41 protein-coding genes and 1 riboswitch (1 of these 42 running past the window's edge) are annotated in these 57,671 nt (G+C 47.3%); of the genes, 8 read left to right on the forward strand and 33 right to left on the reverse strand.

From position 1 onward, the window contains the following. Positions 1 to 118 precede the first annotated feature (118 nt). From WKT10_RS12090 to WKT10_RS12120, 7 genes are all read right to left on the reverse strand, one after another. Positions 119 to 1,015, reverse strand: a complete 897-nt coding sequence (locus WKT10_RS12090; RefSeq protein WP_340277419.1) for a recombinase RecT — start codon at positions 1,013 to 1,015, stop codon at positions 119 to 121. A gap of 15 nt (positions 1,016 to 1,030) precedes the next feature. Next, positions 1,031 to 1,906 carry a DUF1351 domain-containing protein gene (locus tag WKT10_RS12095; RefSeq protein WP_340277421.1) on the reverse strand — a complete coding sequence of 292 codons (876 nt, stop codon included), beginning with the start codon at positions 1,904 to 1,906 and terminating at the stop codon, positions 1,031 to 1,033. Positions 1,907 to 1,923: 17 nt separating this feature from the next. After that, on the reverse strand, positions 1,924 to 2,577 hold the full coding sequence (locus WKT10_RS12100; protein WP_340277423.1) for a lambda-exonuclease family protein: 654 nt from the start codon (positions 2,575 to 2,577) through the stop codon (positions 1,924 to 1,926). 153 nt (positions 2,578 to 2,730) lie between these two features. Further along, positions 2,731 to 3,030 carry a hypothetical protein gene (locus WKT10_RS12105; protein WP_340277425.1) on the reverse strand — a complete coding sequence of 100 codons (300 nt, stop codon included), beginning with the start codon at positions 3,028 to 3,030 and terminating at the stop codon, positions 2,731 to 2,733. 189 nt (positions 3,031 to 3,219) lie between these two features. Beyond that, the gene (locus WKT10_RS12110) at positions 3,220 to 3,414 is read right to left on the reverse strand and encodes a hypothetical protein (RefSeq protein WP_340277427.1); all 195 of its coding nucleotides are present in this window, start codon (positions 3,412 to 3,414) and stop codon (positions 3,220 to 3,222) included. Between the two features lie 15 nt (positions 3,415 to 3,429). Beyond that, on the reverse strand, positions 3,430 to 3,651 hold the full coding sequence (locus WKT10_RS12115; protein ID WP_340277429.1) for a hypothetical protein: 222 nt from the start codon (positions 3,649 to 3,651) through the stop codon (positions 3,430 to 3,432). After that, entirely contained in the window at positions 3,632 to 3,970 is a 339-nt protein-coding gene (locus WKT10_RS12120; protein WP_445293019.1) for a hypothetical protein, read from the reverse strand. The genes WKT10_RS12115 and WKT10_RS12120 overlap by 20 nt, the downstream gene beginning before the upstream one ends. Positions 3,971 to 4,079: 109 nt before the next feature. Here WKT10_RS12120 and WKT10_RS12125 point away from each other — a divergent pair, with 109 nt between their 5' ends. After that, positions 4,080 to 4,898, forward strand: a complete 819-nt coding sequence (locus tag WKT10_RS12125; protein WP_340277431.1) for a hypothetical protein — start codon at positions 4,080 to 4,082, stop codon at positions 4,896 to 4,898. Between the two features lie 66 nt (positions 4,899 to 4,964). Here the strand turns inward: WKT10_RS12125 and WKT10_RS12130 are convergent, their stop codons facing one another. Continuing rightward, positions 4,965 to 5,171: a helix-turn-helix transcriptional regulator gene (locus tag WKT10_RS12130; RefSeq protein ID WP_340277433.1), complete on the reverse strand. Its 207-nt coding sequence runs from the start codon at positions 5,169 to 5,171 to the stop codon at positions 4,965 to 4,967. Between the two features lie 180 nt (positions 5,172 to 5,351). Between WKT10_RS12130 and WKT10_RS12135 the strand changes: the two genes are divergently transcribed. The 4 genes from WKT10_RS12135 to WKT10_RS12150 all read left to right on the forward strand — a co-directional run bounded on the left by WKT10_RS12135 (position 5,352) and on the right by WKT10_RS12150 (position 8,262). Beyond that, positions 5,352 to 5,672 (forward strand): XRE family transcriptional regulator, encoded by a 321-nt coding sequence (locus tag WKT10_RS12135; RefSeq protein WP_340277435.1) that lies wholly within the window; start codon positions 5,352 to 5,354, stop codon positions 5,670 to 5,672. Between the two features lie 12 nt (positions 5,673 to 5,684). Beyond that, positions 5,685 to 6,149: a hypothetical protein gene (locus WKT10_RS12140; protein WP_340277438.1), complete on the forward strand. Its 465-nt coding sequence runs from the start codon at positions 5,685 to 5,687 to the stop codon at positions 6,147 to 6,149. A gap of 25 nt (positions 6,150 to 6,174) precedes the next feature. Beyond that, positions 6,175 to 6,825, forward strand: a complete 651-nt coding sequence (locus tag WKT10_RS12145; protein WP_340277440.1) for a hypothetical protein — start codon at positions 6,175 to 6,177, stop codon at positions 6,823 to 6,825. 186 nt (positions 6,826 to 7,011) lie between these two features. Beyond that, entirely contained in the window at positions 7,012 to 8,262 is a 1,251-nt protein-coding gene (locus WKT10_RS12150; protein WP_340277441.1) for a tyrosine-type recombinase/integrase, read from the forward strand. A gap of 136 nt (positions 8,263 to 8,398) precedes the next feature. On the opposite strand, the gene WKT10_RS12155 is transcribed toward WKT10_RS12150, so the two are convergent. The 21 genes from WKT10_RS12155 to WKT10_RS12255 form a co-directional block, all read right to left on the reverse strand. Continuing rightward, positions 8,399 to 9,409 (reverse strand): GGGtGRT protein, encoded by a 1,011-nt coding sequence (locus tag WKT10_RS12155; protein ID WP_066546720.1) that lies wholly within the window; start codon positions 9,407 to 9,409, stop codon positions 8,399 to 8,401. Between the two features lie 27 nt (positions 9,410 to 9,436). After that, complete coding sequence (locus tag WKT10_RS12160) at positions 9,437 to 10,129, reverse strand: iron-sulfur cluster assembly scaffold protein (RefSeq protein WP_066546717.1); 693 nt, start codon at positions 10,127 to 10,129, stop codon at positions 9,437 to 9,439. A 290-nt stretch (positions 10,130 to 10,419) separates the two neighbouring features. Beyond that, a complete protein-coding gene (locus WKT10_RS12165) occupies positions 10,420 to 22,704 on the reverse strand; it encodes a SpaA isopeptide-forming pilin-related protein (RefSeq protein WP_340277444.1) in 12,285 nt (4,094 codons plus the stop codon). Positions 22,705 to 23,042: 338 nt separating this feature from the next. Then, complete coding sequence (locus WKT10_RS12170) at positions 23,043 to 24,173, reverse strand: hypothetical protein (protein WP_340277446.1); 1,131 nt, start codon at positions 24,171 to 24,173, stop codon at positions 23,043 to 23,045. A gap of 18 nt (positions 24,174 to 24,191) precedes the next feature. Beyond that, positions 24,192 to 25,343: a TolC family protein gene (locus WKT10_RS12175; protein WP_340277448.1), complete on the reverse strand. Its 1,152-nt coding sequence runs from the start codon at positions 25,341 to 25,343 to the stop codon at positions 24,192 to 24,194. 58 nt (positions 25,344 to 25,401) lie between these two features. Next, positions 25,402 to 26,613, reverse strand: a complete 1,212-nt coding sequence (locus WKT10_RS12180; protein ID WP_337932175.1) for an ABC transporter permease — start codon at positions 26,611 to 26,613, stop codon at positions 25,402 to 25,404. After that, complete coding sequence (locus WKT10_RS12185) at positions 26,582 to 27,349, reverse strand: ABC transporter ATP-binding protein (RefSeq protein WP_340277451.1); 768 nt, start codon at positions 27,347 to 27,349, stop codon at positions 26,582 to 26,584. The genes WKT10_RS12180 and WKT10_RS12185 overlap by 32 nt, the downstream gene beginning before the upstream one ends. A 2-nt stretch (positions 27,350 to 27,351) precedes the next feature. Continuing rightward, positions 27,352 to 28,518, reverse strand: a complete 1,167-nt coding sequence (locus WKT10_RS12190; RefSeq protein ID WP_417301029.1) for an efflux RND transporter periplasmic adaptor subunit — start codon at positions 28,516 to 28,518, stop codon at positions 27,352 to 27,354. 358 nt (positions 28,519 to 28,876) lie between these two features. Next, positions 28,877 to 30,466, reverse strand: coding sequence for a potassium/proton antiporter (locus WKT10_RS12195; RefSeq protein ID WP_340277453.1), 1,590 nt, complete (start codon positions 30,464 to 30,466; stop codon positions 28,877 to 28,879). 103 nt (positions 30,467 to 30,569) lie between these two features. Further along, complete coding sequence (locus WKT10_RS12200; RefSeq protein ID WP_296035247.1) at positions 30,570 to 31,364, reverse strand: ABC transporter ATP-binding protein; 795 nt, start codon at positions 31,362 to 31,364, stop codon at positions 30,570 to 30,572. After that, positions 31,361 to 32,440 (reverse strand): FecCD family ABC transporter permease, encoded by a 1,080-nt coding sequence (locus WKT10_RS12205; protein ID WP_340277455.1) that lies wholly within the window; start codon positions 32,438 to 32,440, stop codon positions 31,361 to 31,363. The genes WKT10_RS12200 and WKT10_RS12205 overlap by 4 nt, the downstream gene beginning before the upstream one ends. Then, complete coding sequence (locus tag WKT10_RS12210) at positions 32,428 to 33,462, reverse strand: ABC transporter substrate-binding protein (protein ID WP_296035242.1); 1,035 nt, start codon at positions 33,460 to 33,462, stop codon at positions 32,428 to 32,430. The genes WKT10_RS12205 and WKT10_RS12210 overlap by 13 nt, the downstream gene beginning before the upstream one ends. A gap of 40 nt (positions 33,463 to 33,502) precedes the next feature. Beyond that, positions 33,503 to 33,712, reverse strand: a riboswitch (cobalamin riboswitch). 91 nt (positions 33,713 to 33,803) lie between these two features. Next, on the reverse strand, positions 33,804 to 34,766 hold the full coding sequence (locus WKT10_RS12215; RefSeq protein ID WP_340277457.1) for an ROK family protein: 963 nt from the start codon (positions 34,764 to 34,766) through the stop codon (positions 33,804 to 33,806). Positions 34,767 to 34,805: 39 nt separating this feature from the next. Continuing rightward, entirely contained in the window at positions 34,806 to 36,449 is a 1,644-nt protein-coding gene (locus WKT10_RS12220; protein ID WP_337932169.1) for a hypothetical protein, read from the reverse strand. 15 nt (positions 36,450 to 36,464) lie between these two features. Continuing rightward, positions 36,465 to 37,301, reverse strand: a complete 837-nt coding sequence (locus WKT10_RS12225; protein WP_066546680.1) for a carbohydrate ABC transporter permease — start codon at positions 37,299 to 37,301, stop codon at positions 36,465 to 36,467. Next, positions 37,301 to 38,188 carry a carbohydrate ABC transporter permease gene (locus tag WKT10_RS12230; protein ID WP_066546670.1) on the reverse strand — a complete coding sequence of 296 codons (888 nt, stop codon included), beginning with the start codon at positions 38,186 to 38,188 and terminating at the stop codon, positions 37,301 to 37,303. The genes WKT10_RS12225 and WKT10_RS12230 overlap by 1 nt, the downstream gene beginning before the upstream one ends. 24 nt (positions 38,189 to 38,212) lie before the next feature. Continuing rightward, positions 38,213 to 39,316: a beta-galactosidase BglB gene (bglB, locus tag WKT10_RS12235; RefSeq protein ID WP_066546667.1), complete on the reverse strand. Its 1,104-nt coding sequence runs from the start codon at positions 39,314 to 39,316 to the stop codon at positions 38,213 to 38,215. A 234-nt stretch (positions 39,317 to 39,550) separates the two neighbouring features. Continuing rightward, positions 39,551 to 40,873: an ABC transporter substrate-binding protein gene (locus tag WKT10_RS12240; protein ID WP_066546664.1), complete on the reverse strand. Its 1,323-nt coding sequence runs from the start codon at positions 40,871 to 40,873 to the stop codon at positions 39,551 to 39,553. Positions 40,874 to 41,042: 169 nt separating this feature from the next. Next, entirely contained in the window at positions 41,043 to 44,261 is a 3,219-nt protein-coding gene (locus WKT10_RS12245) for an alpha-mannosidase (protein WP_340277460.1), read from the reverse strand. Positions 44,262 to 44,295: 34 nt separating this feature from the next. After that, positions 44,296 to 45,450 carry an MFS transporter gene (locus tag WKT10_RS12250; RefSeq protein WP_296035225.1) on the reverse strand — a complete coding sequence of 385 codons (1,155 nt, stop codon included), beginning with the start codon at positions 45,448 to 45,450 and terminating at the stop codon, positions 44,296 to 44,298. A 19-nt stretch (positions 45,451 to 45,469) separates the two neighbouring features. Beyond that, complete coding sequence (locus WKT10_RS12255; protein WP_340277463.1) at positions 45,470 to 48,529, reverse strand: glycoside hydrolase family 2 TIM barrel-domain containing protein; 3,060 nt, start codon at positions 48,527 to 48,529, stop codon at positions 45,470 to 45,472. Positions 48,530 to 48,702: 173 nt separating this feature from the next. Here WKT10_RS12255 and WKT10_RS12260 point away from each other — a divergent pair, with 173 nt between their 5' ends. Both WKT10_RS12260 and WKT10_RS12265 read left to right on the forward strand, forming a co-directional pair. Beyond that, a complete protein-coding gene (locus WKT10_RS12260; RefSeq protein WP_081422911.1) occupies positions 48,703 to 49,644 on the forward strand; it encodes an AraC family transcriptional regulator in 942 nt (313 codons plus the stop codon). 145 nt (positions 49,645 to 49,789) lie between these two features. Next, positions 49,790 to 51,556 (forward strand): acid phosphatase, encoded by a 1,767-nt coding sequence (locus WKT10_RS12265; RefSeq protein WP_337433401.1) that lies wholly within the window; start codon positions 49,790 to 49,792, stop codon positions 51,554 to 51,556. A gap of 115 nt (positions 51,557 to 51,671) precedes the next feature. Here WKT10_RS12265 and WKT10_RS12270 read toward each other — a convergent pair whose 3' ends face one another. The 4 genes from WKT10_RS12270 to WKT10_RS12285 form a co-directional block, all read right to left on the reverse strand. Next, a complete protein-coding gene (locus WKT10_RS12270; protein WP_340277467.1) occupies positions 51,672 to 53,162 on the reverse strand; it encodes a serine hydrolase in 1,491 nt (496 codons plus the stop codon). A 216-nt stretch (positions 53,163 to 53,378) separates the two neighbouring features. After that, a complete protein-coding gene (gene groL, locus WKT10_RS12275; protein WP_066546631.1) occupies positions 53,379 to 55,001 on the reverse strand; it encodes a chaperonin GroEL in 1,623 nt (540 codons plus the stop codon). Positions 55,002 to 55,046: 45 nt separating this feature from the next. Beyond that, complete coding sequence (locus WKT10_RS12280) at positions 55,047 to 55,331, reverse strand: co-chaperone GroES (RefSeq protein WP_066546627.1); 285 nt, start codon at positions 55,329 to 55,331, stop codon at positions 55,047 to 55,049. Positions 55,332 to 55,529: 198 nt separating this feature from the next. Next, on the reverse strand, positions 55,530 to 56,960 hold the full coding sequence (locus tag WKT10_RS12285) for a glycoside hydrolase family 2 TIM barrel-domain containing protein (protein ID WP_340277470.1): 1,431 nt from the start codon (positions 56,958 to 56,960) through the stop codon (positions 55,530 to 55,532). 173 nt (positions 56,961 to 57,133) lie between these two features. On the opposite strand from WKT10_RS12285, the gene WKT10_RS12290 reads away from it, so the two are divergent. Then, positions 57,134 to 57,671, forward strand: the 5' portion of a protein-coding gene (locus WKT10_RS12290) for an AraC family transcriptional regulator (RefSeq protein WP_340277566.1). Its footprint extends 257 nt past the window's final position; the window shows 538 of its 795 coding nt (coding positions 1-538); it begins with the start codon at positions 57,134 to 57,136; its stop codon lies off the right edge, out of view.

Here is a 57,671-nt window from a genome sequence, read left to right on the forward strand (position 1 = left end):
GTTGGGGTCCATGATGTTGCGTCCGATCTGGGTCAGGGCCATCTGGAACTTTTCTGCCAGCTCCCCGTTCGCTATCGTATCAAACGTGATCGCCATATGCTGTGCTCACCTCCTTTCCTTATCCAAAGAATGCACTGGCTGCATCCTGAGGCTGTGGTACCGGCGGGGATGCTGTCTCAGGAGCAGAAGGCTGCACAGGCTCTGTCTGCTCTTTTTCCTCTGTTGATACATCTGCAACCACCATATCCGCATCAGTCTCCACATAATCCTTCGTGCCATCCTCATGAATGACGGCCATATCTGCATCAATGGCCTGTATCAGGTCAATCGACATGATCCCCCACTTGCTGATCAGCTGGCGGAGCATTGTCTTATACGCCATGCCATCAAAATCCTTCGCCCAGAATGTCCACTTTGTTCCTTTCTCCAGATCCTTTTTATATCCCGGGCTGAATTTCTTTGCATGATTCTCCATCTTTTCCCGGCTCCAGTACATGGACTTTCGGAAACCATTGGTATACTCAAACATGGCGTAATATCCCATAGTCGGTGTATTTTCCCGCTCATCTTCATCTTCGATCAGGCTCACCTCAATTTCTTCATTCAGAGGATCGAACCGGACCAGTTCCCCCTCCTTGATTGCCAGCACAGTAAGCTTCTTATACTGACCGCTGCGGGTAGCCAGCTGGATATATCCCTTATATCCAAGCTGGAACTGAGCCTCCTTCTCTCCCTTTGACCGGTTATCATACGGTACCATATAATACTGGCCCAGCTGGGGGCTGGGGGAAAGGTTCAATGACTCCCCCAGAAGTGCAGCGCTTAATATGCTGCTGTTGGTACACTCCTGCAATGCCGGATTGACTTGGACAGCAGAAACGATACTGGAAATAAAACGGGTGCCGTTCTTTCCTCCTACTACCTTATTGATCTGGTCTTTTACTGCATCCTGGGTCAGATATGCAGTAAGCCCTGTTTTCCTCTGCCTGTTTGCCAGACTGTTATTTACTGCCATGATTCCTTTTCCTCCTTAATTCTTTGGTACCGGCTCAAACCGGATGCCGTTATCATTTAAAAACGTTTTCAGCCTCATCAGCTGTGCCATGGTGGCGTATACCCGGAAGTCGATCACATTGACCGGGTCCTCTACCGTTTCCATCTTCTGGGGCATCTCCTTGAGCGGCTCCGGTGCCCTTCCAGCCTGCATAACCCGGTCGGCCTCTGCCTTTCGGGCGGCCTCACGTTCTGCCTTTCTCCGTTCCTGTTCTTCCATGTACAGGCGCCGGTTCTCCGCTTCCGCCTCCAGCTGGTTCCGTTTTGCCATGGCGGCGCCGATATCATAGGTCTGTAAAAATACCTGCTTCATATCCCCGGCATAAGGGCTGTCCACCTCATTCAGGATCGCCAGACCCTCATCTACCTTCTGGATCAGTGCAAGGATCTCCTCTTTGATGGACTTCATGGTAGTGGATGCATTGGCATACTGGGGCTTCATCACCCGGTCAAAGGGGAGGCACTGGCCGATATCATGGATATTGGCCTCATAGAACTCCTTGATCTTTGCCGTCTTTTCTTCCCTCTGGCGGCTCTCATAATCCTTGATCTGAGTATCAATCTTATCAATGGCACCCTGGACGATCCCGGTCAACTCCTTGATCTGCTCACCAAACAGCTCATCCGGCTCCAGCAGCTTCTTGCGGATCGCAGTCCGCTCTCCCTTCACGGCCTCTACAAACTTATTCAGCGTGACCCGGTCGGCCTTGGCTGCCTTGATGGTTTCATCTGTGTAGACGGTTGCCGCATATTCCTTAGCTTTGGCTGTAACCTCTTCCTTCAGCTCCTCGAAATTCCATTCGATCTTCTTTAAATATCCGCCTTCCTGCGGATTATAGATTTTTAATTCCATACGTTCCTCCTCTGCCTTTATATCGTCGGGAGAAGCAAATCCGGCCTGTGGCCTTCCACTACGCAAGTCCAGAAACGCTGTTCTGCTTCCACCAGATACCGGATATCCTCCTCAATGTCCTTTCTTTCGATGAAATAGTGCTTGACTGTAATCCGCAGTTCCCCATGCCATTCGCTCTTAAGCTGGGCTTTCAAAACCGCAAAATCATACTCTGTCACTGCCAGATAATGGAGCACCTGGCAATAATAATTGTCCGGTATCTTACCATTCCATTTTTCACGCTGCATACTCTGTAGAATATTAGTGGTCTTGATTTCCAGTATCCCGCGCCGTCCCTGCTCATCCACCAGCTCACCATCCAAAGAAGCATGCATCCACGGGTACCGGTCGTTGATGAACATATTATCTTCATCGTAGAATACCTGATATTCCGGGAAATCCATGGCGAACAGTGCCCGCAGATGTTTTTCTGCTTCTGTGCCGTACCGGACATAATCCTTATCTGAAATATCCTCCGGCATCACCAGCCCCATCTTTTCTTCCCACAGCTGCACGTTGTCTTTGTACGGGTTCATACCTACACAGGCGCTGGCATCCGACCCGCCGATATGGTTCTTCCGGCCCTTAAGCCATTCCTCCCGGCTGGCAAATATATGCTTAGTGACTGCCATCCGCAGTGCCCTCCCTCCTCATAATCTTTCCGCAGTTCGGACAGGGTGTAATCTCCCTAAGGAGGGACCACATCCGGACACCGCAGGAGCAGGTCAGGAAGTAAAACGGGGATGTGATCCTGACCTGGCTGCCGGGGTATGTAGTGGGGCGAGTCATTTGGACAACCTTTCCAGGCATTTCTCCTTCGCTGCTTTTTCCACGATACGGCTTAATTTCATCAATGCATGTGCAGCTCCTAAATCATTAACGGCCACACGGCTAACTGCACTCACCATACTTTTAGCAAGGCATTCAACAAAATCATCTGAGGATATATTTTCTCTCTCACCTATGCAGATCACCGTTGCCTCCACTCCATCCTTCTTCTCATTGCCTGTCAGACAGATTGCAAGAGCAATCTCGCTTTCAGCTGTCCTTTTGGCCCCATTGTATGAAATTGTTGTGTTTACCATTGATTTTTCTCCTGTTCTCCCTCATAATAGAGGGTGTTGATTTTTTAACGCTTGGACCCGTCACAGTTGCCGCTGTGTAGGTCCTTTTTCTTCTTGTAATTCAGGCACGGATACATCCTGCTCCGTTCTATGCACCGATTCTTATTGTGGCAAGTACCACAAACATCCTTGTCCATCGTCCTCACCGCCTTAAATCTCAGAAACTGATTCACTCACCGGATCGTAAGCCAGCCGGAATGCATCACCATTACTATCTCTCAGTTCCGCCTCACGGGGGCCGATCATCTCAAAAGCAAAGCACTCCAGTGCAATGTCTCCCCGCCGCTCTAACTTTGCCAGACACTTGCGGATCTTATACTCCGCTACGGTTGTTGCCTTCTTCATCTTCCTCACCTCCTCTCACAGTGCTATTATTCCGGTAGCCACCAACAGCAACACTGATTCCATCCCCAACAGGAATGCCATCACCGTAGACAGCCTGCCAAACAGCCGCACATCCTTATGGCTCTGATCCAGCTGTTCCCTCATGATCCGGCCCAGCTTCAGAATCTGCTTCTCTTCTTCCTGAGTAACTACAACGCCCTCCACTGGGGGCTGATACTTAATTACTTCTGATTGCATTTTCTTCTCCTCTCCATATGTACCCAGTCCACTCCCATAACTTTTTGGGACTGATATAGTAATTGGTTCTTTTTCCTGATTCCATCTGTTTGATATCTGTAACCTGCCGCTTGTCCTGAGTTGCTATTCCTATAGGCAGCCATCCAGAAATGATTCCTGCCTGAATCCAAGTAGCATCCTTTCCAAAAACTCTTGCTGCAACGGCTACCGGAACACCTTTCTCTCCGAACTCGGGTACAGAATTCTCACTCATAAGCATACGAGCTATATGCTCTCCTATTTCCTTCGCCTGAGTCAGTTGTATTACGCTCTCTGCCATGCTCTCACCTCCCTCATTCTCAAACTATCTTGTCATTTCTTCCCCTCTGACCTATACTGTACTCACAGGTGCTGCAACACCGAGTACAAAAGAGGGGAATTATTACTACATGTCCGAAATTGACAAAGCGATACAAGCTTTCACCGCAAATCAAAAACTGATTGAGCGCATGACCAGGGATCCATTTTCTCCTATCGTGTATCAACAAAGAGAACTATTAAATGCCGCTACAGCATCAATCCGTTTTTCCAATGTGTTTTCCACCCAATGCACGGTACCAACAGGAATTTTCTCTGGTTTCAATCAGTATGTAAAATTGTCTAAAGCAATAACTTCCAGCATTGGCGGATACAACGCAGTAATTCAAATAATTAATGAAATGACTTCTCCCATAACAAACGTCTGTAGAGACATGAGTGTATTTAGCCAACAAGAATTTCAATCTGCAATAAGCCCTTTGCTTTCTTCCATAAACAACATTCATGTCTTTCCAGATTATGTTGAAGCCCCCGAAGTATTAATATCTGATAAACTATCAAAAGCAACACCAGAAGTACTTTCACAATCTTCTTCAGCCAAGAAAAAGTTGACTCGTTCTGAAGTAGCATGGCTTGTAACATTTTTGCTCACTCTTCTTAGCTGGTTGTTTCCAGATCCACTATCTACTCTTCAAGAAAATACAGATATGGAAACTTTTTCAATTACCCAAGAACAGGGCGAGCAAATTATTGAATGCCTTATATCATTAACTGAATACTTGGAAAATCATCCAAGCCAAATGAATGATGCTACTTCCAGCCATCCAGTGCCTGATTTATTGCCTTCAGACTCTCAACTTGATATTGCAACACCTGACTCTGCAATTCAGTCGAATTCTGAAGTTGATTCCAAGCCTGATAATACTGAATCGAGTTCAAAAGCTGAATAACCATGGTCGCTGTTATAATCCACATTCTCCAATCAGAATGTGGTTTTTCCTTTTCTTCCATCTCTCTCACCTCCCGTCCTCAGTCTCAAATAGATAGTCAATAGATTCATCTGTTCCTAAGAAGTGTTTAATTTTTACACATTCTTGCAATGTTAAATTGCTTTTTCCATTCAATTTTAATGACATTGTGGTAGGAGTTACATCAAGCTCTTTTGAAAGCTGAAACTGGGTAATTCCTGCTCTTGCCATTTCTGCTTCAAGATTACGGTACAATTTTATCACCTCCTTATCGAATTTTCGTGATTACAGTCTTGATTATACTCGAATTTTCGTGATTGTCAATATATTTTTATGATTTTTCGTGATAAAATTAAATTTAACAAAACCTTTGTATTGATTTTTCGAGATTTAGATGATAATATGAAATTAGTTCAAATGAATGGAGGTTGTAAAGTGAACGAATTAGAATCGAATTTGAAAGAACTAATTATTAGTAATTACGGGAGTTTAAAAAAATTCTCCGAAAATATCAATATGCCATGGACTACCCTTGATAGCATTTTAAAAAGAGGCGTGGCTAATTCAAATATAAGCAATGTGTTGAAAATTACTAAGGCACTTGATATCAATGCCGAAAAATTGGTTGATGGAGAAATTATAGGCAATACTGAGCCACATACCATTGCCGCCCATTTTGATGGAGATGAATTTACAGAAGATGAGCTCGATGACATCCGAGCCTATGCTGAATTTGTGAAAAACAGACGTAAATAAGGGGGAATTTGTTTGACACAATTAGAAGAATTAGAGCAGGAAGCTTACGATCATGATATTCCTGTTGATTATGTGCAATTTAAAAGTGACCGTTTGAATGGACTTTACATAGACGGTTCCATTGCCCTGCGCAAAGGAATGGACTCCGCCCAAACTGCTGATACACTGACAGAAGAGTTAGAACATCACTACACAACTGTAGGAAACATTTTAGATCAAAACAATACATCTAATAGAAAACAGGAACGCTTGGCTCGTCTCAAGGCCTATGATCGACGCATTGGCCTCTCTGGCATTATACAAGGACATCGCCAACACTGCCGGAACCATTACGAATTGGCTGAATGTCTTGGTGTAAGCGAAGAGACCCTGAGAGATGCTCTCGAACTATACCATGAAAAATATGGCTGTTATACCAAATTAGATGGCTATTTTATAATGTTTGAGCCTACATTATCCGTAATCGAAAGTTTTTAAAGATTAAAAGAAAAGAGGGGTTGATATGAGTAATAAAATGCAAACAAAAATAATATTTCTTGTTACTTTAGGCATATTAGATATAGGTTTTATTTCTCGTTTTTCTGAATACAGTGTATCTAATAAGATAATAGTAATTCTTTTTTATGCTATTACTATTTGGATTATCCGGAGCATTATTTGTGAAATCAAGAAAGTTAACCTAGAAAAAGCGAACTACGAAAAAACCGTTCAAGAAACCATAAGCAGTATACGAGCTGGTGGCATTCCTAAAATAGAAAGCTGTTCTTTAATCTTAAAAGATGGTGAATTTGCTTGTAATGAAGTTCAAACATATCTAACAGAAACAAAAAATAAAGCTGTCGGGAGTACAGGCTCTGGAGGTGGTGTTAGTGTCCGTGTTACTAAGGGAGTCTATGTCCGTTCGAGTTCAGGAAACAGTCGAAAAATTTATAAAGATGTTACAGAAAAATATTTCGGAAGTTTTATTATCACAAACCATAGAATTGTGTTTATGAATAACCAAAAAGGATTCGAGATTCCTTATGAAAAATTAACAGGACTTATTTCATCTGGAAAATATTTGACTTTACAATCAAGAAATAAATCATATACCATTTTTGTAAATGAACCAATTGTGTTCGAAGAATTAATTAGAGCAGTAGCAAAACTTTAAATAAAACAGCAAAAACCGCCCCTGCGCCAACAGGAACGGCTTTTAGATAAATTCTGTACAGGCCACGGAGGCCAAATACAATGTAAGATTTAACCACCTACATTGTACCACACCTCCTTACACCTGTACAGGTGTATTTTTTATACGCAAAAATGTGCGACGTCGCAACAATAAGGAGGAATAATTATGGCACTGATTCAATGTCCGGAATGTCAACTGCAAGTCAGTGACAAGGCCCTGGCCTGCCCTCATTGCGGTTATCCGTTGAATCGAACGGTTATCCAGAACAATTATAAAAAACGTGCCAGACGAAAACGGCTGCCTAATGGTTTCGGAAGCATCACAGAAATCAAAGGCAAAAATCTGCGCAACCCCTTTTGGACTCGAGTCTGCGTTGGAAAAACAGAATTCAATAAACCCATACTGAAACCGCTGAAGCCCAAAGCTTATTTCCCAACCTACAACGAAGCTTATCAGGCCCTGATAGATTATAACCGCAATCCTTACGATCTTAAAGATGATATTCTCGTTGAAGAACTCTATGAGAAATGGACCGATGCTTACCTGAGCACCTGTGATGAAAGCTATGCTCGTACGATCACATCCGCCTGGGCCTACTGTTCCAGCATTTACCGGATGCGGGCAAAAGATGTACGGGCAAGGCATATAAAGGGAGTTATGGACGAGGGATACCGCATCGAAACACGCGGAAAAAAGAAAGGCGAGAAGGTATTTCCCAGCGCTGGAACAAAGGCGCGGATAAAATCTCTCTTTAATTTGATGTATGACTATGCACTGGAATATGAAATTGTGACCGTGAACTATGCCAGAACATTTGATATATCAGAAGATATTATGAAAGAAAAAGAAGCGTCGAAGCGAAGCCACATCCCCTTCTCAGACAATGAGCTTAACATCCTATGGGAAAATGTCGGAAAAGTGAAATACATAGACTGGATCCTGATCCAATGTTATATGGGATGGAGGCCTCAGGAGCTTGCCCTGCTCCGTTTGGATGAGATCAATCTCGAAGAATGGTATATGCAAGCCGGAATAAAAACGGATGCCGGTAAGCAGCGTATTGTCCCGATCCATACCAGAATTCGAGACTTGGTAAAACAGAATTATGATATTGCCATGTCTCTGGGAAGCCCATACCTCTTTAATGATAAGGGGCAAACCCATGCCGGCTCTTATAAAATTACCTATGATAAATACAGCTATCGTTTCAAGGCTGTGATGGCAGCGCTCAATCTCAATCCAGAGCACCGCCCTCATGATCCCCGAAATACCTTCGTCACCAGAGCAAAGAAAGCCGAGGTTGATGAATATGCATTAAAGGAGATGGTAGGCCATAAAATTCAGGACATCACCGAATCCGTTTACACTCTCCGGGACCTGGAATGGCTGCGATCAGATCTTGAAAAAATCAGGTAGGGCCAATTTTCAGCCCTACCTGACGGTAAACAAATACGGTAATCAAATAATAAACAAGTAGTAAACAAGTTATGTGCATTTTCCTACTTTTGTATACTTTTCCGTACTGCTTAAATCCTTGATTTTACTGGATTTCTTAGAACTTGCCTTCCTTAGCAGCTTCCTCGATCGAAACAGCTACAGCTACGGTAGCGCCAACCATTGGGTTATTACCCATACCGATCAGACCCATCATCTCAACGTGAGCCGGAACGGAGGAAGAACCTGCGAACTGCGCATCAGAGTGCATACGTCCCATGGTATCGGTCATACCGTAGGATGCAGGACCTGCTGCCATGTTGTCAGGATGCAGGGTACGGCCTGTACCGCCGCCGGATGCTACGGAGAAGTACTTCTTGCCCTTCTCTACGCACTCCTTCTTGTAGGTGCCTGCTACCGGATGCTGGAATCTGGTTGGGTTGGTGGAGTTACCAGTGATGGAAACGTCAACGCCTTCCTTCCACATAATAGCAACGCCCTCTGTTACGTCGTTAGCGCCGTAGCAGTTAACCTTTGCTCTTAAGCCCTCAGAGTAGGACTTTCTCCACAGCTCCTTAACCTCGCCTGTGTAGTAATCCATCTCTGTCTCAACGTATGTAAAGCCGTTGATTCTGGAGATAACCTGTGCAGCGTCCTTTCCTAAACCGTTTAAGATAACGCGCAGAGGCTTCTGACGAACCTTGTTTGCCTTCTCTGCGATACCGATTGCACCTTCAGCAGCTGCAAAGGACTCATGGCCTGCCAGGAAGCAGAAGCAGTCAGTCTCCTCTTCCAGAAGCATCTTGCCCAGATTTCCGTGGCCTAAACCAACCTTACGCTGGTCAGCTACAGAACCGGGAATACAGAATGCCTGAAGGCCCTCGCCGATGGCAGCAGCAGCGTCAGCAGCTCTTCTGCAGCCCTTCTTGATCGCGATGGCTGCGCCTACAGTGTAAGCCCAGCATGCATTCTCGAAGCAGATCGGCTGGATCTTCTTAACCTGAGCATAAACGTCAAGGCCTGCATCTTTTGTAATCTTTTCAGCTTCCTCGATAGAAGCAATGCCATAGCTGTTTAATACGGAATTGATCTTATCAATTCTTCTCTCATATGATTCAAATAATGCCATCTTCTTTATCCTCCTAATTGGTCCTCATCATTCTTTGCGTGGGTCAATGATCTTAACAGCGTCATCTACACGGCCGTACTGTCCCTTTGCTTTCTCCCATGCAGTGTTAGGATCGTCGCCCTTCTTGATGAAGTCGGTCATCTTTCCAAGGTTTACGAACTGGTAACCAATAATCTGATCTTCTGCATCCAGAGCGATGCCTGTTACATAACCCTCAGCCATCTCCAGATAACGCGGACCTTTCTTAAGAGTTCCATACATAGTACCAACCTGAGAACGCAGTCCCTTGCCCAGATCCTCCAGGCCGGCGCCTACAGGAAGTCCATCCTCAGAGAATGCACTCTGTGTTCTTCCGTAAACAATCTGTAAGAACAGCTCTCTCATAGCAGTATTGATCGCATCACATACCAGATCAGTGTTCAGTGCCTCAAGCAGGGTCAGTCCCGGAAGGATTTCAGATGCCATAGCTGCTGAATGTGTCATACCGGAACATCCGATGGTCTCAACCAGAGCCTCCTGAATGATACCCTCTTTTACATTCAGAGTCAGCTTACATGCGCCCTGCTGGGGAGCACACCAGCCCACACCGTGTGTAAGACCGGAAATGTCTGTAATCTGCTTTGACTTTACCCATTTTGCTTCTTCTGGAATTGGAGCAGCGCCATGATGAACGCCCTGTGCAACTGTGCACATTTCTTCTACTTCATGTGAATAAATCATGTGTTAAAACTCCTTTCAAATTGAAATTTGATGTAACAGTTTAGGACGGCGTGATAGCAGAAACAAAAACAGACGTCAAACTTGCTTGTACGCACAATTTTTCCCCTGCCTTCACATCGGATGGACATCCGATTTCTTCAGTCGGACTGAACATCCGGCTGAAGGATGCCGTCCTGCTCCATACAGTTTAATAAGTATCGTGTTCCTTGTTAATTTTATCACGTTATACTCGTGTTTATTTTCTCACAAAATACGACATTTGTCCAGTGATTTATCCCTGTTGCAACTGCCTATTTTTGACTCTTTTTTACAGAAAAATCAGCAATTTTTATAGATTCTCTTCCCTTTTCTGACTCTTCATGGGGAATGATGGCATGCAAAACCAGGCGCTTTCCCCAACCGTGACAGGTAGAAAGGGTCAGAAAATCTTCATTTTCATATTTTTTAATCCCCGTATCATAAAGAGACTGTTGGGACATCGCAGTAAAATAGGCTTCCCGCTCTGTTTTTGTCATCCCTGCCTGATACGGTGAATGATCATTTTCCTGAACCACATGGCAGGAAAAAATAGGGCAGACAATCCATTTTCCCTGCCTGAAAATCCGAATACAGGGCGATTTTCTAAAAAACTCCGAATCCATATAGGCCTTAAGGCCTCCAAACATGGAGCCGTCTTTCATATTATGGCCATAGAGAACCGTGTGGCCGGACGCAAACGGTTCCGTAAACGGATCTGTAAAAATTACTCCCGATACGCTGTCCTTCCCCTCAAAGCTGTGGTTCAGATAAAAGGAAGTGTCTTTTCCCCTGACTACAGGATAATCCATCTCTGTTTCCGGAATATGGAGCCAAAAGGAATACTCTGGATTCATCATCCGCAGCATTTCTTCATCCGGCACTCCCCCATTCTGTTCCCCTTTCTGAGAAATGCCGTTTCCATCTGCCAGAACGATATTTAAATCCCCGTCTTTCTCTGCAAATGCGTTATTCCGGAGAATCTCATAATCCCTCCTGGCCTGATGATAAAGCTTTGATACCGAAAGAAAATGAAAAAGACATACGACGGAAACAACCAGAAACAGTATCGGAACAAAATATCTCCTGCACGGCTGTTTTTTTAGAAAAACTCTCCGCGCACAAAGCCCCAGAAAAAGGGCAACCGCTCCCAAAAGCAGCAAATCCATCAAAAAAATGGACTTTCCTGCTCTGATCCCTTCTGTTATCACACTGTTTTCTGCTAAATTCTGCCCCTGATTTTTAACAGCTGCTCCATTTTGCCCGGCATGTACCAAACCGCCGTACTCCACCCGGCAGTCCCAGACCTTCCTCTTTCCATAAGCAGTCAGCTTCCTGTTTTCATCCCCTGAGCTCGTATCTTCTCTCCGGATCCCCTGAATCTCATAATCTGCCTCTGAAAGTCCGGCTGCCTTAAGGAACTGTCCGCCCCGGGACAGAAAGCCCTCCGGCTCTCCATCCCAGATTACTTCCTCTTCCAGTACATATCCCTGAACATTTTCTCCTAAAACAGAAAGCTCCAGTTCAAAATCCTCCTGCCAGCGCTCATTGCCATATTCTCTGTGGATCTCCGGAAAAATTCTCTCTTCTGTTTTACCTGTCTGAGGATTTTTCACTGATATACGGGCCGTTTCCGGAAGAATCTCCCTTTTCTCTACCGCTTCATACAGAATCGTCTGGGAAATATTCTCCGTATTTCCCTCACAGACCGTCTCCGCATGAGCGGAAACAGAAAACAGCAGACAGGCTCCCGTCAAAACGCCAATCACTGCCAGCATTTTCATTGTTCCAAAGCGTCCCTTTCTCTTTCCTTCACGCTCAGGCAGAGTAAGGAACATTCCTGCAAAAAACAGCAGTGACAGAACCATCCATTCCCGGTACGCCATGGTATCTCCGGTGCGTATGCTCCCTGAGCCGCTGCCTGAACCATACGTAAAATTGCCAAACCGTTTTTTCGGCTGATACACCGCCCGTATCTGTCCCAGGGTCTTCTTTCTCTTAAAATTATAAACCGTAAGACTTCCCTCTGTACCTCCGTCCTCTTTTATGGTAAATTCACAATAGCTTTCCGTTCTCTCATAGCCGTCAGGCGCCATTGTTTCATAAATACGGTACGTGCCGGGATGGGGCGCATGGAACACAAATGTACCCTTTCCTTCTGGATTTTCTCCTGAAATTCCCTCTTGTACGATATGCTCTGCGCCCGTCTGCCCTTCCACGCTTCGGATTTGCAGAGCGGCTCCATCCAGAGCTTCCTTTGTATCTCCGTCCAGTTTTCTTATAATTACCTTCATTTCCCTGTCTGTTATCTCATAATCCCCCCGGTATATCTCCCCCTGGCTGACTGTAAAGCTGTGAAGTACCGGATCCAGTCCATAGCCCTGAGGCGCTTTTGTTTCCCGGAAGGTATAGGTTCCATCAGAAGGCTTTGGGATGGAAAAATATCCCTTTTCGTCACTTACTGCCCGATCCATCTCATTTCCCCACTGGTCATAAAACGTAAATTCCGCTCCTGGTACAGGCAAATGATTAACATCTGTCTTTTTAAAGGAAATGTACTCCTTTTGAGGCCTGTGGCTGCCTCCGCCGCCGGAAGAAGTGATTTTCGTATTCGCAAAGGAAAATGTCTGAATTTCAGCGGATTGATCCTCTATTTCAATTTCCATATCCTCTGCCCTTTCATAGCTCTCAGGCGCATACAGCTCATGGATCCGGTAGCTTCCCGGCTTAAGCCCCACAAAGGTCTTTGGGGTGTGCTCTTCAGAGGTCCACTCCTCTATCACTTCCCCTGTATCCGTTCGGATCAGCTGCAGCCTGGCTCCTGCCAGAAAAGCTCCGGAACTACGGTCCGTCTTGGCAATCTGTACAATGACTGTATAATTTTTCATCACCAGCTGCAAAGCCTCTTTCATACCGTCTGCAATGGTAAAATAAACAGGCTCTGCCAAAACATTGCAGCCCTCCGGCGCTTTCTGCTCTGTAAGGCGGTATTCTCCTTCTTTAAGCCCCTTTTCTAAATGAGGCTGATCTCCGCTGATCCACTCTGCCGCTGTTTCCCAGCGGATTTTCCCCGTATGGCCTCCGTCCTCCGCAGATATCTTTCTTTCTAACCGAAGCAGGGCGCCTTTTAACCGTTCTCCCGTATCTCCCAGCTGTTTTTCCACCTTCACCCGATTACTGTCGTTTTCCGGATCATGCTGCACGTTCAGGATCTTCGTCCTTTCATCCTTATATTCAAACTGAAATTCAAAGTCCGGAGCTGAAAGCATATGGCCGGGAGCTGCCTTTATTTCTCTGCACACATAGGTATAGGGGACAAAGCTTCCGTTAGAGGCCAGATACCCGGCAGGCTGCTTTTCAAACACAGCCCTTCCTCTGAAATCGGTGACTGCCTTCTGACAGGAAATTCCCAGCGTTTTGTTAAAGAGCTCAAATTCTGCTCCTTCCAGTAAAAGTTCATGATCGTCTCCATCATGCTTGATAACCTGCAGCACCCCATCGGGGATTTCATCCTTCATTTCCAGTTTCTGAATTACTCTGGAATCTATAACGGAAAACGGCAGATCTACGGACTGTAAAAAACCATAGGGCGTCATTTCTTCTCTGAGAATATAATCCCCGTCCGGAATATACTCAATCAAATGCGGCTTTAAATCCCCTTCTTCAAAACCCTCCGGGATGGTTCCCGCCTCTGCCTCTTTCTGTGTATATTTTCCATCATTTCCTGAAATCCACCTTGCTTCTTCCTCACGGCAGCTCCCATCCTTTTCCGGGATATGGAGGATCAGCGCTTCACTGGATATCCTTCCATCTTCTGATACCGGATAAATGGAAAGCTCCGCTCCGGCCACCTCTTTCCCGCCGGAAATCACACGTTTGGACACAGAAAGCTTTAATGGCTCATCCTTCATAGACCACTGTCCTACGGATACCATATGACCCTTATCGGGAATCTCAATCAGGATTGGATCTGCTGTGGCATACCCTTCCGGCGTCTGAGTCTCCGCCAGTACATAGCTTCCCACCGGCAGATATTCCATCCGGACCGATGCATTCTCTGTATAATAATACCTTCCCTGAAAGGTTCCAGGGATATCATTATACTGATAATCATATTTCATAATAGGGTAAAGTCCTGCTGCATCCGTTTCCACCCGTCCGGTAGCTGCCACTTTCTGTCCATCCTCCCATGTAGCTGCCCGGAAGGTAAATACAGCCAGATCCTCCCGAATGGCCGGATGGCCCTCTTCCATCACCGGCCTTCCCTCTGCATCCAGAAGGGCTCTGTAAAGGGTAAGTCCTGTTTCTGTATCACCGCAGAGCACCTCGTCCCGCTTTCCATCCAGTTTCCAAACCTCAATGGCTGTAAAATCGTCCTCCATTTCAAAGCTCTGAACATGGCCTGTTTCCTGTATTTCCACATTGACAGACTCCGACTGTACATAGCCCTGGTCATAAGGACAAAGCGTTTCCTCCAGCACATAAAATCCAACGGGAATGTGGTCGATCCAGTGAGGTTCATCCGTAGGGATGGGATTTCCCTGTGAATCCTTTTTCATCACGCCTTTATCATCATACGCATATCCGCTGATCCAGGCGGCCCAGGGCTCCCCCTTTTTGTAAATACCGGTTTCTTCTGTTTCCGGTCTCCCATTTTTATCCAAAAGAGCTCTGTAAAGGGTCATCTCTGCCCCTTTGATCTCCTTTTGTGTGCGGATATCAATTTTTGCAAAGGCAGCTTTTGTAAATTCATCCTGATGGAAATATTTCTGAGGTCCTTTCCTATCCTCAAGGATCAATCCCTGATACGGAGCCTGGACATATCCCTGCTCAAACGGAACGCCTTCCTCCTGTAAAATGTACGCTCCAAAGGGAAGGCGGGCGATCACATGAGCTTCATCCATCCCTTCTTCCTTTCCATCCGGGCCTGTGCTTTCTCCTGTAACCCAGCGTTCTTCTTTCCATACCGGCTCTCCGTTTTTATAATATACCGGAAGTCCGTTTTCATCATCTGCGCTCTGCTTGTCCTTATAAATAGAAGGCGCTCCTCCGTTTTCTCCCACGCAGATCGAACGCACCGGGATTTTTTCTCCCTTTTCATCTGCCCGATATGCAATGATCCTTCCATAATCATCCCTGACATAGGCCATACCGGAGGCTTTATCTGCAAAGCATATAACATTTCCTCTCTCATCCAGTACCTGCAGTTCTCCTGTGTGGATATCCTCCCGCAGCCGTCCCTGGCTCTTCTCCTTCTCTAAATCGTAAAAATACAGCTCTATGGGTTCATTGGGCTGCTTTTGATCCTCCCAGAGATCCAGCTTGCCCGGCCCCAGATCTGTACCGCTTTTTAACAGCTCCCTGTGGGTACCTGTATGCGTATTTACTATTTTTTCTGTCCTTCCCTCACGGCTCAGGACTGTAACACCCTCATACCCGCCGTTTTTCTTTGGCTCCAGACAGCTTCCTTCATAAAGCACCAGTTCTGCCCCGGAAACCGGCCGGTCAAAACGGATGCCTTTTCCCGTAAATGTACCATCCAGCTCATACAGAAGCTTCACCCGGTCCATAGCCTTTAATTCCTGCTCGGTTCCCTCTATTACGTGTTCGGAATATGAGTCAAAGGCCTTTGTTACATAGCCGGTCCATATTTGCTTTTCCTGATCAAAGGTAATTTCCCTAACATCCCCTCTGGCCTCCAGCTTTTCCTTTCGCCCGCTTACTTTATAGAGGAGAAGATCGCCCCTGTCATTTACATAAATTTCCTCCTGATTTCCTGTAAAGCCTCCGCTTGCTTCTTCTTTTCCCTGAGCATCTGTCTTTTTTAGGCCGTTCCCATTTCCAACCAGAGAATCGCCGTCCTCCGTCTTGTAGATCCAAAGCTCTGATGGGTAATCCTGTACAGGTACCTCACTTACCTTCTCAGTGCCTCTGCGGTTTTCCTCCCCGGTTACAGGAATGGCATATTCATACTGTCTGGCCGTTTTTCTCTCCCAGCCATTCCCTTCCTTTAAGGTGTTTTCCTCATAGTAAACGACCTGGTCTCCGTAAATCTCAAAGGCTACGGGCCGGCTCTTTGTATATCCCTTCGGGGCCTGAACCTCTACCAGCACATAGGCTCCCGCTCCCAGAGGACGCGCCGTTTCGATATAGCCCACAGGTACCTCACACAGTCGTCCGTCAATCACCAGCTCCTTTAAGGTAGAATAGGATCTGAAAATTCCCTTTTTTATCCCATTTTCATCTAGCTGGCTGATCCTCTGGCTTTCATCATAAAGGGGAATCCCATCCTCATCCAGCCGGATGGGAACATCACTTTCAGAACTATTGTCTGCTCCCACTCTTGGGTAAAGAATCTGCTTCCCGTTTTCATCTTTCACCGGCTTTCCCTCTGCATCCACAGCCGAACCGAAGAGGACCTGTCCGCTTCCTCCTGCCGTGCCGGTTCCTGTCTTTTTTACATCCCGCTTGGCAGCATAGATACGAAAAAGAGCCCCGTCATGGAAAATAGTTTCTCCCGTTTCTGCATCCATCTTTTCGATCCGCAGCCTGGAGCTGAAATAGGTATTTTCAACATCCTCCTGAGCAAAGGAAACATAGTTAAAATTGGCTCCGCTTCCTGACGGATAAAGCGTTTCAATGCTTCCCGTATCCGGATTGACCCGGTCTGTGGCAGGGGCAAGAACCGTCCAGGGTACAAGCATGGGAGCAAATTTACCGTGAATTGCAGTGCCTTCCCCTTCCATTACAGGAACCTGATCCCGGATCTGCACCTGTCCGTTTTCCGTTTCATTTCCATCATAGACAACCCCATCCATGATTCCCTTATTCTCACTTTCACTGGTATAGCCACTGTAATAAGCCTTTACCGCCGGATTGGCTCCATCCATATATTCTTCTTCATAAGGTTGTGAGGAAGTAAGGCTGTGACCGGGACGGCTGTTTAGATCCAGACCGTATTTATATACCTCAAATTCCCCATCCTGACCGTTCGCCCGGATCACATGGCTTTCTCCGTTAAAACGGATCTTATACTTACGAACCAGTTCCTCGGCAGAATCTGTACTGTTATAACGGAAATAGGAACTTCCTGTTTCATCCAGAACATTTTCTTCCCCGGTCTGCTCATTTTCCACGATTTCAGGCACAAAAGGAAGCGTAATTTCTTTTGGTTCCTCAATCCGATAATGACGGTTTGCCAGCTCACCTTCAAGGGCAGAAGGCTGCTGCTCAACCATCACATATTCCCCGTAAGGGAGCATGATGGAGGTATCAAAATAATCATCTTTCCCATTCCGTGTGCTGCACTGAAGGGTCTTTTTATCCCGGTCTGCACCCCCTGACGGATCCCGATCCCAGGCAATCGAAAGTTTCTCATCCAGTCCCTTAAAACGCTCTGTATAAGCTTTGGCCTCCTCTTTGGCCTGTGCAAGAGCCTGCCTGTAGGCCCTGTCTTCGTTCAGATCTGGCTGTTGCTTTAAAATCTCCTCCTTATATGCTTTTACATCCACATAAGACAATGCAAATTCTGTCAGCTTCTGTTCCGCTGCCTCAGTTCCCGGCCTTTGGTCTGCCGCATACAATGCATCAAAAAACTTTTTATAATTCCAGCTTCCGTCTGCTTTTTTCTCTAAAAGCTTCTGCCCGCCGCCATCCTTTGGCGGCAGAAAATGAGCCTGAACTGCCTCTGTAAAATCTTTGCTGCTGATATCCTCTGACAAAAGATTTCCTGCCTCATCTGCATAGAGATTTACAAGATCGCTCTTTAAATATAACCGGAATTTAAACTGATCCAAAAGCTTTGTTCCTCTTCCGGAACCACCGAAAAGTCCCAAAAGCGCTGTCATGGGATCATTGTGGACCGAACCGTATGTGTTTACATTTTCATAGGATTCCTGTGAAATGTCTTTGGAAACCCTCACAGACTGTTTAATCGCCCGTTCCAACACCTGAACCGGTTCTTTTTGCGTCTCCCCATCCTGTACCGGCTGATTCTGGCCCGGATAAGACAGCAGCACCGGCTTTATATAGCTTCCCGGATCCTGTTTTATGATAGAAGAAGCCACATCCACAGCCGCTCCCATTTCATGGATCAGATACTGATTATACGGGATTGCTGTTCCGTGAAGCTCGATGGTCTTTTTATCCGTAACCGCCCGAAATACATCCTGTACGTTCTGTCCTTTGACCGATTTCGGAATAAAATGGATCGTATAGCTGCCTGCGGATGCATCCCACACGGCCTCCACAGGCTCCTTTGCCAGAGTCTGGTATACGACCTCTTTTTCTTCATAAACAGGCACCTGCTCCATCTCAGGAATCGGATTTCCCTGAACGTCAAGCAGGATTTCCCCCTCCTTATAACACTCATAAACCGGCTGACAGCAGACTGCAGCATGATCCAGGGTGTTTTCCTCTAAAAGTACCTCGCCTTCAAGCTCTCTCTTTTCTTTCAGCGTCACTGTACGGCTTTTGAGGCTGTAGGTTCCCTTTTCGTATTCCAGCCAGTAAATTCCCTGCTCCGCTTCCTTTTTTACATACATCCGCTGATCTGCCCGGTCATAAATACCGCTCATAGGAGGAATGTTTCCCGAATGATCGTAATGCAGACGGGCAAACCACTCTCCCTCTTTTTCATAGACCGCTCCCACTCCGGCGCAGTCATAAAACCCATGCTCTGTATACCAGTCCAGTATCTGACTGGCCGCTGTGGAATTATCCAGAAAAGAATTTTCTTTTTTCAACGGGATATTGACCCAGGGAGCACCCATTTCTTCCGCTGTCAGATGATAGCCAAGCTGAGCCAGCATGGCCTCTGCCTGCTCCTTTAAATAATCCTCTTCCACAGGCTGATCCCATAAGGAGAGATCCTCCGGCTCTGCTGTGCCAAAAGGATAGGGAGCTGTGCGGAAACGGTAGGGAAGCGTCTCTTTTAAAGGAAGCTTTTCCTCTTCTGAACTATCTTCTTTTAATATAGGATTTCCATGCTCGTCTGTTTTCAGTTCACCGCCTGCAGCCTTTTTATAAACAGGCGTTCCATGTTCATCCACCTTTTGCTGCGGTACTGTATTTACAATCTGCTTTACATTTTCCCTGCGCTCCTCCGAACTCAAACGGTAAAACCACGTATGCTCCGGATAGCCTGTAATTGTAATATCATAGCCATTTTCTGCATCATACGATTCGATGGTAAAGTCATTCCAGGAGCCGTCCGCTTCCATACTGTTGTGATCAGAAAGGCCATTTTTCACCCAGGCTGAACCGGAAGAAATCACTGTAACGCTCTCATCTGCCTCCCGGTTTGTCTCTGCCTTATTAAGGCCCTGCACAGAAAGCTCATATCCCTCCGACCGGCTCAATTCCATAACGTAATAGCTGCCCATGAGAAGGGGACGTCCAATCCAGACCGAGCCGTTTTCTGACTTATAATCCGGATAGATTTTCGTTCCAAAGCCATGATCGGATGAGGTAATCTGACTGCCCTGATACAGATTTTCAGGCCCCGTAAACGCAGAAACTTCTGTACCGCTGCCATTCCACAACGTACCCGGACATTCAGTGTATGCTAAAAATGAGGCGTTCCCCTCCTTGTCTGTGGCAGCGATGGCTGTCAGCTGATCCCTGCCATATACGACACCGCTTTTCCCATCCGGATGAATAATGTCCTGAGCAGCAAAAAGACCGTATACCGCTCCCTCTAACGTGGCATTTCCCTGAGTTTTTCCATAACTTCCTTCGGGATTTCCTTTATAAAGCTCCAAATCCCGCTTATTGATATGAATCCGTCCCTCTGTCCGGTGATCCCAGATTTTGAAACGATAAAGACAGCGAAGAGGATCCCCATAATCGGAAGGATCCATTGGCTCCAGATCATCATCTATGAAATCCGGAAGTACAGCATAAAGACTGTCCCCCTCCTCCTCATCCTCTGACAGAAATGAAAAAAGTGCTTTTAAGCTGAATGGGTGTTTCTTCTGATCCTCTCTGATTTTTTCTCTGGGAGCAGAGGTATATTCCGGTTCGGATAGAAGGAAGGGGGCAACGGGATGTTTTATGTATTCAAACTGCTCCGTAACCGGCATATCTTCCTCCTCCGGCAGCAGTCCTTCCTCCTGTTCCCCCTTCTCTGGCAGCTCTTCCTCCCGTTGTGCATCATTGGATGTAGCCAAAAAGTGTATCGGAGCAGAGGAAAATGGACTTAAAAGACGGCTGCGCAAATGAGGACTTATGGCAATTTCGGCAATATCCGGATCCCTTTTCTCTGCTACGCTGCCGGATTCCTGGCTGCCCGGCTGGTTCCCGGCTTCTTGTCCGCCAGTTTTCTGACTGTCTGGCGGATTTTCTGAGACTTCTCCACCGACTTCCTGACCGCCCGATTGATTTCCAGCTTCTTCTCCGACATTGTCCTGCTTGTCTGACGGATTTCCCGAACTTTCTCCACTACTTTCCTGCCCTTCCGGCGAATTTCCGTTTACTTCTCCGCCGGTTTCCTGCTTATCTGACGGATTTCCGGCCTCTGTTCCTTCCATTTTCTCATCTTCCGACGGATTTTCGACCCCTTCTCCTTCCGTCTCATTCCATCCTGACTGTCCTCCCGCCTCTTCCTTATTCCCGGCTTCTCCACCAGTCTGCTGACTGTCTGGCCGACTTTCCAGTCCCTCCTTATCCGGTTCCTGTGTGCCGGCCTGCTCCTGACCTGACGCACTCTGGGTCTCCTGAACACCAGTCGTTTCCCCGGCACTTTCCTTCTTTTCCGGTTCTGTACGTTCCTGTTCCCGGACTTCAAGGATGCTCCGAAGCTCTTCCAGACCCATTTTCTCCCCTTCCGGGAGCAGACAGCGGTATCCCCGCTCCTCTCCCAGCGCTTCTAAGCTCTCTCCATACGTTTTTAAAGCTGGAATCCCCATTTCACCGGAAACCTCCATCTCACCCTGCCGTACATTGCCTTCTGCCTGGGCAGACATAAGAACTACGGTTTCAATCATGGGGTCATCGCGGTGCGTTCCGTGAATGGTATACCCGTTTCTGGCCTTTTTCTCCTCTGCGGTGTACCCATACTCCAGACGGATAAAATTTTCATACGTCTCATCCCTGTCCTCCAGCATTGCTTCCATGGCTTTTGTGCTCTGGCTATGGTTATCTTCGTCCTCATTTCCCACATGAAAGTCACAGGTTCTGCTGCAAAGCTCCTGTTCTGCCAGCCACTGGCTGCGCAGTCTTTCATTTTCCTCCTCACAGCTGCATTCCTCTGCCTCGTCTCCTTCCCCCTCTCCCTCATGGTCGCATTCAACCCATTCCGGCGCAGGATGGCCCATACAGTAGGTTTTGCTGTAATGATAACCACGGATATCGCTGTGGGAAGCTGTTCCGTTTTCATCTGTGGAAATCACATCACAGAGAATACGCTCCTCCGGTTTTGGAGACATGCAGTTTACATAAACCTCTCCTGTGCTTCCGTCCGGATTTCCCTCCTCATAGCCGTGTTCATTGACCTGACCGAAATCAAAGGTTTCCCATACGTTAAACTCAGCCTCCTCTAAGGGCTTTCCTGTTTCTGCGCAGTATTTTTCCACCTGCACCTTATAATTGGACTCAAATACCTCTTTATGCCTGTAAAGTTCCAGTCCCGGACCTTCCTGAGAGTCCAAAGACGGGCCTGCTTCAAACCAGACCTCTGCATCCGTATCCGCCATATCCAGCCATCCCATCTGCATCTGGTATTTCTCCTCCGGCTGGAAAATGTAAGCGTAATACTTTGTTTTAATTCCGCTTAAAGGCCCGGAAGAAATCCGTCCGGAAGGTGTTTCTCCCTGATAGATAAAGGTAACAGAAGTTCCGTCTGCTCCTATTTCATAGATCCAGTTCCCGTCCGGAAACTGCCACACTGCATTCTTAAGCTGGGGGCAGCTGCTGATATCCAGAGTAAGCTCATATCTCCCATCCTTGAGCTCCATTCTCTGCTGGCGTCCGTTCCACTCCGGAAGGTCCGAATTTCCCTGATTTTCGTATTCCGCCAGACCATTTTCCACATATTCCCGCATCTCATGGAAAAATGGGAGCACCTTTCCATCCCGGATCACGCTCTCTAATTTGTGCATCATCTCCTCCTGCACATCCCAGGCCTCCTCATAGCCTGCAAGGCACCCCCAGAGATAGGTCTGCACCATAGCATATCGGGTCTTATCATAATAATTCCCGGACACCATCCACTCATAAGCTAATGTCATAGGAAGATACCGGTCAAAGCTTCCGATGACAGGCACAGATGCTCCCGGCTCTGCGTCATACCGGGTATAGGATGACACCGTATGATTGGGCAGCTTTTTTCCGGGCTGAAGGCAGAAGGCCGGCACATGGCCTTCCACCGGATTTACATAGTAACATGTAATCGAACGGTGGCTGTGTCCGAAAATATTGATGGGACGGTTCTGAAATGCATCTCCCCGGATGATCATTTCCACCGTGTTCTCCTTTGCCGCCGACTGGAAGGGAATCCCCGTAATGAGAATAGCGGCTGCCAGAAAAAGGGCGCAAAAACGCCTCCAATGTCTTTTATTCACTTGTTATGTCCCCCTTGGTTTCTCCTGAACAGTTACATTTGTTTTATAAAATAATCCTACCAGGCCATATATGGACATTCCCCCTTTTCATACAGTCCCCGGATATACGATCCGCAATTACGGGTGCGCAAAATACGCCTCGTCTTTCCAGACTCTGTTCTGATTCAATTTTTCTGTTTTTGTTCTGAAATGCGGCTGAAACAGCCAATAAAATGAAATTTAGATAAATGATACAGAGAATTCCGTATCGGTTCTTACAGAATAGCATAAGAAACAGGACAAGTCAACTCTCCTGTCCTGTTTTTACAGAAATTTTGTAACCGATTTTCCTGATTGTCCTAATCCATCAATCCCTTTTTCGCCCAGTCATATTCCTCCATTGCGAGAAGGAAACGAATGGATGCCTGTGCCTGATTTCCTTTTTCTTCCATATACTGGCTGTAAATCTCCAGATATTCTCCCTCAGCCATTGTCCCCTGTTCCCTTTTTCTGACCGCAGACTGCCACACTGCCCTTTGCGCCTGTTCCTTCGCACAGGCTGCCTCCCATTCTGCCTGACAGGAACGGATCTGATCCCCCAGAGTCTCAAGGGAAGCGAACATCTGGTTTTCATCCAGCTCTGTCTGTCTCTGTTTTTTGTGAAGCTCCTGATTGCTTCCTGCATTTCCCATGCGTCCGCTGCGAAGCTCATAATTATTTCCCAAAGCCTGCTGCCTGTCCTCCTGTGGATTCACAAGAGCAGCTCTTGATACATCGGGCAGGGGCATTTTTTCTAAAACAACCGGGCTGTCCGGTGAAAAGCCTGTGAGCAGCAAAAGCTCCTGACGGACCCGCTCCTGCTCCTTTTTAAGCCGTTCATATTCATTTAGGGCGGACTGCCATTTCTGATAAGCCTCCTGTGAATGGTAAGAGGTGCTGCTTCCCAGCATTTCCTGATCTTTAACTTTCTCAGATAAATGCTTTTGTGCCTCTGCCCTGGCGCTGGCCGCAGCCTGCTCCGCTTCCAGACTGTGATACGTTCCCATCAGGTTCTGAGCCGTCCAGAGCATGGTATCCTCCATCCTGCGCAGTTCCATCCGTCCTGCGGCATTTCCCGCCTGACGGATCTGCTCTTTCAGGCTGTCTGCACCATCCAAAAGAGCCTCCGCCTGCCATCTGTAATGTTCTGCTCCTGCCGCATCGCCGTCCTTTTCCCGATCAGAGGCCTCTTCTCTCAAAGCCCTCCGGCTCTCTAAGAGTTCTTCCCTTGCATCTTCCAGACGGCCCAGACGCTCTTCAAACTGCCTTCGCTCCATTTCCACCTGCGGACAGGACTCCTTTACCAGATTCTCCAGATTCTCATAACACAGCGCCATTTCCGTTTCTTCCCCTCTGCTCACGCCGGAAGCTGCCACTGTACCGGCCATTATTCCCACAAAAAGCACAGCCATCACCCTGATAACCGTCCGCCTTCCCGCTTCTTTTTTCATCCAAATCCCCTGCTTTCCTCAACCCTCATACGCTGCCAGCCCTTCGACTGCCCATTGGTAGTCCTCGTATGCCTGCCGAAAAGACAGGCCGCTTATCTCCCAGGCTGCCTTTTTAGATGACAGCTCTGCCTGAGCCGCCATCCGGTCATTGGCAGACAACAGCCCCAGCTGATATCTTCGTTCATCAGCCTCTAGCTTTTCCTCTGCCAGGCGGTATTCTTCTTTTGCCTGACCGTAATCCGTCTGAGCCTGCATCAGGCTGTTATATTTCGCCTCTATATCTGCTTCTATTTTCTGCTGCCCGGCTTCCACCTTCTGATTAAGCACATCCTTTGCGGTACCGGAATCTGTATTTTCCAGTCTGCGGCGGTCTGCTGCCAGACTGAAATTCGCAGCTAATGCCTGTGTTCGGTCTGACTCAGGGTCTTCTTCAAGCAATGCCTCCTCAGGAATGGGAATTTCTCCCAGACGAGGCAGATCATCATATTGCCATCCGGTCATAACAATCAACTGGCGGCGCAGCTCCTCCTGCTTAGTCTTCCCTGAGGCTTCTGCTGCCTGAGCCGTACAGACGGCTGCCTCTGCCTCTAAAAGCTCCGGCTGTGAAAGCATTCCAAGGGCTGCCTTCCGTCTGGCTGTCTGAACTTCTGCTTCCGCCTGCTGCAGGGTTCCCTCAAGAACCGGACGCTCCTTTTCTTTTTTCCAGTATTCAATCATCAGCCCCTGGGCCTTCTGGATTAAAAGAGCCTCCTGCCTGTCGTACTCCAGTTTTTTTACCCTGCCGTCTTCATTTTCCATATCTGCCTGATCTCTGGCCAGCTCTGCCTGAAGCCGTATACTCATGGCCGATGCCTCTGCGGCTCCATATCCGGGCTCATCTTCATTTATCCCGTCCATCATCCGGTCACTGGAGTCCTCTAAACGATCCGCCATTTCAGAATACGTATTGCGGAAATCGTCATTGGATTTTCCCCGGTAATCATCATATTCCAGACGGCTGTTGATCACCTCTGCATTGTATTCGTGGATCAGATCTGCCAGTTCCTCATATTCCAGCACATCATCCCGCAGGGACGCCCATTTTTCCGGCGGGTAGGCAAATTCAGGGCTGGCTAAAACAGTCTGAGCCGCAGCAAAGCCAAAGAGAAATGTCAGGCCGATGATCTTCATGCAGCCCCTCCGGCCACAGCATATCCCCTGTGTTTTCATCTTCCTTCTCTCCCTTCTGTTATTCATACCTGAGAGCGTCAATCGGATCTGCCTTTGCAGCCTTTAAGGCCGGATACAATCCAAAGAAAATTCCAACAACCGCTGAAAATGTAACCGCAATAAGGATCACGGAAGGCTTTATCACTGTTTTTAAGCCCAGAACCGCTCCTCCCAACGCCACAACGCCCGTTCCCAAGATCACTCCGGCAATTCCTCCGCAGGCAGACAGGATGGCCGATTCGGTCAGAAACTGGATCAGCACATCCCTTGTCCTTGCTCCCAGGGCCTTTCGGATGCCGATCTCACGGGTGCGCTCCGTCACCGACACCAGCATGATATTCATAATGCCGATGCCGCCTACCAGCAGTGAAATAGCCGCAATCCCGCCTACTGCTGCAGACAGCCCTCCCATAACAGAATCCACGCTGTTCATCTCATCCATGGCTGTCTGGATATACATATCCTCCGGCTCCCTGCCGTGAAGCCCTGCGGTATAAGTCTTAAATTCTTCAAAAAAGCGGTTCAGATCCACATCCTCCTCTGCAAATACATGGAGCATATAAAACCGGTCATTGGGCCAGGTAAGAAGGGTATAGGGAAGAAAGGCAGAGCCTGTATCTTTCGTTCCTCCCATCATCAGAGCCTGAAATGCATTCACTTCCTTCCGGTAGATCCCTACCACGGTGTATTCATCCGTATTGCCGTAAATGGTGGTCCTGAAGGTCTTTCCCACTGCATTTTCCGTACCAAACAAAAGCATGGCGCTGTCCGTATCCATAACCACATTTTTCCTTCTTCCAAGCACATCCCCCTCATTGAGATACCGTCCGTAAACCATATTCACCGGCTGTACCTCTTTATAATTGGAATCAATCCCCTGAAAATCAAAGCTGATGGAGGTGCGCTTATATTCCGCATCTGCCGTCGTATAGGCATTGCTGTCAATATAGGCAATTTCATCCGAAAATGCCTCCTTTGCCCGCTCCATTTCATCCAGATTGAAATAATCGCTGTCCCTTACATCCTCTACCCAGTATCCGATCCCCACATAAGCCTGAGTAATACCCACATCCTTATAGAGCTCAGCAAACATTCCCCGCATGGTATCTCCAATGGAAACAATGGCAATCACAGATCCGATGCCGATAATGATCCCCAGCATGGTAAGAACCGAACGGAGCTTATTGGCCCGGATCGCATTAAAAGCCATCATCATGTTTTCCGCTAACATGGCCGTCTCCTTTCTCCCACACCGGATGATTGATCCGGTCGCTTAAGATTTTCCCGTCTCCAAAACAGATGATCCGTCTGGCAAAGGCAGCAATATCCTCCTCGTGAGTAACCAAAACCACCGTAGCTCCCTCCTGATAAAGCTTTGTAAAAAGCTCCATAATCTCGATGGAGGAAGCCGTATCCAGATTGCCTGTGGGCTCATCTGCCAGGATCAGCGGCGGTTCATTTGCAAGAGCCCTGGCAATGGCCACTCTCTGGCGCTGTCCTCCGGAAAGCTCATTGGGGAAATGATCCATGCGCCATTCTAAGCCCACCCGGACTAACAGCTCTCTGGCCCGCCTGATTCGTGCAGCTCTGGGAATCCGCGCATAGGTCATGGGAAGCTCTACATTTTTAAGAGCCGACGTACGGGAGATCAGATTAAAGGACTGAAACACAAAGCCGATCTTCCGGTTGCGGATTTCAGAGAGCTGATCTGGCGTCATGTCCGCCGTATCCACTCCATCCAGATAATAATGTCCCAGGGTAGGCCGGTCCAGGCAGCCTAAAATATTCATCAGCGTGGACTTTCCTGAACCGGAATGTCCCATGACAGCCACAAATTCTCCCCGGTGAATCGTCAGGTTGATCTTTTTTAATCCCAGAACCTTAAGTGCTCCCGTATCGTATACTTTTACAAGATTTTCCAGTTGGATAAGAGGCCTTTGTGCAGATTCTCTTTCCTCATATTTCATTCTTATCTGCCCTCCTGACTCCCGGAAACCATAACCTCCATCCCCTCCGTCAAGCCGGGATCCGGAGATGTTACCACAGCCATTCCTTCCTGCAAAACCGTTCCATCTGCCGGGAGCACCTCCACCTTTGTTTCCCCGTCCGCTCCAATGGTTACGGGAATCCAGCAAATCTTTCCATTCTCAACAATCTCTATATAGGAAGCTTCTCCGCTGTCAAATACCGCTGATACAGGAACTGCAAAAGCGTCCTTTGATTCCCTGACAAGCAGCTCTGCACGGGCCGTAATCCCTGCCATCAGCTTTGTATCCGGCGTATTGACGCGGATAATCGTGGGAATGACCCGTTCTGTGGAACCGCCTCCCTTTTCTTCACCGGTAGGAGAGATTTTTATCACCTCTCCCTCCTCTTTTTTGCCGTTTAATATATCCGCTCCAATCAGCGCCTTCTGGCCTTCCTTTACCTTTCCGATGGAAAACTCACTGATCTTAACCTCCAGCTCCAGCTGATCCAGATTTTCAATGCTGAATATGGGCTTATCATCCTCTACCTTGTCGGCAAACTGGCCTACCTTGGAATTGACCCGAACTACTGTACCGTCAATCTCACTTTTAATTTCTGTCTTTTCCAGCTCCTCCTGTTTCTTTTCCAGCTCATAAGCCGCATTTTCCACCTGAAGGCCGTAGGAACGATCCGAAACGCCCCGGCCGTTTTCCACCGTATACTTCTCCATCGCCCGTCTGGCGTCATTTAAGGCATTTGCGCTCTGCTCCATATCTGCCTGTGAAATGTCTCCGGCTGCAAACAGCTGGCTGTTTCTGTCATGATCCGTACTTGCTTTTTGAAAATCCTGCACCGCCTTCTCATATCCAAGCGCCGCTTCCTTATCCTGGGCTTCCTTATTGGCCACTGCCTGCTCATAGGCATTGCGGGCAATATTTACCTCCCGTTCCAGCTCTGTGCGGTCAAGCACGGCCAGAACCTGCCCCTTTATAACCTTATCCCCTTCCTTTACGTTCATCTGAAGAATCTCTGCATGGATATTCGACACAACATCCACGCTGTCCGTACCGGATACAGGCCCGCTGATGGAAAGCTTTTCCTGTATATCCTGCTTTTCCAGAGGAATCACAGCTACCACGGGAGTCTGGCTGCCTCCCGTGGAAACCATTTTTATACCTAAAATCCCCAAACCGAGAATCCCCGCTGCCAGGATCCATTTTTTCTTTCCGGGCCGTTTCTTTTTCTCCTGTTTCTGATTGTCCATTATCTGTTCCAGTGTGCGGTCAATTTCCTCACTTTCAGATGCCCGCTCCGGCCCCCTGTTTTCTTCCCGTCTCCCCATTTCTTCGTCTCTTTGTTCCATAACTCCTCCTCACCCGCTCTGTCGGCAGCCCTGTCCTTTTCACTGCCGTTCCTGTCTCATATCATACCAAAGCCTCCCGAATATTTACCTCTGATAACTTCCAATTCTTTCTAAATGAAAATGAAAGAATTTCTAAACACGCAAAAAGGCAGGATATCCTGCCTCAAAACTTTGCCAACACAAGCACATCTCCCTCGCAGACCTTTGTATCTCCTGCCGGGATAATGGTAGAAGTGCCCCTTCGGATCATAACGATCAGCGTCCCCCCAGGAATTGTAATTTCGTGAAGATATTTTCCGTTCCATTTATAATTTTTATCCACCGTTACTTCCTGAAGGGTCATATTTCTCCGGTCTTCAAATTCCTCCGCCGCGGCGATCAGAAGATCCCCCTGCTCCAATATAGTACCTCCGTTTGGAACCAGAAGTTCTTTCCCGCGGATAATCAAAACTACTAAGAGTTCCGGAGGAAGAACGATCTCCTTTAACGTCTTTCCTATAAAGGGGTGGCTTTTATCCAGATGGAATTTCACAAAACTGATGCTGCCCTCTTCCTGATAATCCGTAAAAGTGCGGCGCACATCCGCCTTTTCATCTATCATGTTCAGACGCCTGGAAACCCATGGCAGCAGGCTTCCCTGAATGGAAATGGATAACAAAACAATACAAAATACCAGATTAAACAGGTCGTATTTCATCGGTACTCCGCGCAGCACAGCGTAAATGGCAAATACAATGGATGCCACGCCCCGAAGCCCGGCCCCGGAAACAATTCCGATCTGACCCCAGGATGCTTTAAAACCGCCCAGAAGCGCTGTCACAGCCAGAGGACGTCCGACTAATGTCAGAAATACCATGATCACTGCCGAAGGCAGCAACACCACGCCCAGTCTGGATGGAGTCACTAACAGCCCCAGCAAAAAGAAGATCATCATCTGTGCAATTCCTGTAAGCGCATCAAAAAATTGTACCATATTCCTTTTATGAGGCATGGAAGAATTTCCCATAATGATTCCGCAAAGATACACGCTTAAATACCCGTTTCCTCCCAAAAGCACAGGAACGGCATAGGCAAGAACAGCCGCGGCAAATACAAAAATGGTCTTTCCCTCTGCAATCTGAAACTGCAGGCGGTTTAAGGCCCAGACCGCTCCCTTTCCGAAGAGAACCCCAAAAATCAGACCGAAAAAAAGCTGCTGAAACAGCATAGCCGGAACACGGATGGACGCGCCCGTGAGAAGCCCTGTCAAGATCACTGTGAGCATATAGGAAATAGGATCATTGGAACCGGATTCCATTTCCAGTAAGGAGGCCGTATGCTCCTTTAAGTTCAGATTTTTAGAACGCAGGATGCCGAACACCGAGGCTGCATCCGTGGAGCCGATGACAGATGCGGTCAAAAGGCTTTCCAGCAGAGAAAGCCCTAAAACGAAATGAATAAAAAGACCCGTAAGCCCTGCAGTAAGAACTACGCCTGCGGTAGACAATACCACAAACCGGGCAATCACCGGCTTTGCCTCCTTAATGTTGGTTCCAAAGCCTCCGTAAAACATAATGAACACCAGGCTGACGGAACAGATCATCTCTGATGCCTCATAATCATCAAAAGGAATTTTAAAAATACCGTCCACTCCAAAGCACATGCCAAGGGCAATAAATGCCAGAAGGGACGGTATGCCAAGACGATCCGTAAACCGGTCCGTCAGGATACAGAGCATGATCACAATTCCCGTGAGAAGCAAAAGTTCATTCATAGAAATCAGAATCCTTTCCCAGCAGTATAATGGGTTTTATTATAACAGCCGGAAAAAAAGCCGTCAAATGTTCCAGCGGTCAAAAAGGAACCTTACTGCAATTTTAACGCCTTATTAACGGAGCACTCCCATCAAACAGCCTGAAATCCCTCTCACCGTTCGCTGTCATATGGGCTTCTCCTTCTATTCCAAAGACCTCACGGGTCCGAGCAGAATTCAGCACATTCAGAGGATCGCCAGCCTCCAGAATTCTCCCATCCTTCATCAGACATACCTTCTGACAATAATGGGAGGCCAGACGCAGATCATGAAGTACTATCAGAACCGTCCTTTTGCACTGTCTGAGGTATTCCATAAGAAACAGCTGATGACAGATATCCAGATGATTGGTCGGTTCATCCAGGATCAGCGTCTCTGCTCCCTGTGCAATGGCTCTGGCAATAAATACCATTTTCCGCTCCCCGCCAGACAGCGAAAGGATACTTCTGTCCTTTAAATGCAGAATTCCCAGCTCATCTAATGCCTCTGAAACCACTGTCTGTGCAGTTTTCGATTCTGCCGGCCGCTTTCTGTCTCTGTTTTCAGATCTGGCATACATTGCCATAGATACCACATCCCACACAGAAAAATCAAATACGCAGCCTGCTTCCTGACCTACATAGCCGATCAGAGACGCCAGTTTCCTGTGAGAAAGAGATGCCGCTTCCCATTCTCCGATAAAAACCTTACCCTCCGCTGGCTTTATCAGTCCCATCGCTGTTTTTATCAGGGTGGACTTTCCGCATCCGTTGGGTCCTATAATTCCTGTGACCCTTCCTTCCTCTGTACACAGATCTGCCCCTTTTACAATCTCTTTTCCACCAATACGCACGTGGATTCCATCAAAACGAAGTATCATGTATTTCCACCCCCATATCCATTTCGTATCATAAGGTATAAAAAGAAAGGCGCTCCTGCAAAAGCTGTTACAATACCAAGGGGCAGTTCAGCAGCGCCAAAAAGACTTCTGGCCAGAGCATCTGCCCAGATCAGATAAATCCCTCCTCCCAGAGCACTTAAAGGTATAATCACCCGGTTCGTGCTGGTTCCGGAAAGAATACGGGCCATATGAGGTACCACGAGTCCCACAAAACCGATAATTCCCGTAACAGACACCAGCGATGCCACTACAATCGAGCAGAACCCAAACATCAGAGAACGGAAATGCTTTACAGATAATCCCAGAGCGGCCGCATCCTCATCTCCCATCATCATCATATCAAAATAACGGCTGCAAACAGTAAATATCACTGTTCCAGATAAAACGCCAGCTGCCGGAAGAGCAAGATTTTTCCACTGTGCCGCCGCGATGCTTCCCATCTGCCAGTTATATACAGCAGCAATACTCTCCGGGCTTTTTGCCAGAAAAATAACAAAACTGGTTACTGCGCTCATCACCGCATTGACAGCCGTTCCCGACAAAATAAGGGGCACAGGCCGTATCATTCCTCCCCCTGCCGTTTTCGCCATAAAATAAACAGTGCCGGCAGATAAAAGCGCGCCCAAAAAAGCTGCCGCAGTCGTCTGAAAGGGACCGGAAAGTAGTGAAATCGGAAGCAAAAGCGCACAGGCAGCTCCTGCAGATGCTCCTGATGAAATCCCCAGAATATAAGGATCGCCAACAGGATTCAGCACCAGAGCCTGCATAGCCGCTCCGCAGACAGAAAGACCTGCTCCGCAAAGAAGACCGAACAGAACTCTGGGCAGCCGGATATTCCATACAATCTGAAAATGAGGTACGGACCATTTTCCTGCCTTTAAACCTTCTCCTCCGTAAAAAAACTGATCCATACAGATCTCAAAAACTTCCTTTATCGGAATCTCTGTAGATCCGATATGAATCGTCCACAGAACAGATCCTAAAAGAACCATTGTCAGCACAGGAAAGAGGAGGCGCTGTCTCCCCCTCTTTCCCTGCCGTCCTACTGGAAACATTCCGGATGGAAGGTTTCAGCAAATGTACGGCAGGCTTTGGCAGCCCGTACATCCTGCATTACTTCCACCAGCGGAATCACAAGATACTTTTTATTTTTTACTGCCGGAATCTCGGATAAAGCCGGATTCGTATCTAAAAATTCTTTCTTCTCATCTACCGTCTGAGCGCCATAATCATTGATGATAATCCAGTCGGGATTCGTTTCCACCAGCGTTTCCACACTTGTATTGAACCATCTGGCTTCATCCATATTACGGGTACAGTTGATTCCTCCCGCCAGCTCAATCAGGTTGCTCTGCAGTCCCTTTGAGGTTGTGTAAATTTCATTTCCCTTAAATGTATCAAGAACAAATACCTTCGGTTTTTCATTCTCCGGTACAGAAGAAACTGCTTTTTGTGTCTCTTCAATCTGAGAACGGATATCCTCTATCAGTTCTTCCGCCCGGTCCTCTACCTTAAATATTTTTCCCAGATTTTCTATATCTGTATAAATATGTTCTACCGTTTCATCCGGTACAATCGTACCTGTAATTGTAAGACACTGGATTCCCTTGCTTTCTAACTGGTCATAGCTTCCCCAGGCAGATTCCTTAAAAGCACTTACCTGACCAATCACAAGATCCGTTCCTAAAGCCACTGCATTTTCATGGGATTTCTCCACCTCCGGAATCGCAGCAAATTCGTCCTCCAACTCCGGAAGAGGGCGCTCTGCCGGATTCGCCGGAGCAATACGTCCAACTACACGGTCTCCCAACCCCAGCATAACCATATTTTCTGCTGCATAAAGATTCGCACAAAGTACCTTTTGCGGCATCTTTGTAAATGTGATTTCCCGTTCTCCATTTACAATGGTTACAGGCTCATAAGCTCCGTCAGAGCTGCTCTGGGATTCTGAAACGGCTGCACTCGTTTCCTGTACTGCCTGAGAATCACCCTGATTGCTTCCCTGTGCACCACAGCCGCCTATCATGGCAGCACTCAGGACAAGGATCACTGTTTTTACCAGTTTTTTCTGTTTCATGTTCTTTCCCTCCGAAAGTATATGATCCCGTATGCATTTTATGCATCCTCTCATGGCAGCAGGTCTCCTGGCTTAAATTCATCCTCCGTCTTTGCCTTCCCAGCTTTTATGCCAGTGACATATCTAAAGACTTCGTCCTTCAGTACAGTAGCGGGGGCTGCGCCGTTTTTTAAGAAGCTGTCGGCTCTGCTTCTTCTAGGTCCGGCTTCCCTGTCAGGCCTTTTCAGGCACTGCCATATATAACAGCAGCCCTGTTTACAACCTTAAAACGGTATGTAAACAGGGCCGTGTACGGGTCAAAGCTATTATATCAGCTTTTCATCATATGTCAAAATTTTTCCTTAGTTTTTGCTCATCTGCTCATTTAAGCAGGCCGCTCCTATGATGCCTGCCCCATTTCCAAGCTCTGCTAACACGATACGGGTGTTTTTCTCTGAAGCTCTGGAATAAATCTTCGGAGCTGTTTTCTCCCTTACAGGAGCAAGGAGGGCTTCCCCGGCTCCGCTTAAGCCTCCGCCGATGCAAAGCACCTCCGGCTGAAGGATATTGATGATATTGGCAATTCCGTCCGATAAATCCTCTGTAAAACTGTCCAATACCTCACAGGCCGTCGGATCTCCTTTTTTAGAAGCCTCAAAGATGATCCTGCCATTTACTTCTGAGAGATTTCTTCCGCAAAGGTTCCAAAGCATAGATGTTTCACAATGCTCCATTGCCTCCTTTGCACGGCTCACCAGAGCGGTAGCAGAAGCATAGGCCTCCAGACAGCCTCTCCGCCCGCAGGTACAGGGGCGTCCATTCTGATGGATCACCATATGGCCCAGCTCTCCGGCTGCCCCATTGTGGCCTTCTAAAATCTTTCCATTTAAAATAATGCCTCCGCCGACTCCGGTTCCCAGGGTTACGGCTGTCATGGAACGGCTTCCCCGTCCCGCACCGGCCAGATATTCGCCCCAGGCGGCTGCCTTGGCGTCATTTTCCCCATAAACCGGGCATGGGAAAAGCTCCTTTAACATTTTAAGAAAAGGAACGTTTTCAAAAACAAAGTTATTGGCATACTCGATACAGTCCGTTTCCTTATTTACCGTTCCCGGAATGCCGATCCCCACACTTTCCACATCCTGAAAGGTAAGTCCCTGTTCCTTTAAAAGCCGGTATGCCAGATGGTAAATAGCCTCTGCCAGCTCTCCGGCAGGCCTTGGCAGGCCCGTGGGTTCCTGAATGGACGGCCCCAGCACTCTGTTTTCATCTACCAGTCCGGCAGCGATTTTTGTTCCCCCAAGATCAATTCCGATTCTCAGCATATTGTTTCCCCTTTATGTATTCATAGATTATGATCTGGTTTATTTTACCATAAGGGAGAAATGCTTTTCAAGAGGGGTATAGCCGTTTGCATACACCGTATAACCGGCGCTGTTAATCTCTTCTCCTGAATAATGCCCCTTAAAAGAGTGCTCTCCAAAACCGGGGCCGATCTCCACGGTTGTTAAACCGTCATGAATTTCCAGATACCCATCCTTTAATATCATGCTCTCTCCGGCACCTGCCTCCAGTGCAAAGGCCGGATGCTCGATGGAAACGCCTGCCGGAATACAGATTTCCAGCCGTAAGGGAAGACGATCCAGGCCCTCTGCCTTTAAGTTAAGCTCCAGACCCTGCTCCTTTTCCCGGATCTCAAGAGTTGTCTTTAACCGGCTGCTGATAAGCTTTTCCCGCTTGCTCTGATCCATTTTCCACCAGTCAGAGGTATCCTGCTTTTCCTTAAAGGGCAGATAATACCAGCTCTGTGCCTCCGCCTCCAGGCGGCAGCCATCGGGCAGCTCCTCTATGGTCTGAGGAATGAAATTGCGGATGTCACAGCAGCTCTCTCCAATTTTTACGCAGAGTGTGGTTCCTTTGGATTTGAAATACAAAAATGCACTCTTTCCGTTTAACACAGTATAAGTATAAGAGGGCTTTCTTACCCGGAGTACGCCTGCATGGCGGAAAAACTTGCGGTATTCCTCCAAAAATCCGTATTCCTCAAAATGATATCCCATCATTTCATCATGGTTCATCACAATGTGCAGACAGTCGGGAGCCAGATCTCCGCGCTCCATATTGTCCTTTATAATCTTGTGGGCAGCCCCGTCAAAGGCAGGATTTTTCTCTCTGCTGCACATATAGAGATACTGGTAAAAATATTTATCCGCATATTCCAGCTTTCCCTGATCCTGTCTGGTAGAATTCTGGGTAAAAATGGTATCGTCCGGATCCATGTAGGTCAGCATCATGGAAAGGTTGCGCTCCACATAGCCTAAAAATGCCTCGTCACCTGTTTCCTGATACATGGCCATCATGGCATTGTTTACCACTGCATTATAATTTCCCGTGGACCGCTCCGCATACTCTCCGTCCTCGTCTCCGTCAATGCCCTCTGCCAGATACTGTTCTGCCCGGTTTTTAAGCCCTGCGGCAAACTCTTTTTCTGCGGCAAAGAGATTGGAGCCCTGAAGAAGAGCCGCTGCGATCCCCCATCGATGGTTCGGCGTATGGAAGCCCCCCTCACGGATTGCATCCAGAGCCTTATGCATAATGGTTAAATACTTTTCCTTTAAAACTCTAATAGCCTCATCAGCGGGATTCCCATATTTTACCAGAAGACGGTAGGCTGCAATCAGCCGTTTGAAACAGAAGGAAGTATCTGCTGCTGATTTAAAGTTGCAGGAGGGATAGTCAAAGCTTCCGTCCTCTCTCTGGGTTCTGGCAATAAAATCAAGGGCCAGATCCACTGCCTGATACAGCTCCTTACTCTTATAAAAGCAGCTGTCCTCATGGAAATACACAGCCAGGGCAGAAGCCAGGGCATAGATCGTCGGCTTTGCCTCCCAGATATCTCCTTTGATCCCTCCGTACTGCAGGGAGGCAGGATTTTTCACCTGACTTCCCATAAACTGTCTTGTTCTGTATTCTGCTCCCTTCAGCAGATGCGCCATATAACGTTCCATTATAAGCCTCCGTTTTTAGCCCTTTACACCGCTGGCAGCCAGGCCGCCGGTGATATAACGCTGTAAGATAATGAAAATAACGATAATAGGAAGGATAGATAAAATAGAAGCTGCCAAAATGGAGTTCCAGTCCACACCCATGGTTCCGATATAGCTCTTGATCGCGATCTGTATGGTAAAATTTTCCTGATCGGAAAGCACCATCAGAGGCAGAATATAATCATTCCAACGCCACATAAAGGAGAAGATCGTCAATGTAATGGTAACTGAAGATCCCAGGGGAAGCATGATGGAGCGGAAAATCCGAAACTCGGAAGCGCCGTCCAGTCTTGCAGACTCTGCAAGCTCCAAGGGAATGGACATATAGTGCTGTCTGTACATGAAAATACCTGTTGTGGTGGTTACAACCGGAAGGATGCAGCCCCAGATATTATTGTAAAGCCCCATTTCACTGACTACGGTAAACTGTGCGATGGTCAGGATCTCTCCGGGGATCAAGGTTCCTAACAGGAATACGGCAAATACCTTATTCACATAGGGGATCTCCTTGCGGTAGATGGCAAGAGCATAGCCGCACATGGCACTGATCACAACAGTGATCACGGTACCTACCACTGCCAGAAAGAGACTGTTTTTTACATAGTTAAAAAATCCGTCTGCCACTACGCTGATGTAGGATTCACCGGTAGGAGCCTGCGGGAAAAGATGTAAGGGATAGGCAAACAGCTCGGAAGAAGGCTTAAATGAGCTGAATCCCAGCCAGATGATCGGGAAAACCATGAGTCCTGCTACTGCCAGTCCTAAAACGGTCATACAGATGGTTTCTACTTTGCGCTTTGCTGATCCTTCCATTATACTTCACCTCCGCCTTGGGTTGCTTTAAACTGTATCACTGCGATCACGATAAACAGAAGGCTGATAAGAATGCCTGCTGCGGAAGCGTATCCGTACTTATACTGATTAAAGCCCTGATCAAAAATGTACTGTACCATATATGTAGTCGAGGAGCCGGGTCCTCCAAGAGAAATACCCTGTACCAGCGCGTATTCCTTTAAAAGAGATACGGTAGAAAGAAGGAGTACGATAAAAGTAGTGGGCATCAGAAGGGGAAGTGTGATATTGGTAAATGCCTGGATCTTCTTTGCACCGTCTACACTTGCTGCCTCATACAGCTCCCGGTTGATATTATTGATACCGCCTACATATAAAAGCATATAGTATCCTGCTGAAATCCAGTTGGATGCCACACTGATCACCACTGTTGCCAAAATGGGATTTAAAGACCACTGAAGAGGATCGATTCCCATTTTCTGTAAAATAAAATTGATCAGACCGTATTCCTGTCCGAACATCCAGTTAATTGTAATACCTGCTACCAGAGCCGATAAAAGAACCGGGATGTAGATCAGGGTACGCATCAGTGTCTTTCCCTTTACCAATCTGGAGGTAACAAGTGCTGCTAAAAGCAGGGGAATAGCAATCTTAAAGGGCAGGTTGCAGACTGTATATAAAAGAGTCCGTCCTACTGTCTTATAAAAATCTCCATCCTTTAAAATATCTGTATAGTTCTTTAAACCAATTACATCCATGGTCTTCCAGCCATCATAATTAGTGAATGAAAACCAGATGCTTAAAACCAGAGGCACCAAGAAAAATACTGCAAATAATGCCAGCGATGGAAGTACGAACAGCCAAAAGCTGTGCGTATGGCAGAATGACTGCCTTCTACTCTTTTTCATATCGATTTCCTCCTTGATCCTTCCTTAAAAATCACTTATATGCTTCCTGCATTCCATAAAGAAAAGCATGGCCAGAGCCTGTCCGTATGGCATTGGCTTAAGCTCAATCTCTTTGTAGAAATCCTTTGTTTCACGTCCCATAGGTGTTCCGTAGGATACCTGGTTTACAACGCCGGTCTCATCGGTGTATTCCATAATGGGTTCAAGAGCCTTAAGAGCAGCTTCCACCCAGTCTGTTTCTGCCAGTCCCAGTTCAGCCCCCTTTAAAATGCCATACGCAAATCCACAGGTAGCACTGGACTCTACATAAGAGGTCTTATCATCAATGAGCGTATGCCACATTCCTGTAGGCTCCTGATACTGGATCAGAGCTTCTGCCTGGCGCTTCCAGGTTTCTTTTAAGAACTTTTCCACGCTTGGACTGCAGGGACAAAGATCTAAAAACTCCGGGATCGCCGCTGTGATCCAGCAGTTTCCTCTGCCCCAGAAGGCTGCTGCAAAATGGCTCTTTTCCTTAAAGGACCAGCCGTGATACCAGAGGCCTGTTTTGCGGTCCGTGAGATATTTGATATGAAGCAGGAACTGATATTCTGCCTCATCCTGATATTTCTTTTCTCCCAGGATCCGGCCCATATTTGCCAGGAACAGAACCGTCATAAATAATGTGTCATCCCACAGTTCACCCTCATTTAAGGTATCTGAAGTAATATGCTGAAGGCCGCCCTCTTTTGTCCTTGGAAAATCTGCATAGATCCATGCTGCCCATTCCCGGCAGACCTCCATGTATCGCTCGTTGTCTGTTTCCTCTGCCACAAAAGACATGGCTAAAAGAGGCGTCACCGTATTTACATTCTTGGAAGGAAGCCCGATTTTTAACTGCCTCTCATAATAAGAGGTCAGGATATTCATATATCTCTCATCTTTCGTCTCCTTGTAGAGTTTCCATACTCCATAAAGGCCTACGCCCTGAGTCCACTCCCAAAACTGATACCGCCTGATATCATCGCCGGCCAGACTCCGTGTCTTCATCCCCTCCATAAACTGGGAATCCTCTTCGTAAAGAACCTTTTCAAAGCTGTTAAGATACAGATCAATGTAACGGTCAATATCTGCTGCTGTGTATTTCATCCTCTCGCTCCTTTCATCGGAAGGCGTTCCTCGCTTCCATCACTTTCTGGATTTATCTTAACACTTTGATAAGTCAATTTCTACATTTATTTTGTCTTTTAGGTATAATAATATCGCATATTTTGCTTTATATGCAGGTTTTTGCTTTTTTATTCTACCAGCAATCCATCCTCTCTGCAACAAAAAAACAGCCCATTCCCCAAAAAAGAATGGACCGTTTTTCGTCTGGTATAATTAGTATGCCATACTCCAGTTGGAAGCCTCAGACAGCTGCTTTGCAAATCCGTCCAAAGCCTCTTTTGCTGTGATCTCTCCGGATACAGCGCGCTTTAATGCATCTCTGTACTCATTATCCTTGTAATTTCTCCAGGAAGAACTCTCATCTGTCATAAATGTATCGGTTACATAAGCGGTCTCGCCCTGCATCAGCGCAAAGTCTTCCTTTGCCTTGTCAGTCTCAGGCTCATAAGCAACATCGTTCATAACAGACAGACCCTTGTGAAGCTGCAGGTACTCCTTGTAGTGTTCCTCTTCAAACAGCCACTGTACGAACTGCTTTGCCAGCTCCGAATTCTTTCCGTTCTGAGGAATTGCAAGAGCTGCGCCGCCAATGATGGAAGACTGGCACTCGCTTCCCTTTGGAGAAGGCATTACGCCGAAATCAAACTTGGAAATTTCATTTGTGAAGGTGTTGTAGTTCCAGGAACCGGATAACAGGATCGCTGCATCTCCGTTCTTGAAGTACTCAACCGGGTTATCTGTGGTGCCGCCTGCCCAGATTGCCTTTGGCATTACTTCGTTGTTCGCCTGCACAAAACGCTCCAGGGTTGCAATGTTTTCAGGGCTGTTTACGGTTACCTTAAAGCTGTCCCCATCCTTTTCTACCAGAGAACCGCCGTTTGCATACATCATGATATCGTAACGTGCTCTTGATACGTCAGCTGCAAAGCCATACTTTACGCCGCCCTTTTCCTGAAGCACTGCGGCATTCTCATACAGCTGCTCCCAGGTCCATGGATTTTCCGGTGTAGGAGCTTCAATGCCTGCTGCAGCAAAAGCATCCTTATTATAGAAGACACAGGTCGTTGTAAACTGCTCTGTAATACCTGTAATCGCGTCGGAAGAATAGGACTTGCCTACGATATTCAGCGCAGACTGGTTAAATTTGGAAAGATCAACCACATCTTCCATGTTTACGAACTCATCCGGATAGATCTGATGAAGGAAAGTAGTGGAAACAATGTCCGGAAGGTCTTTATTCTTAGCCATAGCCGGGAACTTGCTTCTCATATCATCATGGGAAATAATGATCTTTTTGATCGTGTTTCCGCTTTCCTCCGCCCAATGGTTTAAAACGTTTCCAAGAGCATCCTGCTCTCCCGGCTCCTCAGAAAGCATAACAGAAAGAGTCTGTCCTGTGATAGGGCCTGAACTTTCTGCTGCCGCTGCTGTCTCTCCTCCTTTTTTTGCGGAATCAGAACCGCCGCAGGCTGTCAGCGCTGCTGCCATAGACAAGGTAAGAACGCCTGCCAATGCTCTTGCTGCTTTCTTCTTCATAATAATGTCCTCCTTAATACTTCTTGTTTTTGCATTTCCTCGTAACTGCTTTTGATAAACCCATAGTATCATTTTAATCCATCAATTTCAACACTGTTTTTGCCTTTTTTGATATATAATATTGTATATATTGCTTTTTAGTTCTATCTTTGCTCTTATAATCCTGGTTTTACCTGCAGCACTTTGGTGTAAGGCGAATAGAGAAAATTTCATATGGCTTCATCTCAAACTCCAGAGTCTGTCCCTTCTGCACCAGTTCTGTCTCTGAAACAAAGGACTGTGTCTTTTGATCCGTCTGCTCCATCAGATCACAGACTGCCGCATCAAAATCAGAAAATAACGGAAATACCAGATGTACCCTGGTACGCATTCCATATGCCTCATACAGCCGAATGATCAGGTCATCGCCCTCTTCTGCCTTCTTTACTGTATCTGCAAAAATATTTTCCTCGGAAATCTGAAGGAAGGACCATTCTCCCTTTTTGATTCCGCTCTGTTTCTGTACGGTCAGAGGACAATTTAAGTCGTACGCCTCCTGAATCACTCGTCCTCTTCTGAAATCTCCCCTGTGGGGATAGAGGGAATATGTAAACTCATGCAGTCCCTGATCTGCCTGGGGATCCGGGAAAATTCCGGATTTGATCAGAGTCAGGCTCATGACGGAATCATGGATGTCACATCCATATTTACAGTCATTTAAAACAGCGGCTCCGTACCCATACTCGGACAGATCCATCCACTTATGGGCGCATACCTCAAAACGTGCCTGATCCCAGGTCGTATTTTGATGAACCGGACGCTTCACATTTCCAAACTGAATCTCAAAATCTGCCTCATTGCTCTGTATATCAAGGGGGAACGAAGTTCTTAAAAGAAGCTGGCTCTCTCTCCAGTCTGCCTTTGTCTTAAAATCGATCCTGGCGGTATGGGAATAAAAACAGATCCTCTGCTCTAAAACAGAATCCAGAAAATGACGGCGGATCAAAAGGCTGCCTCTCACAGGCCCGTTTTCTTCCAGGTAAAACTCCGTAACCCCTCCGAATTTCCATTTCTTTTCTCTGTATCCAGCGTCAATATTCCAGGCATCAAACTCCATGGGACGGTCCTCATATACAATAAGCTCATTTCCCACAGCACCTTTTTTTAACAGCTCTCTGGATTCTCTCAGATCCCGTATGCAGCTGATCTCTCCCTGTGGGTCAAATTCCATATGGAAAAAGGGTGTATCCAGACTGATGGGCCAGCCCCGTTCATCGGTTACAAGACTGCGGATCACCGGCTCCTCTACCTGTATATCGAATACACTGTTTTCATATACTCCAAGGCCTTTGGAAGGAGCATCCTTTACCAGAATCAGCATACCGCCTTCCCCTGTTCTCTGTATGATCATTCCCTCCGGACAACCCCCTTTCAGACCATTTTCTGCCCATCGGGCCTCTTCTGCCGAAAGCTCTGCTGCAGAAGTCCGGCGAAAGCTTAATGGATTAAAGACAGCCAATCCCTCTTTATTATTTCCATTTTCCTTTAATGAGGACAAAATGGCTTTTCCTGCCCCTTCTGCAATTCTTCCGGCTGATCTGAGGATTTCTTCATACTGGACAGCTGAGTCCTCATACACATCCTTTATGGATGAACCGGGCAGAATGTCGTGAAACTGGTTTAAAAGCAAAAGCTTCCAGTTCTTTTCCAGCTCTTTTTCAGGATACTCATATCCATTTCCCAATCCATTTGCCAAAACGGAATAAAACTCTGCATCTGCCATCATAAATTCACAGATCCGGTTATACTTCTTATTTTTTGCCTGAGAGGTATATGTTCCTCTATGAAATTCCAGATACAATTCTCCGCTCCAGGAAGGAAGACAGTTTCGGTCCATCTTGTTTTCCAAAATATGGAAGAAGTCTTTTACAAAGGTCTGACGTACACAGGGTACACCCACAACGCCGTTTTCCATTCTGCGGCTCTGCTCCAGCATTTCCTCTGTAGGACCTCCGCCTCCGTCCCCATATCCGTAGCAGGTTAAAACATCACAGCTTGTTTCCTTGTTCTGGTATCTCTGCCAGGTTCCCTTAATCTGGCTGGGATTCTGAAGTCCGTTGTAGGTGGTGCTTCCGTTTGGCATATCCTTAAGACTGCATCCGGGAAGATAATTTCTGGTTGTGATCAGATGGGTCAGAACCTGGCTTCCGTCAATTCCCTTCCACATAAAGGTATCATAGGGAAATACATTGTACTCATTCCAGCCAAGCTTTGTTGTCATAAAATAGGAAAGGCCTGATTTTTTCATGATCTGCGGCATGGCTGCACTGTAGCCGAACACATCAGGCAGCCAGAGCACTTCCTGTTTTTGAGCTCCCAGTTCCTTTTCAAAAAAACGTTTTCCGTAGAGAATATGGCGGATCAATGACTCACCGGAAGCCAGATTACAGTCCGGTTCCAGCCACATTCCTCCTTCTGCCTCCCAGCGTCCCTCGTGAATCTTTTCTTTGATCTTCTCAAACAGCTCCGGAGCTTCCTCCTTTACAAACTCATAAAGCTGAGGCTGGCTGGACATAAATTTATATTCCGGGTACTGTTCCATCAGATTCAGTACCGTTTGAAAGCTGCGGACTGCCTTCTGCCTGGTCTGTCTCAAAGGCCATTTCCACGCCACATCAATGTGGGTATGTCCAATGGAGTGAACGGTTACCCGGCTGCTGCGGCATATATCTGGCAAATTTTTTTTCACATATTCCCGCACTTCCCTTACAGACTGATAAAATTCCTCTGAACCGGGCTTTCTCAAGTCCAGACCGGAAATGGCGGTATTTAAAAATTTCATGGCCTCAATGCGATCCAGATCCTCCTCGGAACAAAGCTCTGCCGCCTCAAAAGGAACCTTTAAATCATAGTACAGATCTGCGATTTCCCTGTCATAAACAGCGGCTTTCAGATGGAAAAAGTTTGTCGGATTTTCACTGTTGGAATAGGCATAAAATACCAGTTCAAAAACCTCTGCCTCCTCCGCCTCTTCTGCCAAGATCAAATCCTGATGGTTCATATCCATGGTTCCCGATAAAATCCCATTTTTATATGCCATAATCTGAGGATTATCTGTATTCCATATATCATCTGCACCCGTGTTCAGGGTCACCCGTACTTCTTTTCCCGCCCATTCCTTTCGTATCACAACCTTTGTCCTGAACCAGAAATGTCGGTCCCTTCCTCCCCATGTTTCACAAGCTCCAAAAGGCATCCATCCGTCTTTCAGCTGATCTGCATCCAGCTTCTCTGAAAAATGATAATCGCCCGGACGGATTTCTACCTCTGTCAGTTCTTCACTGAAACGGCAGCGCCACTGTCTCAAACTGTCTAAAATCGGCCGTATTCTGTTTCTCATTACATCCATCTGCCCGTTCTCCCTTTTCTATTTTCATTTTTCCTCAATTTCTTTTCAAACTTCCTGCGAGCCTCAGATACAAACCATAAAAAACAGCCATAGCCACAGGAAGGATCATAAAGCTGATGCCATACCCCCACTTGGAGGAAACTGCGCCAAAGAGCAGATTAAACACAATATCTGCTACCGTAGCCGCACTGATGATAACGCCTGTACGGGTGGCTGCGGTCTGAACCGGATAAATCTGCTGGATCAAAAGCACCATGGTGGGATACAAAATCGCCAGCGCAAAGCCTGATGCTCCCAGAACCCATACGCCGCTCTCTCCCAGGATACAGCCGGCGCAGAACATCACCGTTCCGATGCCGCCAAAGAGCTTCATGCTCTTTACCGCGCCCATTTTCTGAACCACGGGAGCAAACATCAGACGTCCTGCCGTCATGCCGCCCCAGAACAGGGACAGGCTTGCAGAAGCGCTGGAGGCTTCCATGGAAAATGCAGAGATACAGTAGGACATCAGCCAGTTCATGATGCCGTGTTCCCCAATAAAATAACAGCCCATCATGGCAATAAAAATCCAGAATATCTTTGAATCCGGCTCTTTTTTAAGAATTTCCTTCTCCCGCTCCTTCTCCTCTCCCTGTTTTGGGATCTTTAAAAAGAAAAACAGGACAATTACCAGAAAGGCCACAATCAAAAGGGCAGCGTTAATCCATTTCCATCCTGCATAGTGGAAGGCGTATCTTCCCAGCAGAAGCTGGCTTCCGCTGGTACCAATCCCCTGGATAAAAAACAGCACATTTACCATAAGGCCCGCATATCCTGCGAACACCGCCGGAGTCAATATATTGACCGTAGTATTTAAAAGGGTGGATGCTCCCAGAGCAAAAAACATGGATACCAGAATCCATATATAGCTGTCGGACACCAGATTTAGGGCAACTGCTCCCGCCCAGACAGCCGTTACCGCCACAGCCACATTCTTTCTGGGAAACAGATCCAGAAGCTTCCCTCCGATGCTTAAAAACAGCAGATTTCCCACATAACTGATAGTAACAATCAACGAAAGCTGGCTCCCGTTTAAATCGTACCGTTCCTGGAACACAGGGGCAAAGATCCCTCGAAGGGCGTCATTTGCTCCAAGACCTGCCATTAAAAAAGCAAAGCATAAAAATGCAATCCACTTTGTTCGTTTCATTTTCTGTTTTCTCTCCTGTTTATTCTTTGCGCTTTCCCGGAGTTATAACCCAGGTTCTGGAAAATTCAGGCTCATTGAACTGATATTTTTCCAGCAGCTGAGGCCCGCAGCTTCCGGATCCGATGCCGCTCTGATTGTGATCCAAGCAGAGAACAGTGCATCCTGCCTCCTTAAGTTCAAAGTCATGTGCTTTTTCGGACAGTTCCTCCTGAGTATACTCGCAGGCCTGGAACATAAAGCCTTCTTTCGATGAAGCCTGAAAGCTCATCTCTTCTCCTGAAATCTCACACCAGCTGCAGTCCCAGTGGGAACCATACTCCTGAGGCTTCAGATAAGGCCTGTGCATAGTGCGCACATCTCCCTCGAAAATACCGTGCCAGGACGCCTGATGCTTATCCGGATAGCTTTCATCCGGCCCCATTCCGCAGTATCGTACCCGGTCAAGACTCTGATCCAGGAACAGGCGCAGGCCGAATCTTGGCAGAAATGGGAATTCCATATCTTTTTTTACATCCAGCTTCACCTGGATACAGCCATCCCTATGGATCAGCCAGCTGGCTTTTATATTTAAAATACGCTGGATATGAACGGCCGACAGAGACAGCTCTGTCACAAGCTCTGCAGAGCCGTCTTCTCTCAAACGAGCCTCTGTGGTATAGGTACGCACCTTGGTGCGGTCATAGCCAGCTCTCTCCCACTCCAGCCGGATTTTTCGGTCATTATCCGTTGGGGCACGCCAGATATTGTACTCCATGGGACGGATGAGGTATTCCTTTTCTCCCTTTCTGATCCCGGAGAAAGCTCCTGAGAAGGTATCATACACATAGGTAAAATCCGCCCCGGTTACTGTAATCCGACGCTCTGTCTGCTCCAGTGTGAGTGCGCCGGAGCAGGCTGCAGGCCGGCTTTCACATCCCAAAGCTTTCTCCTGCCTTCCAGCCGCAGTCTCCGGCATCCGGATCTCATCAAAGCCAAGCTCCCAGCCTTCCTTAAGTCCTGGAACCGGAGATTTTAACAGATATCTCACTCTCAAAAAGCAGCTTCCATTTTCAGGGAGCTTCCCTGTATAATACACCGTACCGCACGTATGAGGCAGTACGGACGGCAGCTCCTTCTGTATACTTTCCTCTATGATGATCCCATCCTGAACCGCTTCCCATTTCAGATACACATAGTCCTTAAGGTCTGTAAAATCCATATAGTTTTTAAAGACAATCGCTCCCGTTTCCCAATCTGCGCTCTGAATCCTGGCCGGGCGGTATACATTTTTAAATTCCCTTAAGCCCGGATGTGGAATCCGGTTCGGAGACACCAGTCCGTCCACACAGAAATTTCCGTCATGAAGCTCTTCCCCAAAATCTCCGCCATAAAGAAAGCCTGATTCGGTTTTTACTGCATGATCGCACCATTCCCAGATAAAGCCGCCACACATTCCATCATATCGGTGGATCAATTCAAAATAATCCTCCAGGTCTCCCGGTCCGTTTCCCATAGCGTGCGCATATTCGCACATCATAAAGGGAAGATTTTCAGAAAACGTACGGCTTTCCTGCTCCTCAAAATACCGTATGATTTCCTCCTGATCCGGGTACATCCGGCTGTACAGATCCATATTGGAAAAATCATATTTCTTTACATCCGGCACATATCTGGCGCCCTCATAGTGGCACAGCCTGGTATCGTCTCTCTCCTTCGTCCAGGCCATGGCTGCTTCAAAGGCACAGCCGTAGGCGCTTTCATTTCCCATGGACCACATCAGTACGCTGGCATGGTTTTTATCCCGTTCCACACAGCGTCTTGTACGGTCCAGAACCGCCTCCGTATATGCAGGATTATCTGCAATCGTACGGTTCCACTTCTTTACATGGGTATCCCAGTCATCCACCTTTTTAAATACCTTATCCGTACCGTGACTCTCGTTGTCCGCCTCATCCATTACATAAAAACCCATCTCGTCAAACAGGTGGTAATACTGGGGACTGTTTGGATAATGGCTGGTACGGACGGCATTTACATTGTGCTCCTTCATCAGCTTAAGATCCCGTTCCATCTGCTGTCTGCTTATGGCATAGCCAGTAACAGGGTCACTGTCATGGCGGTTCACTCCGTGGAACTTTACCGGTGTTTTGTTGATAAACAGAACACCGTTTTCCACAGAAATCTCACGGATGCCAAATCGGTCGGTGATCCATTCCTTTTCGGTCTGGATCTCAACGGTATAAAGCCAGGGCGTTTCTGCGGTCCACAGACGGCAGTTTTCCAGATAAAACCGTATTTGATCCCTATCTGCTGTTTCGTTCCAGCTCTGTTCCCAGACTGCCTTTCCCTCCGGGTCAAGCACACGGATCCGGCCATCAGGACGGCTGTTGCCATAAAAGGACAGCTCCATACAAACCTCTGCCCCATTTTCCCGGATATAAGGACGGATAAAGTAATCGCGGACTGCCTCCTTAGGACGTCTCAGCACATACACATCACGAAAAATGCCGCTCATACGTAATTTATCCTGATCCTCCAGATAACTTCCGTCACACCATTTTAACACCAGTACGGTCAGGCGGTTTTCACCCTCTTTCAGATACCGGGTAATGTGAAATTCACTGGTGGAATGGGATACCTGGGAATATCCCACAAAGATTCCGTTGATCCACACATAAAAGCAGGAATCCACACCCTCAAAGTTCAAAAATGCCTCCGGAGCATCGAGACAGCATTTGTACTCAAAACTTCGTTCATACAGCCCGCAGGGATTTTCCCTCGGCACATAGGGCGGGTCAAAGGGAAATGGATACCGGGTGTTGATATACTGGTTTCCATCCACGCCGTAACTCTGCCATACGGCAGGAACCTGCACCTCTTTTCCCTTTCCTGCTCCCTCCTTCCAGAACTCCTGCGGCAGATCGTATACGCTTTCAAAATACTGAAACTGCCAGGAACCGCTTAAAAGGAGAAACCTGTCTGATTTCTCCCGATCCAGAAAGTAACAGCCTTTGCCAGAAGCTGGAATATAATACGCCCGATCCGGCTCTGTATTTACATGTAAATAATTCATATCCTCAAAATAGCCTGGTATCTGCATTATGATGTCTCCTATGATTATTATTTTTTAACATTATACTACAGTATACCTGCTTTTTAAAGCAATAACTATTTCAATTTTGTCTTTATGATATTTGGGTATTGCATTTTTTGTTTTTCTGTGTTTTACTGAATGAAATATAACTGTTTACTATGTTCAGGGGGAACACACTTATGAAAACCTACCACAACTCTCCGCTTCTCTACGAAGAAGGCTTTTCCATTATTATCAATGAGGTAGCCACACCCATTGAAAACTCTACCTTTTATTACTTTGACTACGATAAACGAAGTCACGCTATCAACATGGATTTTCCACATTTTCACAGCTTTTATGAACTGATGATCCTCTTAAGCCCAAAGGCATACCATTTCGTAGAGGGAAAACGCTATGATATCATTGCCAATGATCTGGTGCTGCTCCCTCCATCGGTGCTCCATCAGTCCGAATATCTGCCCGGCCCGCCCAGCGATCGTATCATCATTGGATTTATGCTGCCAAAACAGATGAATTACGGTGCTTCCGGCTATAAGGAAATCCTTTCCGTTTTTAACAGCTCTGTACCCATTTTTCGTTTTCACAAAGAGGAACAGAACCGTTTATACCAGAAGCTCAATGAAATCGTAATGATTGCCAAAGATACGCCCAATGTCAATATCCGCAATCTTCTGATACACACCAAATTTACGGAATTTCTCTTTCTCCTGTATGAAATGCAGGGGCTAAACCATTACGTTCCTAACGTGGAAAACGGTGTGAAAGAAAAGATTTATACTATTACCAACTATATCCATACCCACTACACGGAAGATATTTCTCTGGCCGCTCTGGCAGAGACATTTTACATCAGTCCCTACTATCTGTCCCACCAGTTTAAAAATGTCACTGGCTACACGGTGGTACAGTACATCCAGCTGACACGGATTAAAAATGCCCAGTATCTCCTGCTCAATTCACCTATGCGTATTACGCAGGTAGCAGAATCCACTGGTTTTTCCAGTTTTTCACAGTTCAACCGGGTATTCCGAAAGTTCTGCGGTATGTCTCCCTCGGACTACAAGCTGACTTCCCACCACTCCTCCTACCGTCCTACGGCCCCAGATGAACAACAGTAATTTTACCGTAATTTTACCCCGGCATTACCAAAACGCATAAAATGCATATTCCCCTTCTCAAAACACGCAAAATATGAGTAGTCTTTGTCTGTTTTTCTTTGTTATGATGAATTTAAAATTGATTCGCGAGGAGGATTTTTTTTCTATGAAACGTTCAAAATTCATCAAGCAGGCAGGTGCTCTTGGAGCAGCGCTGGCAATGACTGCCACACCAGTTATGGCTGCCACTGATCCAGCTGCCATCGAACCAGTTCCGGGTCCCCATGGCTACTTTGTAGATACCTACAAGACAAATGCCATGGAAAACCAGTCCCCTGAGTCTAATGCAGTCGTAGGGGTTCTCTCCCCCTTCTTAAACATCTGGGAGCCAGGATCCAGCTGGGATAACGGAACCAAGCTTGGCGAGGACGGAAAGCGTCTTCTGGACCAGAATATCTTTACCTGCATTACCATGACCCAGAACCGCACGCTGGAGCAGGAAGTTCAGGCTTATCTCACCGACCGCCAGAACCAGAACTGGTCCGCACTGGACGGACTGGGTTCCTATGAAACCGCGTTTAAAAACCTGGCAAATGCGAAAACCTCTCTGCCGGATGCCATCCCTGCTGATGCAGAAACGAAAAAATACAGTGATAAGGGCAATGAAAATGGATCCTGGGCCGATGAAACCTCCTCTCTCGGCAGCATGGTAGAGCTTGTAAATACAGTCCGCGGCCCTCATGCCAGCGGCAATCCTGCCAAGGTTTATTTCCAGTATATGCGCCCCTTCCGCTGGAGCAGCGACGTATCCATCGTACCGGCCTTAAAGCCCTGCGTATCATCAAAGCCCATGGAGGACGGCGGCTTCCCAAGCGGCCACACAAACGCAGGCTATCTGGCATCCCTTTCTCTGGCCTATGCAGTTCCGGAACAGTTTAAAGAATGTCTTACCAATGCATCTGAGATTGGAAATTACCGCATCATCGCAGGTATGCACTCTCCTATGGACGTAATGGGCGGACGCACCATGGCAATGGCCCTGGCTGCCGCAGCCTTAAATGATCCGGACAATGCCCAGTTAAAGGCAGACGCCCGCAAAGAAGCAGAAGAAATCCTTCTTAAGAATCCTTCTGCCAAGGAAGTAACCTACTATGATGATGATGAATTAAACGCCATCCGATACAATGAACGCATGACCTACAATATGCCTCAGACCGGTGATCCCACACAGCCTATGCGTGTTCCAAAGGGAGCAGAAGTTCTTCTGGAAACAAGATTCCCTTATCTGAATGCAGACCAGCGCAGATGGGTTCTGTATTCCACAGGCCTCCCCTCCGGCTATGTATTTCTGGATGACGCCGAGGGCTGGGGACGCTTAAACCTCTATGAAGCAGGCGACGGCTACGGCTCCTTTGATACAGACGTAACCGTAACCATGGACAGTTCCAAGGGCGGCTTTGATGCCTTTGACCAGTGGAAAAATGACATCGACGGAGAAGGAAGCCTTACGAAAAACGGCTCCGGCACTCTGGAACTGTGGGGAAATAACAGCTATACCGGCGGCGTCCATGTAAACGGAGGAACGCTCACCGCAGCCTCTCCTTACGCCTTCGGATACAGCTCTGTAGACAATCATGCAGCCATTACAGAAAATGTAAACGGCGCGCTTAATATCTCGGGCGACTTTACACAGGGCGCTGAGGGTGATTTAACCTTAAAGATCAGCGGTCCTGAAGATATGCTCGCAGTAGGCGGAACTGTAAATGCAGGCGGCGACCTGATCCTTGATTTCACCAATTATTCCCAGCCAGCTTCCGGCATGACCGTTCTGACTGCCGATCAGATCAATGGCAGCTTTGCTTCTGTAAAGACCGTTGGACTGGCGGATGGAAAGACCGTAGAAGTAACTGATCAGGCAGTTATCGTAAAATAATAAAACAGCATGCCATCAGGCACACTGCATGAAGAATGCGGCAGACCCACACAAACAGTCTGCCGCATTTTTATAATCGATCGCCGGTTGATCATCCTGTATACGGAAATATCCCCTACCGGATCCAGGCTCCGTCCGCTCCTACCCGGTATCCGTCCGGGGTTGTGGCATTTGTCATCATCACACCGTCTGCTCCCAGATAGTACCAAACTCCATCCTGGCTTTCTTCCCAGTAGTTTTTTGCCATAGCACCGTTGGAACGCAGATAGTACCACTTTCCATCAATCTGGCGCCAGCCTTTTGCCATAAATGTATCTTCATCGATCCAATAGATTCCTTCTGCATCAGAAACCCATTCCCCACTGGCTTTTGCTCCGTTATCCTTGACAAAATTCCAGCCTTTTTCCGTCTTTGCCCAGCCGTGCTGAGAAGAAACACCAGGTCCGCCCTCTGTACCTGTGACCGGAACACCCGTGTTTCCCGGGTTCTGGGGAGCACCCGTATTTCCCGGTACAACCGTTACTCCTGATGCTCCTGTACTTTCGGGAGCACCGGCTGCCCCTGATGGGCCGGCACCAGCTCCGGGACCGCCGCTTCCCGCTCCTGTCTGGGAAGAACCTGCATTCTGTCCCCCAGTCTGGTTTGTTCCAAGCGCTCCTGCCTTTGCCAGCTCAAATCCATAGTCCAGCATGGCCTTTGTATCCACATAGTGGGTGGAACGGCTCTTCATCACTACCGCGATCATGCGGACTCCATTCCGTTCTGCCGCCGTTACCAGTGTATTTCCTGCCTTGGAGGTATAACCCGTCTTCCCCCCGATTATCCCCTCATAATAACGGGAATCATTGGGATTTAACATCTTATGTCCCATTGTGACCGTAAGCCCGGAAGGATTCTTTTTCGTAGCCGGAAGACTGTATGTCCTGGTGGACGCTACTGTCCTTACCACCTCATTCTGAAAAGCAGCTCTGGCGATCAGCGCCATGTCCTTTGGCGTGGTATAATGCTCCGGATCATTTAATCCATGGGGATTCGTAAAATGGGTGTTGGTACAGCCAAGTTTAACCGCCTTCTCGTTCATCCTGTCTGCAAATGCCTGGACACTACCTGAAACGTGTTCTGCCAGCGCATTTCCTACTTCGTTAGCAGACTTTAAAAGCAGGGCATACAGACACTGGCGAACCGTCATGGTATCGCCCTCCACCATACCGATGGAAACAGCTCCTGATTCCAGATTTGTAGTAGCTGATGCTGAAAATGTCACCGTATCATCCAGGCTACAGTTTTCTGCCACTAAGAGAGCCGTCATCAGCTTTGTAATACTGGCCGGATAATAGCGGGTGTCTCCATTTTTGGAAAACAGCACCTTTCCCGAAGCCCCGTCCATGAGCACCGCCCCCTCAGAGGACACAACCGGCTGGGCAATATTTAAACGTTCTGTATTTTCCTGTGATGCAGGTGCTCCCGTTCCAGAAGGCTCTGAGGAAGAGCTTTGTCCTGTTTCCGGATTTAAAGGCGTAATCGTTACCGCATAAGCCGGAAAAGACAGCCCCAAGACCGCAGCTGTACATATACCAAGAACCCGCTTCCATCTGTATGGTTTCATATATCAAGTACCTCGTTTTCTATCCAATGTATTTTTCCAGTATATCACAGTTTTCTTTTACAAAAAAGCACAGAAGTATTACATTTTCATTAAGGCTGTACCCGTTTCTTTTCTCAAAAACCCTCATTTACGCAAAAATCCCCCCTGGTTCTGAGAATAAATCCCAGATCCAGAGGGAATCCGTAGTTTTATATTTTACCAGTTTTGACAGGGAAATTAGTACATTCCGCCCATGTCAGGTGCTGCAGGAGCTGCGGGAGCCGGCTCCTTGATCGCTGCTACAACAGACTCTGTTGTAAGCAGAGTAGATGCAACGCTGGTAGCGTTCTGCAGAGCGCTTCTTGTAACCTTTACAGGATCCAGGATACCAGCCTCGATCATATCTACAAATTTCTCATTGTATGCGTCAAAACCGCATCCAACCTCAGACTCTTTTACCTTATTTACAACAACAGCGCCTTCCAGACCTGCGTTGGAAACGATGTGGAACAGAGGAGCCTCCAGAGCCTTTAAGATGATCTTAGCGCCTGTCTTCTCATCACCTTCCAGACCGTCTACTACCTTCTGAACATCTACGGTAGCATGTGCGTATGCAGAACCGCCGCCTGCGATGATGCCTTCCTCAACTGCCGCACGGGTTGCATTTAATGCATCCTCCATACGCAGCTTGGCTTCCTTCATCTCTGTTTCGGTAGCAGCGCCTACACGGATAACAGCTACGCCGCCTGCCAGCTTAGCCAGACGCTCCTGCAGCTTCTCCTTATCAAACTCAGAGGTAGTCTCACCGATCTGCTTGCGGATCTGAGCCACTCTTGCTGCAATCGCTTCCTTATCGCCCTCACCATCAACGATGATGGTGTTTTCCTTCTGTACCTTAACAGATTTTGCACGGCCTAACTGATCTAAGGTAGCATCCTTCAGATCCAGACCAACCTCTTCGGAAATAACGGTACCGCCGGTCAGGATTGCGATATCCTGAAGCATCTCTTTTCTTCTGTCGCCGTAGCCCGGAGCCTTGACAGCAACTACATTGAAGGTACCTCTTAACTTATTTACGATCAGAGTTGTTAATGCCTCGCCCTCAACATCCTCAGCGATGATCAGCAGTCTTGCGCCCATCTTTACGATCTGCTCTAACAGAGGCAGCAGATCCTGGATATTGGAGATCTTCTTATCAGTGATCAGAACGTATGGATCATCCAGATTTGCTTCCATCTTATCCATATCGGTGCACATATATGCGGACAGGTAGCCTCTGTCAAACTGCATACCTTCTACCAGATCCAGCTCTGTCTTCATGGTCTTGGATTCCTCGATGGTGATAACGCCGTCCTTGGAAACCTTCTCCATGGCGTCAGCTACCATTGTACCTACCTCATCATCCGATGCAGAGATAGCTGCTACTCTTGCGATCTGAGCCTTGCCGCCTACAGGCTTGCTCATAGCCTTGATCGCCTCAACAGCTGCGTCTGTGGCCTTCTTCATACCCTTTCTTAAGATGATCGGGTTAGCGCCTGCTGCCAGGTTCTTCATGCCTTCATTTACCATAGCCTGTGCCAGAACGGTTGCTGTGGTAGTACCGTCGCCTGCTACGTCATTTGTCTTGGAAGCAACTTCCTTGATCAGCTGTGCGCCCATGTTCTCAAATGGATCTGCAAGCTCGATTTCCTTTGCAATAGTAACACCGTCATTTGTGATCAGCGGTGCGCCAAAGGACTTGTCAAGAACTACGTTGCGTCCCTTAGGGCCTAAGGTTACGCGAACGGTATCTGCTAACTGATTTACGCCTGCTTCCAGTGCCTTGCGGGCATCTACGCCATATTTAATCTGCTTTGCCATGTCAATCAACCTCCAAATTTATAAATAAGTCCGTATTTTTAATGATTACTCTACTACTGCCAGAATGTCGCTCTGCTTAACGATCACATACTTCTCGTCATCCAGCTCTACCTCTGTTCCTGAATACTTGGAATAGATTACAGTGTCGCCGGCCTTTACCTGCATAACCACTTCCTTGCCGTCAACCACGCCGCCTGGTCCAACTGCGATTACCTCTGCCTGCTGTGGCTTTTCCTTTGCTGCTCCCGGAAGAACGATGCCGGACTTGGTAGTCTCCTCTGCAACTAACTGCTTTAATACGACCTTGTCAAATAATGGTACTAACTTCATATCTGGATTCCTCCTTGTGATCATTCATTATTTTCTCTCAGCTTTTGCTGTTTCCTGCTTCTTTTGTTCACAATGTAAGTTATACCACTGCTTATTAGCACTGTCAAGAGTTGAGTGCTAATATTTTCTAAAATATTTGTGAAGTATCATTAGATCATACAGCGCCACTTACTCAAATATGACTAAAACAACGCCATTTTACTCAATTTCACAGAACACCTCATAGGAAGGCTTTTCATTTCCATACAGATCCGTCGACCCATGGATCCGCTGCTTCATTTTCCCCTCCCCATATTCCCCATAGTGAGTTCGATAGTCATTTAAGGAAAACCATACATAGCCTGCCATATTTTCGAGGCTTTTATATACCGGGATCCGCTCTCTTAAGATCTGCGCCCTTCTCTCATCGCCCCCTTCAAAAGCGGGCTCACACAATCCAAATTCCGTAACCATGGACGGCATACCGCCAAACTTCTCATACGTCCTTCGGAGCACCCCTTCTACATCCTCACAGGGCTGCCAGAGACCCAGATACTCATTCCACATGGCAATATCGCCATACATGGCCGCATCATCCAAATCAACATTTGCATCTCTGGAAACCGTATTGGAAACATAATTCACCAGCCTGCTGCCATCCAGTTCTTTAAAATACCGGTACATCTCCTTTACATACGCAATGGTTTCCGGAAGTTCTCCCCCAAGCTCATTTCCAACGCCCCAGCAGATAATGGACGGATGGCTGCCGTGATAATGCACCATTTCCCCGGCCTGCTGCTTTGCCAGCGCAAGCTGCTCTGATCCGGCTTTCTTTGGCTGTCCCCAGAAAGGAATCTCCTCCTGAACCATAAGTCCGTTTTCATCGCACCAGTCCAGGATCTTTCTGTCCTGCTGCCAGTGGAAACGGGTAAATACGCAGCCCGCCTGTTTTAACTGAGACAGGCATTTTCTGCTGTGCTCAAAGGGCTCTGGCTGGGGATGCTCCGGCGCCCATAGCTTAAGGCCCACAAAGGGGATACGGACCAGCGTGTCTGTATGGATCGTTTCAGACAGCACTATGTGTCCGGTTTTGTACTCCGACACCTGCACCAGGGCCTCTTTCGCTGTTCCTTTTATATAAAACTCCAGATAACCGCTGCAGGTCTGTCCGCTTATGGATTCAATGGCATACCCTGTTTTCATTTCCATAATATCGTCCTTTTCCATCCGGATCAGACATACATCCCGGAGCAGCCCTCCGTCATCCGCCCAGTCATAATCCAGTCCATGAGGGAGCATATCCTCTTTTTTACTGTTGTCTGCGACTACACAGATCTGGTTTTTCCCCCGTACTGCCAAATCAGTTATATCCAACTCAAAGGGCGTATATCCAGAGCCTGTATGGCCTCCTGCCGGTATTCCGTTTACAAATACCCTGGCCGTATGAAATACACAACCAAAATACAGCACTGCCCTGTCCCATGGCATTTCATCCAGTTCAATTTCTGTTGTATATTCTGCCGGTCCTCTGTAAAGCTGTACCGGCCGCTCATTTTCCACATTCCATGTATAAGGAAGCGTCACTCTTTTTTCAAATCCAAGCTCCGGGATTTTAAAATCCCAATCCTTTAATTCTGTAATACACTTCATCTCTGCCACCTCTGTTATATAGACTTAAAGATTCACAGGCTGATTGATTGACCCCTGTTCTGTTTTAGTATACAATGAAGCAGCGGAAATTTCTTTTGAAATACCGCCGAATAATTTCAAAATCCTGCTGTATGGCAGAGTAGGAGGAATATGCAAAAAGGTATCTTACAGTCATCCGAGCTTTTTTCTATTCCGGCGCTTTTAATCCCAGGCTCTTTTTTTACCCTTTAAGCGCAGGCCATTTTTACTGTACCAGTGGATACCGGGTAGACCGCAGCTCCTTTGACAGTATTTTAATCGCTTACATCGTCCGCGGTACCTTTTCTTTTTTATATCAGGGACGTGAGCTCACAGCAAAAGCCGGAGAAATCGCTCTGGTAGACTGCTTTGGACCTCACATGTACTGCACCCACAATCATCTGGAAACATACTGGCTCCATATCTCCGGCAGCAATACAAAAGAGCTTTTTGAGGAGCTCATGATCAAAAGAGGCTGCATTATTTCCCCAGCTTCTGTAATTCCTGCCCATATCTATGAGCTTTTTGAGCTTATAAAAGCCAGAGAAGCCATAAGCATCAGCCGCTTATCCTCCAGGATATATACACTGATCACAGGCCTGTTTGAAGAAACCATGGATTCTGAGGGAGAAAACAGTTTGTCCTTTGCAGCGGTCCGCTATATGAAGGCACATTATTCCGAAAAAATAACGG

It is taken from the genome of Enterocloster sp. HCN-30185, assembly GCF_037890305.1.
Lineage (GTDB): Bacteria > Bacillota > Clostridia > Lachnospirales > Lachnospiraceae > Enterocloster.

Excerpts from the sequence above, each read along its gene's own strand:
- WKT10_RS12160 (WP_066546717.1), bottom strand. The coding sequence starts at position 10,129 with ATGATTTATTCACATGAAGTAGAAGAAATGTGCACAGTTGCACAGGGC.
- WKT10_RS12125 (WP_340277431.1), top strand. The coding sequence starts at position 4,080 with ATGTCCGAAATTGACAAAGCGATACAAGCTTTCACCGCAAATCAAAAA.
- WKT10_RS12285 (WP_340277470.1), bottom strand. The coding sequence starts at position 56,960 with ATGAAGTGTATTACAGAATTAAAGGATTGGGATTTTAAAATCCCGGAG.
- WKT10_RS12175 (WP_340277448.1), bottom strand. The coding sequence starts at position 25,343 with ATGAAGATCATCGGCCTGACATTTCTCTTTGGCTTTGCTGCGGCTCAG.
- WKT10_RS12260 (WP_081422911.1), top strand. The coding sequence starts at position 48,703 with ATGAAAACCTACCACAACTCTCCGCTTCTCTACGAAGAAGGCTTTTCC.
- WKT10_RS12095 (WP_340277421.1), bottom strand. The coding sequence starts at position 1,906 with ATGGAATTAAAAATCTATAATCCGCAGGAAGGCGGATATTTAAAGAAG.
- WKT10_RS12120 (WP_445293019.1), bottom strand. The coding sequence starts at position 3,970 with ATGGCAGAGAGCGTAATACAACTGACTCAGGCGAAGGAAATAGGAGAG.
- WKT10_RS12180 (WP_337932175.1), bottom strand. The coding sequence starts at position 26,613 with ATGTTAGCGGAAAACATGATGATGGCTTTTAATGCGATCCGGGCCAAT.
- WKT10_RS12190 (WP_417301029.1), bottom strand. The coding sequence starts at position 28,518 with ATGGTTTCCACGGGAGGCAGCCAGACTCCCGTGGTAGCTGTGATTCCT.
- WKT10_RS12230 (WP_066546670.1), bottom strand. The coding sequence starts at position 38,188 with ATGAAAAAGAGTAGAAGGCAGTCATTCTGCCATACGCACAGCTTTTGG.
- WKT10_RS12240 (WP_066546664.1), bottom strand. The coding sequence starts at position 40,873 with ATGAAGAAGAAAGCAGCAAGAGCATTGGCAGGCGTTCTTACCTTGTCT.
- WKT10_RS12145 (WP_340277440.1), top strand. The coding sequence starts at position 6,175 with ATGAGTAATAAAATGCAAACAAAAATAATATTTCTTGTTACTTTAGGC.
- WKT10_RS12090 (WP_340277419.1), bottom strand. The coding sequence starts at position 1,015 with ATGGCAGTAAATAACAGTCTGGCAAACAGGCAGAGGAAAACAGGGCTT.
- bglB (WP_066546667.1), bottom strand. The coding sequence starts at position 39,316 with ATGAAATACACAGCAGCAGATATTGACCGTTACATTGATCTGTATCTT.
- WKT10_RS12115 (WP_340277429.1), bottom strand. The coding sequence starts at position 3,651 with ATGCAATCAGAAGTAATTAAGTATCAGCCCCCAGTGGAGGGCGTTGTA.
- WKT10_RS12100 (WP_340277423.1), bottom strand. The coding sequence starts at position 2,577 with ATGGCAGTCACTAAGCATATATTTGCCAGCCGGGAGGAATGGCTTAAG.
- WKT10_RS12255 (WP_340277463.1), bottom strand. The coding sequence starts at position 48,529 with ATGCAGATACCAGGCTATTTTGAGGATATGAATTATTTACATGTAAAT.
- WKT10_RS12150 (WP_340277441.1), top strand. The coding sequence starts at position 7,012 with ATGGCACTGATTCAATGTCCGGAATGTCAACTGCAAGTCAGTGACAAG.
- WKT10_RS12220 (WP_337932169.1), bottom strand. The coding sequence starts at position 36,449 with ATGGAACGTTATATGGCGCATCTGCTGAAGGGAGCAGAATACAGAACA.
- WKT10_RS12205 (WP_340277455.1), bottom strand. The coding sequence starts at position 32,440 with ATGTTTCCAGTAGGACGGCAGGGAAAGAGGGGGAGACAGCGCCTCCTC.
- WKT10_RS12210 (WP_296035242.1), bottom strand. The coding sequence starts at position 33,462 with ATGAAACAGAAAAAACTGGTAAAAACAGTGATCCTTGTCCTGAGTGCT.
- WKT10_RS12170 (WP_340277446.1), bottom strand. The coding sequence starts at position 24,173 with ATGAAAAAAGAAGCGGGAAGGCGGACGGTTATCAGGGTGATGGCTGTG.
- WKT10_RS12105 (WP_340277425.1), bottom strand. The coding sequence starts at position 3,030 with ATGGTAAACACAACAATTTCATACAATGGGGCCAAAAGGACAGCTGAA.
- WKT10_RS12250 (WP_296035225.1), bottom strand. The coding sequence starts at position 45,450 with ATGAAACGAACAAAGTGGATTGCATTTTTATGCTTTGCTTTTTTAATG.
- WKT10_RS12225 (WP_066546680.1), bottom strand. The coding sequence starts at position 37,301 with ATGGAAGGATCAGCAAAGCGCAAAGTAGAAACCATCTGTATGACCGTT.
- WKT10_RS12155 (WP_066546720.1), bottom strand. The coding sequence starts at position 9,409 with ATGGCATTATTTGAATCATATGAGAGAAGAATTGATAAGATCAATTCC.
- WKT10_RS12195 (WP_340277453.1), bottom strand. The coding sequence starts at position 30,466 with ATGAATGAACTTTTGCTTCTCACGGGAATTGTGATCATGCTCTGTATC.
- WKT10_RS12245 (WP_340277460.1), bottom strand. The coding sequence starts at position 44,261 with ATGGATGTAATGAGAAACAGAATACGGCCGATTTTAGACAGTTTGAGA.
- WKT10_RS12110 (WP_340277427.1), bottom strand. The coding sequence starts at position 3,414 with ATGAAGAAGGCAACAACCGTAGCGGAGTATAAGATCCGCAAGTGTCTG.
- WKT10_RS12280 (WP_066546627.1), bottom strand. The coding sequence starts at position 55,331 with ATGAAGTTAGTACCATTATTTGACAAGGTCGTATTAAAGCAGTTAGTT.
- WKT10_RS12215 (WP_340277457.1), bottom strand. The coding sequence starts at position 34,766 with ATGCTGAGAATCGGAATTGATCTTGGGGGAACAAAAATCGCTGCCGGA.
- WKT10_RS12185 (WP_340277451.1), bottom strand. The coding sequence starts at position 27,349 with ATGAAATATGAGGAAAGAGAATCTGCACAAAGGCCTCTTATCCAACTG.
- groL (WP_066546631.1), bottom strand. The coding sequence starts at position 55,001 with ATGGCAAAGCAGATTAAATATGGCGTAGATGCCCGCAAGGCACTGGAA.
- WKT10_RS12265 (WP_337433401.1), top strand. The coding sequence starts at position 49,790 with ATGAAACGTTCAAAATTCATCAAGCAGGCAGGTGCTCTTGGAGCAGCG.
- WKT10_RS12200 (WP_296035247.1), bottom strand. The coding sequence starts at position 31,364 with ATGATACTTCGTTTTGATGGAATCCACGTGCGTATTGGTGGAAAAGAG.
- WKT10_RS12270 (WP_340277467.1), bottom strand. The coding sequence starts at position 53,162 with ATGAAACCATACAGATGGAAGCGGGTTCTTGGTATATGTACAGCTGCG.